Genomic DNA, 45,409 nt, shown 5'->3' on the forward strand with positions numbered 1-45,409 from the left:
GTGCGGGAGAAGATGCACCCGTTTTTGTCGTCCTTGTTGGTGGTGGGGCGTGGTGACCACCTCGGCACCGTCCGGGGTCCTCGCCGCCCACCGGGGCGCCCGCCGAGCCGGGGCTCGGCCCGTGGGTGATGCTCGGCAAGACCTTCAAGGGACTGACCGACCGGACGCTCGTTTGGCAGACCGGCGAGTTGCTCGCCCGGGAGACCGGGCGGGACGCCCGGACGGTGCCGGTCCGGCCGGAACTGGCCGTCGAGGTCGCCTTCGACGGCCTCCGGCGCAGCCCCCGCCACCCCACCGGGCTGGCCCTGCGGTTCGCCCGGGTGGTGCGCTAGCGGCCGGACAAGAGCGCCGCCGAGGCCGACACGGTGGCCTCCGTACGGGAGTTGGCCACCGCCGAAGGGCCTGTGAGGCCGTCCGCGCGGCCGGGTCCGCCGACCCGTCCGGCGAAGTACCGCGGGCTGAAACGCATAGCGCCGCAATGGGGGTTCACACACAGGGGCCGAATCAGCCATTCTCGATCCGGCCACCGTACCCCTCCGTGAACGGACCAGCGATGGCTAGGTTGACCGTGACAACGAGAGGCGGCCGCCTGGCAGTCGGCGCCGCCCTGGAGAAAGGTGCCCGACATGCAGGTGAGCGTCGACCGGGACCGTTGCTGCAGCTCCGGCATGTGCGTGATGAACGCCCCCGCGGTCTTCGACCAGGACGACCGGGACAGTCTCGTGATGCTCCGTCAGACCGTCGTGCTGCCCGAGCAGTTCGACGACGTCAGACTCGCCTCCGAGCTCTGCCCGGGCCGGGCGATCACCGTCACCGGGGACGAGCCCGCGCGGACCGGGGCCTGACGGACCCCCGCCGCCGGCCCCGCAGGCCGCCGGGAACCTTCCCGGGCCCCGAACCCCACGAGAACACCCGCGACGTGAGGAGACCCCCGCCTTGACCACCGCACCCACCACCCCCGTCCTCCCACTGCCGGCCCGGCACTCCGGCGGCTGCCCCTTCGGCCCGCCGCCCGCGTACCCCGAGGCCGCCGCCACCGGGCCGGTGACCAGGGCCGAGCTGCCCGACGGCGACCTCTGCTGGCTGGTCACCGGCTTCGCCGAGGTCCGCACCGTGCTGTCCGACCGCCGGTTCAGTGCCGACATACGCCACCCGTCCTTCCCGCTGCTGGTCGCCGGCGCTCGCGAGCTGATCACCGACAATCCGGACTTCCTGCGGCTCGACGACCCCGAGCACGCCCGCCAGCGCCGCATGCTCACCGGGGAATTCCTGGTCAAGCGGGTGGAGGCGCTGCGCCCGGAGATCCAGCTGATCGTGGACGAGGCACTGGACCGGATGACCGCGGGCCGGACCACGGCCGACCTGGTCACCGACTTCGCGCTGCCGGTGCCCTCGCTGGTGATCTGCCTGCTGCTCGGCGTGCCGTACGAGGACCACGACCGCTTCCAGAACCTGAGCCGCACGATGCTCAGCCAGGAGAGCACCGTGGAGCAGCTCCGGGAGGCCCAGGAGGAAATCCTGCACTACCTGCGCGACCTGACGGCCCGCAAGCGCGCACAGCCGCAGGACGACGTCCTCAGCCGACTCGCGGCGCGGGACGACCTGACCCCGGACGACGCGGCCGCCATGAGCGTGCTGCTGCTGGTCGCCGGGCACGAGACGACCGCGAACATGATCGCGCTGTCGACCGCGCTGCTGCTGGAGCACCCCGAGCAGATCCCCGGCCTGGCCGACCCGGCCACCCTGCCGGGCGCGGTGGAGGAGCTGTTGCGGCTGCTGACCATCGTGCACACCGGCCTGCCCCGGGTGGCGCTGGAGGACGTGGAGCTGGGCGGCGTCACCGTCCGGGCCGGGGAGGGCGTGATGGCGATGCTCTCCACCGCCAACCGGGACGAGGCGGTGTTCGGCGGCGCCGGCCATCGGGCGACGGACGAGCTGGACCTGTACCGGGACGCCCGGCGGCAGCTGGCGTTCGGCTTCGGCGTGCACCAGTGCCTGGGCCAGCCGCTGGCCCGCGCCGAACTCCAGATCGCCCTGGAGACGCTGTTCCGCCGGCTGCCGGGGCTGCGGCTGGCCGGCGAGCGCGAGTTCCGTACCGAGTCGTTCATCTACGGGATGCGGTCACTGCCCGTGACCTGGTGAGCGGGGCCCCATGGAGAAATCTCACCGGGCACCCTCCGCGTGAGCCTTTGCGCAGGCGGGCGGCCTGACCGTCCGCCTTCTCCGGGATCGTGTGCCGGATGCCGCGCCTGCGCAGGTAGGCGCGGCACGGGCCGTTGCTGTAGGCCTTGTCGGCGGCCACGCTGTCGGGCGTCTTCCGGGGCCTGCCCGGCCCTGTCCGCGGGACACGGATCTTCTCCAGTACCGGCTCGAACTGCGTGCAGTCCGCCCGCTGCCCCGGCATGACGACCAGGGACAGCGGGCGGCACCGGCCGTCCGCGCTCAGGTGGACCCTGCTGGTGAACCCGCCCCGCGAGCGGCCGAGGCCCTCGCCTCCACCACCACCTTCACCAGGCGGGCGACGAGGCTCTGCCACGGCGCCTCGCCCTGGTGTTCCCCGGGCCCAGCCCCCTTTGAGGCCACCGCTGGGACCACAGCGCGGTCAGCGCGTCCAGTGCTTCGCGATCCACTCCGAGCCCTCTCCCCAGTCGTCCACCCTCATGCCCGACGACGGCTCCCCGCCCGACGAGGGCCGCCCCGACCGATGGTCGGGAAACGGGTCGTGCCGAGCGGCCCGACGCCGTACCGTGGTCCGGTCGACGATCTTGGGGCAGCGACCCCACGAGGACCAGAGGACGGGGCTGGACACCATGCAGCAGTACCAGGGCTGGGCCGACGAACGGTTCGGCGCCGTGGCGGACGTGTTCGCCCGCAACTTCGCCGAGTTCCCCGAACTCGGCGCCGCCGTCACGGTGTTCGCCGGCGGGCGCAAGGTCGTCGAATTGTGGGGTGGGACGGCCGACGACCGCACCGGCCGGGCCTGGACGCAGGACACCGTCGTCCCGGTCTTCTCCTGCGCCAAGGGCGCGGTGAGCATCAGCACCCACCTGCTCGCCCAGCAGGGCCGCCTCGACCTCGACGCGCCGATCGCCCGCTACTGGCCCGAGTTCGCCCGCCACGGCAAGCAGGACATCACCACCCGCATGATCCTCGGCCACCGCGCGGGCATCCCGGCCCTGGACGCGGCGCTCTCCTTCGAGGAGATCGCCGCCTGGGCTCCCGTCGTCCGCGCGATCGAGGAGCAGGAGCCGCTCTGGGAGCCCGGCACCGCCTACGAGTACCACGGCCACGTCCTGGGCTTCGCGGTCGGCGAGGTGATCCGCCGGATCACCGGGCTAACCCCTGGCGCGTTCCTCCGCAAGGAGATCGCCGAGCCGCTCGGCCTGCCGGTCTGGATCGGCCTGCCGGAGAGCGAACTCCCGCGCCTGGCCCAGCTGGTGGAGGCGGAGGGCCGCCGCCCGATGCCCGGCCCGGAGCACTTGCTGACCCGGATCGTGACGATGAACGGCGCCCTGGTCTTCCCCGGCCTGGACGTGCCGCACGGCTGGAACGACCCGGCCCTGCACGCGATCGAGCTGCCCGGCGCGGGCGCGGTCGCCTCCGCCACCGGGCTGGCGGGGCTGTACGCGGCGGCCGCCACCGGCCTGGACGGCGGCCCGCGCCTGCTCTCGCACGAGACCGTCACCGACGCGGTGGGCGAAGTCTCCTCCGGCGCGGGCTTCCTGGGCTTCGACATGGGCGCCCGCTGGGGTTCCGGCCTGCTGCTCGACTCCCCCGCCTTCCGCCCGCTGCTGGGCGAGCGCAGCTTCGGCAACGACGGCGCGGGCGGCCAGTTCGCCTTCGGGGACGACGAGTTCGGCGTCGGCTTCGGCTACGTCGCCAACCGGATGATCGGCCACGGCGACGCCCGCGCCAACCGGCTGATCGAGGCGGTGCGCGGGTGCCTGGGGTGACGGACTTCCTCGCGCGACTCACCGCGCTGGCGGCCACCGGCGGCCTGGACGGCCCGGACGGGCTGCGCTACAACGCCTCGCTGCCCGAACTCGCCGCCCACTACGGCGATCCCTGGGACGGCGGGCGGATCCACCGCGAGTCCCGCTGGCCGCACGGCTTCAGCTGGGGCGACGTGCAGACGGTGTTCTGCCACTGCCGCCGGCTCCAGTCGCTGTCCCTGCCCGTGTGGCACGGCGAACTCGAACTCCCGCTGGCCGGCGGCGGGTTGCTGACGCTCGACACGCACGTCACCGAGTCGGCCCTGATCGCCGCGCTGACCGCCGCCGGCTGCCGCTGGGAGACCGTGACGTACGAGAACGTCCCCGACCAGCGCACCCTGGAGGTGGCGGTGGCCGAGGAGGTCCGGGTGGCGTTCGTCCTCACCGACCGCGACGGTCACCAGGCCCGCGACGGCCACGCGGACCGCGAGGGCGGTGACGCGCCGCCGCCCGAGGACTGGCTGCTGAACAAGGCCCTGCTGTGGGGCTACGACCACACCGACTGCCCCGAGCCGGACCGCACCCTCCCGGACGACGGCTGGGGCGCCTCGCCCAACTGACGCGTACGGCCGGCCCGTTGCGCTCGACCTGTTGCACTCGGCCCGCTGCGCCCCCGCGCGCAACGGGCCGGGCGCGCCCCTGAAGTGGGCGCACCCCCGGAGCGGGGGCTCACGCCAGGGCGCGCGGCAGCACCACCCGCACCCACTCCTCCGGCTGCGACAGGTGCGGTGCGTGGCCGGCACCGGGGTACAGGTGCCGTTCCACCTTCGCCAGGGTGAGGTCGATGATGTCCAGCACCTCGCCGTACATCGGCGGGCTGTTGTCACTCTGCGTGAGCAGGGCCGGTTCCGTGAAGCGGGCCAGCGCGGTCAGGTCGAGGTCCAGGGCGTCCGGGTCCCGCAGCTCGTCCAGGTAGGTCGGCGCGTTGCGCACGTACGTGTGGCGCACCGGCGCGGGCAGCTGCGCCCAGGCCCCCGGCCCGAAGGTGACCGTCTCCACGAACAGCTCCGCCGCCGCGGCCGACTCTGCCTGCTCCAGCAGCTCCCGGACGGCGGTGATCCGGTCGGCGAGCGCGGTGGCGACCGGCCGCAGCTCGGGGTCGGCGAGCAGGATGCCGGCGCCGGGCGGCTCGTGCACGGCGATCCCCCGCAGCAGGTCGGGCCGGGCGGCGGCGAGCCGCAGCGTGATCAGCGAACCGTACGAGTTCCCGCAGACGAACGCCGGCGCGAGTCCGAGCCCCTCGATCAGCCCGGCCAGGTCGGCCGCGTCCTCGTAGACCGAACCCTGGGTGAGCGGGTCCTCACTGCGGCTGTGGCCCCGCCGGTCGTAGGCGACGACGGTGGTCGACTCGGCCAGGCCCGGCATCACGCGCGCCCAGCTGTCGGCGTCGCTCCACGAGCCGTGCACCAGGACGACGCCGGGCCCCTCGCCACGGGCCTCGTAGTGCAGCGACACCCCGTTCACCCTGATCTCGGCCATCACGAGCCTCCCGATCTCGGCGGTGCTCCCCCACCAGCCTGACACAGCCGCTCGGGGCGGCACCCCCGGGCCGAGTCCGTCACCGAGCGTGACGAACAGCGGGCGGCCAAGGGCTCCGGAAGGGCTCGGCTCAGACCCCGGACCGGCTCAGCCCATGCCCCGGGCCGGCGGCTCGTCCCGCGTGCCGTCCTCCGCCACCACCGTGAACCGGCCGGGCCCGGAGACCGACAGGTCCACCGGGTGGACGGACTTCGAGTCGTTGACGTCCAGTTCACTGCTCTTCCGCCCGGTCGCGGCGTCGACCCGGGTCAGCTTGTCCCGGGTCAGCGCCCACACCGACGCGCCGTCCACCAGCAGCCCCGTCACCTGGTCGTCCAGCCCGGCCGTCCAGCGCTTCCCGCCGTCGGCGAGCGAGTAGGCGACCAGGCGCCCGGTGGCGATGCGGCTGGGGTTCTTCCCCCCGCTGATCCGGACGTCGTCCGGCTTCTCGCCGGGGACGATCAGCTGGTCGCCGACGACCACCCCGCCGAACAGCGGACGGGCGGCGAACGCGTCGTAGGCGTGGGCACCGCCCAGCATGACGTCGAGGTCGTACTCGTCCCCCGCGACCGGGATCGACGCCCGCTGCCGCCCCGCCCCGTCGAAGCTGAGGACGGCGTGCGTCCCGCGCTCGCCCTGCGCGTCGACCCAGACCGCGAGGGGCTCGGTGGAGACCACCGCGACGTCCTTCAGCCCGCCCGTGACCGGCAGGGCGACCCGGGTCCGCTCCTGCCCGTCCGCCGGGGCCAGCGACCGCAGCACCGGCGCGGCGTCGCCGCACTGCGCGACCGTCACCACCTCCGCCGCCCCGCCCGCCACCTGCAACGGCGCGCAGCCGGCGTCCGCGTCGCCGCGCCAGGAAGCGCGCCCGTCGGCCAGGTGCACCGCGCGCCAGCCGGTCCGCTCCTGGAGGACGGCCTCGTCCCCGGCGACGGCGAGCAGATCGGGCGCCGCCGTGTCCCCGACGCGGCCGGGCGCGTCCGCCGCGGCGGTCCAGGCGGCCGTGCCGTTGGCGAGGTTGAGCGCCGTCACCGCCGCGCACGGCCGGTCGTGCGGGGAGTGGCCGAGCAGTCCGAGGCCGTGGCCCGTCCCGCGGCTCATGGCGCAGACGGAGTCCTCGCCCGGCGGGGTCCACCGCCACGCGACCTGCCCGGTGGCGCCGCGGTAGGCCACCACCTGGTCGGGCCGGACCCGCACCACCACGTCCCCGCTGGTCCAGCTGCCGACGGCGCGGATCGACGACGGCCGGTCCAGCGGCGCCTCCCAGGCGTCGTTGAGGCCGGTCCCGGCGAAGGAGACGAACACGGCGAGCCCGAACAGGATCCCGACGGCGACCGCGGGGAAGCCGCGCCGGGGGTGGAGCAGCGCCCACAGCAGGCCGGCCCCGCAGGGCATCAGGCCGAGGATGCTGACGATGCCCATGAAGTCGAGGCTCTCGCCGCCGTACCCCTGGGACGGCCCGATCAGCACGGCCAGGCCCATGCTCGCGAACATAGCCCCCAGCACCCCGCCGGAGACCACCATCCAGGCCTCCCTGTCCATCGCGAACCCGCCCCTGGCGAGGCGGACGGACCTGCGGGCCCACCCGGCCCCGGCGGCACTGTCCACGGGCCCCTCGGCCATGTCGGTCACTCCCCCGTCAAGCGCCGCCCACCGCATGAGCGACGATCATCGGATGATCGCAGAGCCTCGCTGGATCCTGAACAAAGACAACGGAAAACTCCCGGCCCCACCGACGGACGGTAGGTTGGCCCGGGGGCCGGGGCGCGGCACCGGGGCACGAAAGGGGCGGGGATGCAGCCGGGCGACGTACTCGACGGGCGGTACGAGCTGGTCGAGCAGATCGGCGAGGGCGCCTTCGGCGCGGTCTGGAAGGCCCGCGACGCGCGGATCCAACGGCTCGTCGCCGTCAAGGTGATGCTCCCGGGCAGCAACAACACCCCCAAGGACGCGGCCCGGTTCGTCCGCGAGGTGGCCACCGCCGGCGCGCTCAACCACCCGTCCATCGTCACCGTGCACGACTTCGGCCAACACGACGAGGCCGGCCGGCCGTTCTACTTCCTGGTCATGGAACTGCTCGACGGCGCCCCCCTCAGCCGCCACCTCGGCGACGGGCCGCTGCCCCTGCGCCAGGCCCTCACCTGGGCCGTCCAGATCTCCCAGGCCCTCGCCACCGCCCACCGGGCCGGCGTCGTCCACCGGGACGTCAAACCGGCCAACGTGATGATCCAGTCCTCCGGCGAAGTCAAGGTCGTCGACTTCGGCATCGCCCGGGTCGGCACCGCCGACGACGGCATCACCAGCACCAACGTCATCGTCGGCACCCCCGCCTACATGGCCCCCGAACGCTTCGACAGCCGCGGCCTCGACGCCCGCTCCGACCTCTACGCCTTCGGCTGCCTCCTGTACGAACTCCTCACCGGCCGCACGCCGTTCCGCGGCACCCTCTACGAACTCATCCGCCAGCACGGCGAGGTCCACCCCGCCGCCCCCGGCACCCTGCGACCCGGCCTGCCCGCCGACGTCGACACCCTCGTCCTCGAACTGCTCGCCAAGGACCCCGACCGGCGGCCGCCACACGCCGACCAGGTCGCCCAACGCCTGCTCCACCTCGCCGAGCAGGCCGAACAGCCCCCGGCCGGCTACCACGCCACCGTCCGGGACGTCCCCGCCGCCGAGGAGGACCCGTACGTCCTCGCCCGCCGGCGGGAGGCGGACGCGCTGTTCCAGCACACCCGCGACCAGGCCGCCCAGGTCGCGCTGCAGTTCGAGACCAGCATCGCCCAGCGGCGCCGCCAGCTCGACCAGGACCTCGCCGACCAGCGGGCCCACGCCGAGGCCCGGGCGCAACAGATCGTCACCGACGCCCAGCAACGCGGCGAGGAGCTCGAACGGGAGGCCGCCGCCCGGGCGGCCGCCAGCCTCAAGCAGCTCACCGAGGCCGAACAGCGCACCGACCTGCTGCGCCGGCAGACCGACAAACTGCGCAACGACGCCGAGAGCCTGCGCCGCACGGTCGACAACGCCCGCCGCCAGGCCTCCGACTTCCTCGCCGACGCGGCCGCCAAGGCCGGCCTCGGCCCGGCCACCGAACCCCGCCGCTCGATCGCCCCGCCGGCCGGCACGCAAACCGGCTCCCAGAGCGGCGCGCAGACCGGCTCGCAGCGCCGGAAGCTCCCGAGCATGCAGGACCTGCTCTCCGGCCGGAGCCGCTCCACCGGCGGCGGAGACCAGCCGGGCCGCCCCTCCTGACCTCGCCCCGACGCCCCGCCCCAACGCCTCGTACCCGGAGGCGAGTCGGCCCGCCAGGCCCAGTCCACGCGGGCCCCACCCCCGCGCCACCGGCTGGACCCTGCGGCCCCTGCTCACGCACCGCGACCCGACCGCGGAACCGTAGAATCCGCAGGTAGACACCAGGGAAGGATTTCGCGTGTTCCAGGCGCAGCGGCCGCGCACCGCACAACTGACCCCACGACTCGGCGACGACGGGACGGGGCGGGTCGAAGCCGTCGCCCTGCTGCTGCCCGGCGGGTTCCTGCGCAGCCGGCGCGGACCGCTGAAGGTCGCCGAACTGGGCCTGCGCCGCCTCACCGCCGAACTCGCCGACCGCGGCCGCCCGCACGGCCTCGCCGTCCACCTGCTGCGCTACCGCTACAGCGGCTGGAACGGCACCGACGCCGACACCGCCGTCGACACCCGCTGGGCCCTCGACGAACTCGCCCGCCGCTACGGCGACGTACCCGTCGTCCTCATCGGCAACTCCCTCGGCGGGCGCGCCGCCTTCTGGTGCGCCGGGCACCCGAGCGTCGTCGGCGTCGCCGGCATCGCGCCCTGGCTGCCCAGCGGCGACCCCGTCGACCACCTCGCCGGCCGGCGCGTCCTGATCGTCCACGGCACCGGCGACCACAGCGCCGCCAACGCCAACCAGTCCCTCGAATACGCCCTGCGGGCCCGCCCGGTCGTCCCCGACCTCGCCCGCTACGAAGCCCCCGGCGCCAACCACTACCTCATCCGGCAGACCGCCGACATCAGCGCCCTCACCACGGACTTCACCCTCGACACCCTCAAGGCCGAACCGGCCCCCCTCGCCTCCGGCACCGTCTGCACCCGCCTGCCCACCCGGCGCGCCTAGGTCCAGCCCCGGAACCCGCGGTCGACCAGCGGGACCCGGCCACCGGGATCCGACCAGCGGCACGAAATCGGGTTGGCGGTCGACCGCCCGCCTTGCCTATGGTCGGGGGATGACCACTCGAACCTTCCGCATCATGGTGCGCGGCGTCTTCGACGGCCTGAGCGCCGAGCAGCACGCCGAACTCCTCGCCCGCGCGCCCGAACACGACGTGCTGCGCGCGGCCTTCACCCGCGAGGGACACCTCAGCTACGACCTCGGCGCGCGGGCCGCCTTCACCTTCCGCTTCCTCGACTCGGGCGAGGCGGAGGAGGACATCCTGGCGGCCGCCGAGCGGGCCGAGCAGGCGGCGCGAACCTGGCTGGCCGAGCGCGGCTACGGCTACAAGAACCTGCGCTCCCAGGCCGAGGACCTCTCGCAGGCACCGCTCGGCAAGCGGCAGCGCCGCGCCGCCAACGCCGGCTAGCCCCCTCCCCCCTCCCGCTACCTCCTTGACGGCTCGCCGCACCGGTATGCTTGAGTAGTCAAGGAGGTAGCAATGACAGACCCGCACGCCAACCCGCACACGAACCCACCGGCCGACCCGCAGGCCAACCCTCAGGCCGACCCGCACCCGGGCACCCGGCCCGACCCGCTGGACACCGCCCTGCGGCTGGTCCGCGCCCAGGCCGCCGTGGCCAAGCGCTTCGACGCGGGCCTCAGCCGCCTGCACGGCGTGAGCCTGTCCGACTTCACCCTGCTGCTCCACCTCGGCCACGCCCCCGGCGGCCGGATGCGCCGGGTCGACCTCGCCGAGGCCCTCGGCGTCACCGCCTCGGGCGTCACCCGCGGACTGGCGCCGCTGGAGCGGATCGGCCTGGTGAGCCGGGAGGCGGCGGCCCGCGACGCCCGGGTCGCCTACGCGGCCCTGACGCCGACCGGCCGCGAACGACTCGCCGAGATGCTGTACACGGCCCGGAAGGTCGCGGCCGAGCTCTTCGCCGCCGACCAGTGGAGCCCCGACGACCTCGACCGCCTCGCCGTCCTGCTCACCCGCCTCGGCGGTACCGCCCCCGACCAGCGGCCGGGGGCGGCCACAGCCCGCGACTAACGGACCAACGGACTGCTGGACTGCCGAACTACGAAACTGCTAGATCCCGAACGGCGCCGCGTACCGCACCGTCCCGGACGGCAACGGGTGCCGCTCCGGGTCCAGGGCGAGGGCCATCAGCGCCTCGCCCCGGCCCGGCGCCTAGGCTGAGCCCTGCACCCCGGCACCGCCGCACCACCGCGAAGGGCAGCAACCCCATGACCCACACCCCCGGGCAGCAGCCCGGCCAGGAGCCCGCCCCCGACCTGGCCGTCGACGGCACCGGCCTGCTCTGCGTCCAACTGCTGCTGCGCCTGCGCGCCCGGATCGCCGACCTGCCGGCCGGCGCGGTGGTGCACATCCACACCACCGACCCCGCCGCCCCCCTCGACCTGCCCGCCTGGTGCCACCTGACCGGCCACGACTACCTCGGCCCCGTCCCGCACCCGGCCACCGACCGCGAGGTGTACGCCCTGCGCCTCACCGCCGCAGCCCGCCCGACCCGCGCCGACCGCCCCTGGCACCCCGCGCCGGACCCGGCCACCGACTGACCACCCCCGGCCCGAAATCCCCACGCGCCCACCCCCACCGCCGGTGAACACTGCCCCCATGACCGCAGAAACCCTGGCGAACGCCCTGATCGGCCACCCTCCCGACGCCCGCCTCCTACTGCTCAACTGCGATGACTTCGGCCTGGACGAGGACGTCAACCTCGCCGTGGTCGACTCCGTCCTGCGCGGGATCGCCGCCTCCTGCAGCCTGATGCCCCCGTGCCACGCCGCCCCGCACGCGCTCCGACTCCTGCGGCGGCACCCGGAGATCCCCTTCGGCGTCCACCTCACCCTGGTGTGCGAGTCGCCGGCCCGCCGCTGGGGCCCGCTGGCCGCCCGCGACCACGTCCCCTCCCTGCTGGACGAGACCGGCGAGCTGTACGCGCCCACGCCCGCCGGGCGCACCGCCCTGCTCGCCCGAGCCCGACTCGACCACGTCGAGCGGGAGTTCCGCGCCCAGATCGACGCGGTCGCGGCGGCCGGGCTCGCCCCCACCCACCTCGACTTCCACTGCCTGGCCGACGGCGGCCGCACGGACATCCTCGAACTCACCCTCGCCCTGGGCGCCGAGTACGGCCTCGCGGTGCGGATCTGGCTGCCACCCGCGCTCGCCCGGATGCGCGAGCGCGGCCTGCCGGTCGTCGACCACGGCTTCCTGGACAGCTTTGCCGTCCCCCTGGACGACAAGCCCGCCCGCTACGCGCGGCTGCTGGCCGCGCTGCGGCCGGGCCTGACCGAGTGGGCCGTCCATCCGAGCCTGGCCGGGCCGGCGTCCCGTCGTACGGACGACGGCTGGCGCGTCCGCCGCTCCGACTACGAGTTCCTCACCTCCCCCGAGGCCCGCGGGCTGCTCGCCGAGCACGACGTCACCGTGCTCGACTACCGGCCGCTCCAACGAGTGTGGCGGCCGCCCCGCCCGGCTCCCTTCGGCGGTCCGGTGTGCCACGATGGGGAGAGCCGAACGGCCAAGCCTCACAAGGAGGTTGACCACCATGGATCCGATCCTCAGCTGCCACTGGCACGACCAGGACGGCGAGTGGGCACTGTCCGTCAGCCGCAACGGCGGCGGGTGGGAGCTGCTCGCCGCCGCGCCCCGCTGGTCCGAGTCGCTCCCGTTCGCCGGGCCGGAGGACGTCCGCCGGCTCGCCCAGGCGCTGCTGGACCTGCCGTCCGATCCGGAGCCGTACGAGTTCGAATGGCGGCTCTCCCGGACGGAGTTCGAGCGCACCGAGAACGAGCGCACCCACTTCGCGACGCTCGCCGTCGGGCTGGACCCTACCGACGGCCACCGCCCCTACCTCGCCTACCAGTCGTACTACCACCGGGGGCAGGCGAGCGGGCTCGGCCTGGAGGTGATCTGCGAGGACCCCCCGGTCGACCGCCTCCGCGCCCAGGCCCACGCCCTCCTCACCGACCTCCCCGGCCCCCCGCCCGCCCGGCCGCAGCCCCCCTCACCCGGCTGAGCGCAACCGCCCTCCCCAGTCCCCCCCCACCGGGTCACGGGATCACCGGATCAGCGGATCACGCCGTCCGCCGCAGCAGCGCCAGGTACATCGCGTCCGTCCCGTGCAGGTGCGGCCAGAGCTGCACGTCCGGCCCGTCCCCGAGCGCGGGGACGCCGGGCAGCAGCGGGCGCGCGTCGATCCACTCGACCCGGCCGCCCTCGGCCCGCACCACGTCGTCCACCACGGCCCGGGTCTCCGCGAGGTGCGGCGAGCAGGTCGCGTACCCGACCACCCCGCCGACCCGGGTGGCGTCGATCGCCGAGCGCAGCAGGTCCCGCTGGAGCGGGCCGAAGGCCGCGACGTCGGCGGGGCGGCGGCGCCAGCGCGCCTCGGGGCGGCGGCGCAGGGCGCCCAGGCCGGAGCACGGCACGTCGACCAGCACCCGGTCGAAGCCGCCGGAGCGCCAGGCCGGGCGGGTGCCGTCCGCGGTGATCACCGTGTACGGGCCGGGGTTGCCCTCCAGCGCCCGGGCGACCAGCCGCGCGCGGTGCGGCTGCTTCTCGCTCGCGACCAGCCCGGCGCCGCGTTCGGCGGCCAGCGCCGCGAGCAGCGCGGCCTTGCCGCCGGGGCCGGCGCAGCCGTCCAGCCAGAGCCGGTCCGGGCCGTCCAGCGGGGCGTTGGCCAGGGCGAGGGCGACCAGCTGGCTGCCTTCGTCCTGGACGCCCGCCCGGTTGTCCCGGACGGCCTCCAGCGAGCCCGGGTCGCCGCCTTCGGCGAGCCGCAGCGCGAACGGGGACCAGCGGCCGGGCTCGGCCTCGGGCAGCGCGTCGGCGAGTTCGCCGACGTCGACCCGGCCGGGGCGGGCGACGAGGGTCACCTCGGGCCGCTCGTTGTCGGCGCGCAGCAGGTCCTCCAGGGCGCTGCGCCCGGAGGCGTCGGGCTGCCAGCGGCCGAGCGAGTCCCAGAGCGCGGAGACGACCCAGCGCGGGTGCGAGTGGACGACGGCGAGGTGGTCCTCGGCGTCCTTCTCGTACGGCGGGGCGACCTTCTCGATCCAGGCGTCCAGGTCGTGGGCGCTGATCCGGCGCAGGACGGCGTTGACGAACTTGGCCTTGCCGTCGCCGAGCACCACCCGGGCCAGCTCGACGGTGGCCGAGACCGCCGCGTGGCTGGGGATGCGGGTGGTGAGCAGCTGGTGGGCGCCGAGCGAGAGCACGTCCAGGACCGGCGGGTCGACCTTGCTGAGCGGCCGGTCGATGCAGGCGGCAATGATCGCGTCGTAGGTGCCCTGCAGGCGCAGGGTGCCGTAGACGAGCTCGGTGGCGAGGGCGGCGTCGCGCCGGTCCATGCCCTTCTGCTCGGCTTCGCGGAGCAGCGACGGCAGGATCAGGTTGGCGTACGCGTCGCGCTCGTCGACGGCGCGCAGCGCGCGGAACGCGACGATCCGGGCCGGGTCCTTCTTCGGGCGGCGGTGCGGGCGGGGGGCGCGCTGGGCGCTGGGGGTGGTCACAGGGTGCCTCAAGGTGCTGCGGTGGCTATCGGTGGCTATCAGACGATTATCAGTGGTTATCAGACGAACAGTAACGCTAAACCTGAGCCTCAGCCCTCGGAGCCGAAGCGCTCCCCGGACTCCAGCCGCGCCCCGCGCGCCCAGTCCGCCGCCCGCATCTCCTTCTTCCCCTGCGGGCGGACCTCCCCGAGTTCGACCTCGTGGCTGCCCGTCCCGACCCGCACGCTGTTCTTGCCGACCACGGCCAGCTCCCCGGGCGCCAGGGCGGACGAGTCGGTCAGCAGCTTCACCGGCCCGGTGATCTTCAGCCGCTCGCCGCGGAACTCCGTCCAGGCGCCGGGCGCCGGGGCGCAGCCGCGCACCACGCGGTCGATCCGCAGGGCGGGGTGGCTCCACTCGATGCGCGCGTCCTCGACGGTGATCTTCGGGGCGAGCGTGACGCCCTCGGCCGGCTGCGGGAGGGCGTGCAGGGAGCCGTCCTCGATGCCGTCCATGGTGGCGGTGAGCAGTCGCGCGCCGGACACCGAGAGGCGGGTGAGCAGTTCGCCGCTGGTGTCGGTCGGGCGGATCTCCTCGGTGATCACGCCGTAGACCGGGCCGGAGTCCAGGCCCTGCTCGATCAGGAAGGTGGCCGCGCCGGTGACCTCGTCGCCGGCCAGCACCGCGTGCTGGACGGGGGCCGCGCCGCGCCAGGCGGGCAGCAGCGAGAAGTGCAGGTTGACCCAGCCGTGCTTGGGGATCTCCAGCGTGCCGGGGCGCAGCAGCGCGCCGTAGGCGACCACCGGGCAGCAGTCGGGGGCGAGTTCGGTGAGCCGGGCGACGAACTCCGGGTCGCTGGGCTTCGCCGGCTTGAGGACCTCGATCCCGGCCTCCTCGGCGCGCTGGGCGACGGGGCTGGCGACCAGCTTGCGCCCTCGCCCGGCGGGGGCGTCGGGGCGGGTGACCACCGCGACGACCTCGTGCCGGTCGGAGGCGAGCAGGGCGTCCAGGGCGGGAACGGCGACCTCGGGGGTGCCGGCGAAGACGAGACGCATCAAGTGCCTTTCTGCAAGAAGACGTTGGAGATCAGAGGGTTCAGCGTCAGAGGGTTCGGCGCCAGAGGGTTCAGCGCGCGGCGCCGAACGTGCTGTGCGGGGAGACCTTGACGACCGGCGCGGGCGCGCCGCCCCAGTCGGTGTCGCGGATCGCCTTCAGCGCGGCCTTGCGCTGCTCGCGGTCGAGCCGGTCGATGAAGATGATGCCGTCGAGGTGGTCGGTCTCGTGCTGGATGCAACGGGCGAGCAGCTGGGTGCCCTCCAGGGTGACCGGATCGCCGTACATGGTGAAGCCCTTGGCGACCACGCCGTAGGCGCGCTTGGTGTCGTAGCGCAGGCCGGGCAGCGAGAGGCAGCCCTCGGGGCCGTCCTGCTCCTCCTCGGTCAGCGACAGGTCCGGGTTGATCAGGTGCCCGGTGACACCGTCCACGTGGTAGGTGAACACCCGTAGGGAGACGCCGAGTTGGGGCGCGGCGAGGCCGGCGCCGGGGGCGTTGAGCATGGTTTCGGTGAGGTCGCCGACCAGGGTGCGCAGTTCCTTGTCGAACGTGGTCACCGGCTGGGCGGTGGCCCGCAGGACGGGGTCTCCGAAGAGCCGGATCGGCTGGATCGCCACGGGGTACGGGCTCCTGTCCGTCGAGGGTGCTGGGCTGCGGGCAACTACGGGTTCCCGGCAAGTCTATGCAACGCACCCAGCCCGCCGCCCATGCCCTCACACCGCCCCTCGCGCGGCCCCTCGCCGCCCCTCGCACCACCCTTCGCGCGGCCCCGAACGCCCCTCCCCCACCCCGGCACCGGCTTCTGGCATATCCCGAGTCTGCCCGGCGGCGTTACCCCGGCCCCCGCTTCGGCGTTGGTCAAGTGAGATTGACCGGGGCCGGGCGCACGGGACACCGCGCCCCGGCCGAGCTGAACCGTACGGAAGGTGGCACGTAGGCCATGGCCGAGCAGATCAACCACGACGCCCGGGCGCGGGCAAGCCTGCACCTGCTGGTGCGGGACATCGAGCGGGTGAGGCGGCAGGTCGACGCGCTGCGGACGCTCACCGCCCAGTTGGGCAACGTCTACCGTCCGCGCCGGCCCAGCACGTCGGCCGGCTTCGTGGTGTACGGACGGGCGCCCGCGCCGACCGTGCGCCTGGCGCAGGAGCTGAGGGAGAGCGTGGAGACCCTGGTCGCGGCGGCGGTCGAGTTCGACCGGGCGCTGGGCTTCTCCTGGGACTCGGTGGGCTCGGCCCTCGGGGTCACCAAGCAGGCCGTGCACCGCCGGTACGGGATGCGCCGCCCGACCAGCGAACTCCTCGCCGCCAGCGGTGCCGTCCCGGGCCAGGGCCGCCCGGACCGCTCGGAGGAGCTGCCCGCCGTGCCGTCCGGCGGGCTGGCGGCGACCGTCCCGGCGGCCCGCCAGGGCGGCCTGGACCGCAGCAGCCTCGACCGCAACGCCCTCGACCGCACCGCGCTGGAACGCGGCCCCCTCGACCGCCCCCCGGTCGACCGCACCACCCCCGAGCGCACCCCGATCGACCGCACTCCGATCGACCGCACCCCGATCGACCGCACCGGCATCCCGCTGCGCGGCTGACGCCGCCGTCCGACCAGCGCCATCCGGGGCGGGGTGGCCACTCACCCCGCCCCCGCCGGCCTCACCCGATGTCGGTCGGATCCACCCGCACCCGGACCGCCTCCGGCGTCCGCAGCGCGATCCGCGCGATCTGCGCCGCCTTGAGGGCGGCCGCCAGCGCCGCCCCCTGCCCGGGCGGCACCCGCAGCAGCGCGCGTTCTTGTTCCTCCCCGCGCAGGGCCGGGGCCGGTACCGGCCCGAGCACGTCCGCCTCCGAGGGCAGCCGGATCAGCCCCAGCAGGTCGGCCACGGCCGCCGGGCTGCCGCTGACCGACGCCATCCGCGACACCGGCGGGAAGTGCAGCTGCGCCCGCTCGTCGCGTTCCAGCCCGGCGTGGCCCAGCGGGTCCCAGCGGACCAGGGCCTGCACCGGCCGCGCCGACGGCTCGGCGACCACGACCACCGAGCCGCCCTCCTCGGCGGACCGGACCAGCGCGGCGGCCGCCAGCCAGAGCCGCAGCGTCTCCTCCCCGGCCCGCAGGTCGGGCCGGCCGAGCAGCGCCCAGCCGTCCAGCAGCAGCGCGGCCCCGTACCCGGTGCCACCGTCCACCACCGGCTCCGCGCCGGGCGTGGAGATCACCAGCGACGGCTCGTCCGGGACGGTGGCCAGCACCGCGTCCCGTCCGGAGGTGCGCACCGGGATCCGCGGGAACGCCTTGCCCAGTTCCTCCGCCGTGCGCCGGGCGCCGACCACTTGGGCGCGCAGCCGGAACGAGCCGCACTCGGGGCAGTGCCAGTCCGTCTCCGCCTCCCCGCACCAGCCGCAGTTCAGCGCGGCGTCGGCCGCGGGCGCCTCCAGCGGGCCCTCGCACCGCCGGCACCGGGCGGGGGTGCGGCAGCGCGCGCAGGACAGCCGGGGCACGTAGCCGCGCCGGGGCACCTGGATGAGCACCGGGTGCCCGGCGGCCAGTGACTCCCGGGCGGCCTCCCAGGCCACCGAGGGCAGCCGGGCGGACTGGGCGGCGCCGTCGCGGTGCTGGTCCTGGTCGGTGACGGTCCGCACCCGCGGCGCGATCCGGCGCACGGTCTCCCGGTCGGCGGTCAGCGGGCGGGCCCACCCGGTGCTGACCAGCTGCGCGCCCTCCACCGTGACGGCGTGGCCGCCGAGCAGCACGGCCGCGCCCTCTTCGGCGGCGCGCAGCAGCGCGACCTCGCGCACGTGCGGGTGCGGGGCGCGCGGGTCGCTGTGGCTGTTGTCGCCGTCGGACCAGACGACGACCAGCCCGAGGTCGCGCACCGGCGCGAACATGGTGGCGCGGGTGCCGATCACGGCGTGCACCGAGCCGCGGCTCACCGCCAGCCAGCGCCGGTAGCGCTCGCGCGGGCCGAGGTCGGCCTCCAGGGCCACGTGCCGGCCCGCGCCGAGCAGTTCGGTGAGCGCCTGGTCGACCCGGGCCACCGACCGCCCCTCGGGCAGCACGACGAGCGCGCCGCGCCCGCCCGCCAGCGTGGCGGCGACGGCGCGCGCGATCTCGTACGGCCAGCCGGGGCCGGGCAGCGCCGCCCAGACGGCGCGCGGCGCGCCGCCGTCGGCCAGCGCGGCGAGGAAGTCGGGCCCGGCCGGGTAGCGCTGCCAGCCCCCGGGGGCGGGGGCCGGGGGGCGCGGGAGCGCCGGCGGCGAGGGCTCGGCCTCGGCCTTGGCGTGCCGGGGCGGGACGGCCAGTTGGAGGACGTCGGCGAGGGTGCCGGCGTAGCGGTCGGCGACGGTCCGGCAGAGCCGGAGCAGCTGGGGGGTGAGCACGGGCTCGGGCGAGAGCACCTGGGCGAGCGGGGCGAGCGGGCCGGGGAAGTCGCTCTTCTCCAGCCGGGCGACGATGAACCCGTCGTGCAGTTCCCCGCCCTCGCGCTGGCCCTTCACCACGCGCGCGCCGAAGCGCACCCGCACCCGGGCGCCCGGGCGGGCCTCCTCGGCCATCGCGGCCGGCACCTCGTAGTCGAAGAACTTGTCGATGGTGAGCACGCCCTTGTCCACCACGACCCGGGCCACCGGCAGGTGCTCGGCCCGCTTGGCGCCGCGCCACGTCCGGGGCTTGGCCCGCTTGACCGTCTCCCGGATGAACGCCAGCTGCTCCGGCTCGGCCCCGTTCTCCGTGTTCTCCGTCTCCCCTGTGCTGCTCATCGCTCCCAGTACTACCAGGTCACACCGACAGAACGCACAGAAGCGGCGCCCACCCCGCCCGGGGGTAGGCGCCGCTTCCGGACGATCAGGCCGTTCAGTCCTTCACGGCCGCCTTCAGCTGCTCCACCCGGTCGGTGCGCTCCCAGGTGAAGTCGGGCAGCTCACGGCCGAAGTGGCCGTACGCCGCGGTCTGGGAGTAGATCGGGCGCAGCAGGTCCAGGTCGCGGATGATCGCGGCCGGGCGCAGGTCGAAGACGTCGGTGACGGCCTTCTGGATGGACAGCACCGGCACGGTCTCGGTGCCGAAGGTCTCGACGAACAGGCCCACGGGCTCGGCCTTGCCGATCGCGTACGCGACCTGCACCTCGGCGCGGCGGGCGAGGCCGGCGGCGACGATGTTCTTCGCCACCCAGCGCATCGCGTACGCGGCCGAGCGGTCGACCTTGGACGGGTCCTTGCCGGAGAAGGCGCCGCCACCGTGGCGGGCCATGCCGCCGTAGGTGTCGATGATGATCTTGCGGCCGGTGAGGCCGGCGTCGCCCATCGGGCCGCCGATCTCGAAGCGGCCGGTCGGGTTCACCAGCAGGCGGTAGCCCTCGGTGACCAGCTTGATGCCCTGGTCGGCGAGCGCCTTCAGCTCGGGCTCGACCACGAACTCGCGGATGTCCGGGGTGAGCAGCGACTCCAGGTCGATGTCACTGGCGTGCTGGGTGGAGACCACCACGGTGTCGAGACGGACGGCCTTGTCGCCGTCGTACTCGATGGTGACCTGGGTCTTGCCGTCGGGGCGCAGGTACGGGATGGTCCCGTTCTTGCGGACCTCGGTCAGGCGGCGCGAGAGGCGGTGCGCGATGGTGATCGGCAGCGGCATCAGCTCGGGCGTCTCGTCGGACGCGTAGCCGAACATCAGGCCCTGGTCGCCGGCGCCCTGCTTGTCCAGGTCGTCCTCGTCGCCCTCGACCCGAGCCTCGTACGCGGTGTCGACGCCCTGAGCGATGTCGGGCGACTGCGCGCCGATGGACACCGACACGCCGCAGGAGGCGCCGTCGAAGCCCTTCTTGGAGCTGTCGTAGCCGATCTCCAGGATCTTGTCCCGGACGAGCTGGGCGATCGGCGCGTACGCCTTGGTGGTCACCTCGCCGGCCACGTGCACCTGGCCGGTGGTGATGAGCGTCTCCACGGCGACCCGGGAGGTCGGGTCCTCTCGCAGGAGAGCGTCAAGGATGGTGTCGCTGATCTGGTCAGCGATCTTGTCGGGGTGTCCCTCGGTGACGGACTCCGAGGTGAACAGGCGGCGAGACACAGCGCTCCCTGGGGTTGCAGCGGCTGCTGACTGAAGGCCCCCGGCGAACCGGGGACATCCGGAAAGACTTGATTCCTGGAGTCTAACGGGATGCCTCCGCCGAACGTCACCCGCTTCCGGAAATCTCGACCGATCTCCAGCAGGGCTTGATCAGTCGCCGACCGTTTCCAGCCGCTTGACGACCAGGTCCCAGACCACGTCCGCCAACGCCTCCTTCGGACCCACCGGAACGGCCGTCTCACTGCCGTCCGAGCCCAGCACCACGGCCTCGTTGACGTCCGTCCCGAAGGCCTTGCCGTTGCCCACCTCGTTGACGACCAGCAGGTCGCAGCCCTTGCGGGCGAGCTTGGCGCGGCCGTTGGCGAGCACGTCGTCGGTCTCCGCCGCGAAACCCACCACGAGTTGGCCCGAACGGGCGCGGTGCGCCGCCAGCTCGGCCAGGACGTCGGGGTTGCGGACGAGGGCGACCGGCGCCGGCTCGACGCCCTCGACCTTCTTGATCTTGCCGCTGGCGTACTCGGCGGGCCGGAAGTCCGCCACGGCCGCGGCCATGACCACGGCGTCGGCCGACGCCGCCGCCTTCAGGGCCTCCTCGCGCAGCTCCAGCGCGGTCGAGACGTGCACCACGTCGACCCCGGCCGGGTCGGCGAGCTCCGCGTTGGCCGAGACCAACGTCACGCGCGCCCCACGGGCCGCGGCCGTCACGGCCAGCGCGTAGCCCTGCTTGCCGGAGGAGCGGTTGCCCAGGAACCGCACCGGGTCCAGCGGCTCGCGGGTGCCGCCGGCCGAGACCACCACGTGCCGGCCCGCCAGGTCGGTCGGGGCGGCCCCGCCCCGGCGCAGCACGGCCCGGCAGGCGTCGAAGATCGCGGACGGCTCGGGCAGCCGCCCCTTGCCGGTGTCCTTGCCGGTGAGCCGCCCGACGGCCGGCTCCAGCACGATCACGCCGCGGCGGCGCAGCGTGGCGACGTTGTCCCGGGTGGCGGGGTGCTCCCACATCTCGGTGTGCATGGCGGGCGCCAGGACGACCGGACAGCGGGCGGTGAGCAGGGTGTTGGTGAGCAGGTCGTCGGCGAGGCCGTGGGCGGCCTTGGCGATCAGGTCGGCGGTGGCGGGGGCGACCACGACCAGGTCGGCCTGCTGGCCGATCCGCACGTGCGGCACCTCGTGCACGCGCTCCCAGGTCTCGGTGGCGGCCGGGCGGCCGGAGAGCGCGGCCCAGGTGGCCTCGCCGACGAAGTGCAGCGCGGCCTCGGTGGGCACCACGGTGACCTGGTGGCCGGACTCGGTGAACCGGCGGAGCAGCTCGCACGCCTTGTAGGCGGCGATGCCGCCGCTGACGCCGAGGGCGACGCGCGGCGCGTCCGCCGGCCCGCTCCGGTCCGAAGTCGCGCTCATACTCCCGCTCTCCTCCACTCCTGGGACGTGCACACCCTACGGCCCCTCAGCCGCCGCGCGCACCGTGGTCGATCCCACAGCCCCCGGGAATGCCGAAGGGCCCGGCGGAAACGATTCCGCCGGGCCCTTCCACAAGAAACTTCGGAGCACCGCCTCAGGCGGCTTCGATCGCCTCGGCGGTCAGCATGCCCGCGTTGATCTCGCGCAGCGCGATCGACAGCGGCTTCTCGTGCACGTGGGTGTCGACCAGCGGGCCGACGTACTCGAGCAGGCCCTCACCGAGCTGGGAGTAGTACGCGTTGATCTGACGCGCGCGCTTGGCGGCGTAGATCACGAGGCTGTACTTGGAGTCGGTGGCCTCAAGCAGCTCGTCGATCGGCGGGTTGATGATGCCCTCGGGCGCGGTCATGGAAGAGGACACGCGAAAACCTTCCGAAAGGGTGGAAAAGACAGACAGGTCAGGCTACACCGAGCAAGGCTAGCAGTTCGGCCGCTACCTGCTCGACGGAGGTGTTGACAAGGGTCGTGTCGAACTCGGTCTCGGCCGCGAGCTCGACCTTGGCCGCCTCCAGCCGCTTCGCGATCACGTCCTGCGACTCCGTGCCCCGACCGGTCAGCCGTCGGACCAGCTCGTCCCAGCTCGGCGGGGCCAGGAAGACCAGCTGCGCCTCGGGCATCGACTCGCGCACCTGGCGGGCGCCCTGGAGGTCGATCTCCAGCAGGACGGGCTCGCCGCGCTCCAGCTTCTCCAGCACCGCCGAGCGCGGGGTGCCGTAGCGGTTGCCGGCGAAGACGGCCCACTCCAGCAGCTCGCCGTTGGCGATCAGCTTGTCGAACTCGTCGTTGTCGACGAAGTGGTACTGGACCCCGTTCTGCTCGCCCGGCCTCGGGTGCCGGGTCGTCGCCGACACCGAGAGCCAGACCTCGGGGTGCTGCTTCCTCATATGAGCGACGACCGTGCTCTTGCCGACCCCCGAAGGGCCGGAGAGCACGGTCAGCCGCGGACGCTCACTCATGCACCGATTATCCCGGATCGCGGACGCTCCCGGGACCACGGGGCACGGTCAGGCGGCACCGCCGCCGAACTCCCGCTCCAGGGAGGCGATCTGGTTCGTACCGAGGCCGCGGACGCGCCGGCTCTCGCTGATGCCGAGGCGTTCCATGATCTGCTTGGCACGGACCTTGCCGACGCCGGGAAGGGACTCCAGCAGTGCGGAGACCTTCATCTTGCCGATGACGTCGTTCTCGGCCTTTCCGGCCTTGATCACCTCGTGCAGGGAGGCGCCGGAGTGCTTGAGCCGGTTCTTGACCTCGGCGCGCTCCCGGCGAGCCTCGGCGGCCTTGGCGAGCGCGGCGGTGCGCTGTTCAGGGGTAAGGGGCGGAAGAGCCACGCCGTTCACCTCAGGGTGTGGAAGGAAGGGATTGAGCTATGACTGGTTTGGATCCCAGGACACCGTCCGCAAGGGGAACCACAGGGCCCTTGACCTGCGGGAGCTACGGGTTTCGCGGCTCGCCGATGACCTATCGCCGGACACTACCCGGATTGCGGCGCCACGTCAGGAAAAGAACACGAAAAGTCCTGGTCAGCCAAGGCCGACCAGGACTTTCCAGGGCAAAATGACCGCGATTGCGAAACTTTGACGCCGCCAATGTGACGGCGCTCACGTCAACTTCGGTGGGGTCCGGGGACCCTCGCCGGGCTGCGCACACTGCGCAGGGTCATCGCCCCGCTACGCGCTCGCGCCCGCGATCGCCGCTACTTCACCACGTCCGCTACTTCACCGTGTCTGCTACTTCACCGCGTCCGCGTACTCGCCGACGAACCGCTCGGCCGCCGAGCGCAGGGCCGCCACCGACGGACCGTGCTTGAGCACGTCCCGGCTGACGCTCGGCACCACGTTGATCACCGCGGCGCCGAACACCCGCGGCAGGTCGGCCATCGTCGCGCCCTGGGCGCCGATCCCGGGGGCCAGCAGCGGGCCGTTGATGGCCAGTTCCACGCCCGCGTCGGCGAGCGTCGCGCCGACGACCGCGCCGAAGGAGCCCAGCGGGGCGGCGTCGCCGTTCTCCGCCGCCAGCTGCCGCAGCACCGAGGCCGCGACCGACTCGCCGTTCGCGCCGACCGCCCGCTGCACCTCGTGGCCCTCCGGGTTGGAGGTGAGCGCCAGCGCGAACACCCCGCAGCCCTGCGCGCGGGCCAGGTCGAGGGCCGGGCGCAGCGAGCCGAAGCCCAGGTACGGGCTGACCGTGACGGCGTCCGAGAACAGCGGGCTGCCGGGCGACAGGAAGGCCTCCGCGTAGGCGGCCATGGTGGAGCCGATGTCGCCGCGCTTGGCGTCCATCAGGACCAGCGCGCCGGCCGCCCTGGCCTCCTCGACGGACTTCTCCAGCACCGCGACGCCCTTGCTGCCGAAGCGCTCGAAGAAGGCGGCCTGCGGCTTGAGCACGGCCACCCGGTCGGCCAGCGCCTCGACGACGGTGCGGCTGAAGGTCTCCAGGCCGGCGAGGTCGTCGCCGAGCCCCCAGGCGGCGAGCAGGGAGGCGTGCGGGTCGATGCCGACGCAGAGCTGGCCACGGGTGTCGAGGGCCTGGCGCAGCCGGGCGCCGAACGGGGCGAGGGTCATGTCGTCCTTCCGGAAGGTCGTGGGGAGGCCGCACGGAGGCCGTGCGCGGGTCCTACACGGCTCGCACGGGGCGTCGTACGGAGCCGTGGCGTACGGAGGTTCAGGAGGAGGCCTTGGCGCCGTCGACGGCACTGCCGACGGCGGCGGCCAGGTCGCGGTAGCCCGCGGCCCGGATCCGGGCGGAGAGGCCCCGGTGGATCCGGCGGCACCAGAACGGACCCTCGTAGATGAAGGCGCTGTAGCCCTGGACGAGGTCCGCGCCGTGGACGATCCGCTGCCAGACGTCCTCGGCGGTCTCGACGCCGCCGACCGAGACCAGCGTCAGCCGGCCCCCGGTCCGGGCGCGCAGGCGCTGGAGCACCTCCAGGGCGCGGGCCTTGAGCGGGGCGCCGGACAGGCCGCCCATGCCGATCTCCTCGACCCGGGCGGCGTCGGTGCGCAGGCCTTCGCGGCCGATCGTGGTGTTGGTGGCGATGATGCCGTCCAGGCCCAGTTCCAGGGCGAGGTCGGCGACCGCGTCGACGTCCTCGTCGGCCAGGTCGGGGGCGATCTTGACCAGCAGCGGGACGTGGTGCGCGGTGGTGCGGTCGGCGGCCTCGCGGACGGCGGCGAGCAGCGGGCGCAGGTGGTCCACGGCCTGGAGGTTGCGCAGCCCGGGGGTGTTCGGCGAACTGACGTTGACGACCAGGTAGTCGGCGTACTTGGCCAGCCGCTCGGTGGACTTGACGTAGTCGGCGACGGCGTCGGCCTCCTCGACCACCTTGGTCTTGCCGATGTTGACGCCGATCACCGGGGTGGAGCTGGTGTGCGGGCGGGCGGCGAGGCGCGCGGCGACCCGGGCCGAGCCCTGGTTGTTGAAGCCCATCCGGTTGATCAGCGCGCGGTCCTCGACCAGGCGGAACAGCCGGGGCGTCGGGTTGCCCGGCTGGGGCTCGCCGGTGATGGTGCCGATCTCGACGTAGTCGAAGCCGAGCATCGCCAGGCCGTCGATGCCGACGCCGTTCTTGTCGAAGCCGGCCGCCAGGCCGAACGGGCCCGGCAGGTCGAGGCCGAGGGCGGTGGTGTGCAGCGCCCGGTCGCGCGGGGCGAGCACCAGCCGCGCCAGCGTGCGCAGGCCGGGCACCGAGGAGGCGAGCCGGATCCAGAAGAAGGCGAGGTGGTGGGCCTTCTCGGGGTCCATCTTCTTGAAGACGAGGTCGAACAGCAGCTTGTACAAAAACCCAACTCCCGGATCAGGGCCCGGATCTGAGCGTGAGCACCCGGATCAGGGCATGGAAGTGGGGGGCACCCGGCTGGCCTCGGTGCCCCCCACTGCTGTGGTGCTACTTGCGGCCGGCGTTGATCAGCGCGGCGTGCTCCTGGAGCGACATCACCCCGACCTCGTCGCGCAGCAGCGCGTCCATGCCCTGGACGGCCGCGCCCATCGCCTGGACCGTGGTCAGGCAGGGCACGCCGCGGGACACGGCGGCGGTGCGGATCTCGTAGCCGTCGAGGCGCCCGCCGGTGCCGTACGGCGTGTTGATGATGAGGTCGACCTCACCGTCGTGGATCAGCTGGACGATGGTCCGCTCGCCGTTGGGGCCCTCGCCCTCGCTGTGCTTGCGCACCAGCGTGGACGGGATGCCGCCGCGGTGCAGCACCTCGGCGGTGCCGGCGGTGGCGAGCACCTCGAAGCCGAGGCCGACCAGCGCGCGGGCCGGGAAGACCAGGTTGCGCTTGTCGCGGTTGGCGACCGAGACGAAGACCTTGCCCTTGGTCGGCAGCGCGCCGTAGGCGCCGGCCTGGGCCTTGGCGTAGGCCGTGCCGAAGACCTTGTCGATGCCCATGACCTCGCCGGTCGAGCGCATCTCCGGGCCGAGCACGGTGTCCACGCCGCGGCCGTGGATGTCGCGGAAGCGGCTCCACGGCATCACGGCCTCCTTGACCGCGATCGGCGCGTCGGCCGGCAGCGTGCCGCCGTCGCCCTCGGCCGGGAGCAGGCCCTCGGCGCGCAGTTCGGCGATGGTGGCGCCGAGCGAGATCCGGGCGGCGGCCTTGGCCAGCGGCACGGCGGTCGCCTTGGAGGTGAACGGCACGGTGCGGGAGGCGCGCGGGTTGGCCTCCAGCACGTACAGGATGTCCCCGGCCAGCGCGAACTGGATGTTGATCAGGCCGCGGACGCCGACGCCGCGCGCGATGGCCTCGGTGGAGGTGCGCAGGCGCTTGATGTCGTAGCCGCCGAGGGTGATCGGGGGCAGCGCGCAGGCGGAGTCGCCGGAGTGGATGCCGGCCTCCTCGATGTGCTCCATGACGCCGCCGAGGTAGAGCTCGGTGCCGTCGTACAGCGCGTCGACGTCGATCTCCACCGCGTCGTCGAGGAAGCGGTCGATGAGCACCGGGTGCTCGGAGATCAGGCCGGCGTGGCGCTCCAGGTAGGAGGCGAGCGAGGCCTCGTCGTAGACGATCTCCATGCCGCGGCCGCCGAGCACGTACGACGGGCGGGCGAGCACCGGGTAGCCGATCTCGTCGGCGATGGCCTTGGCCTCGGCGAAGGAGAAGGCGGTGCCGTGCTTGGGGGCGGGCAGGCCGGCGTCGCGCAGCACGCGGCCGAAGGCGCCGCGCTCCTCGGCGAGGTCGATCGCCTCGGGCTGGGTGCCGACGATCGGCACGCCGTTGTCCTTGAGCGCCTGGGCCAGGCCGAGCGGGGTCTGGCCGCCGAGCTGGACGATCACGCCGGCCAGCGGGCCGGCCTGCTGCTCGGCGTGGACGATCTCCAGCACGTCCTCCAGGGTGAGCGGCTCGAAGTAGAGCCGGTCGGAGGTGTCGTAGTCGGTGGAGACGGTCTCCGGGTTGCAGTTGACCATCACGGTCTCGTACCCGGCGTCGGCCAGCGCGAAGGAGGCGTGCACGCAGGAGTAGTCGAACTCGATGCCCTGGCCGATGCGGTTCGGGCCGGAGCCGAGGATGATCACGGCCGGCTTGGTGCGCGGGGCGACCTCGTTCTCCTCGTCGTAGGACGAGTAGAAGTACGGGGTCTTGGCGGCGAACTCGGCGGCGCAGGTGTCGACGGTCTTGAACACCGGGCGGATGCCGAGCGCGTGCCGGACCTCGCGGACGACGTCCGGCTTCAGGCCGCGGATCTCGCCGATCTGCTGGTCGGAGAAGCCGTGCCGCTTGGCGTGGCGCAGCAGCTCGGGGGTGAGCTTCGCGGCCTCGGTCAGCTCGGCGGCGATCTCGTCGAGCAGGAAGAGCTGGTCGACGAACCACGGGTCGATCTTGGTGGCCTCGAACACCTCCTCCGGGGTGGCACCGGCCCGGATGGCCTGCATCACGGTGTTGATCCGGCCGTCGGTCGGCACGACCGCCTTGACCAGCAGCTCGGCCTTGTCGCCGACCGGGCCGGTCCAGGAGAACTGGGAGCCCTTCTTCTCCAGCGAGCGCAGCGCCTTCTGCAGCGCCTCGGGGAAGTTGCGGCCCATGGCCATGGCCTCGCCGACCGACTTCATGGTGGTGGTCAGCGTGGCGTCGGCGCTCGGGAACTTCTCGAACGCGAACCGGGGGACCTTCACCACGACGTAGTCGAGGGCCGGCTCGAAGGAGGCCGGGGTCTGCTCGGTGATGTCGTTGGGGATCTCGTCGAGCGTGTAGCCGACGGCCAGCTTGGCGGCGATCTTGGCGATCGGGAAGCCGGTCGCCTTCGAGGCCAGCGCGGAGGAGCGCGACACCCGCGGGTTCATCTCGATGACGATGACCCGGCCGCTGTCGGGGTTGACGGCGAACTGGATGTTGCAGCCGCCGGTGTCGACGCCGACCTCGCGGATCACGGCGATGCCGATGTCGCGCAGGATCTGGTACTCACGGTCGGTGAGGGTCATCGCCGGGGCGACGGTGATCGAGTCACCGGTGTGCACGCCCATCGGGTCGAAGTTCTCGATGGAGCAGACGACCACGACGTTGTCGTTCTTGTCGCGCATCAGCTCCAGCTCGTACTCCTTCCAGCCGAGGATGGACTCCTCCAGGAGCACCTCGGTGGTCGGCGAGAGGGCCAGGCCCTGGCCGGCGATGCGGCGCAGGTCCTCCTCGTCGTGGGCGAAGCCGGAGCCGGCGCCGCCCATGGTGAAGGAGGGGCGCACGACGACGGGGTAGCCGCCGAGCGTGTCGACGCCGGCCAGCACGTCGTCCATCGAGTGGCAGATGACCGAGCGGGCGGACTCGCCGTGGCCGATCTTGGCGTTGACCGCCTCGACGACGCCCTTGAACAGCTGGCGGTCCTCGCCCTTGTTGATCGCCACCACGTCGGCGCCGATCAGCTCGACGCCGTACTTCTCCAGCGTGCCGGCCGAGTGCAGGGAGATCGCGGTGTTGAGCGCGGTCTGCCCGCCGAGGGTCGGCAGCAGCGCGTCGGGGCGCTCCTTGGCGATGATCCGCTCGACGAACTCCGGGGTGATCGGCTCGACGTAGGTGGCGTCGGCGATCTCCGGGTCGGTCATGATCGTGGCCGGGTTGGAGTTGACCAGCACGACCCGCAGGCCCTCGGCCTTGAGGACGCGGCAGGCCTGCGTGCCCGAGTAGTCGAACTCGGCGGCCTGGCCGATCACGATCGGGCCGGACCCGATCACCAGGACGGACTTGATGTCAGTGCGCTTAGGCACGCTGGCCCTCCATGAGCTTCGCGCTGTGCTTGTCGTCGCCGCGCATGAGCTCGACGAACCGGTCGAAGAGGTAGGCCGCGTCGTGCGGGCCGGCCGCCGCTTCGGGGTGGTACTGCACGCTGAAGGCGGGGACGTCGAGCGCCTGGAGGCCCTCGACCACGTCGTCGTTGAGGCAGACGTGGGAGACCTCGACCCGCCCGAAGGGGGTGTCGCTCACCCGGTCCAGCGGTGCGTTCACGGCGAAGCCGTGGTTGTGCGCGGTCACCTCGACCTTGCCGGTGGTGCGGTCCTGCACCGGCTGGTTGATGCCGCGGTGGCCGTACTTGAGCTTGTAGGTGCCGAAGCCCAGTGCGCGGCCGAGGATCTGGTTGCCGAAGCAGATCCCGAAGAACGGGGTCCCGCGCTCCAGCACGCCCTGCGCGACGGCGACCTGGTGGTCGGCGGTGGCCGGGTCGCCCGGGCCGTTGGAGAAGAAGACGCCGTCCGGCTGGACCGCGTAGAGGTCCTCCAGGGTGGAGTTGGCCGGCAGCACGTGCACCTCGATGCCGCGCTCGGCCATCCGCTGCGGGGTCATCCCCTTGATGCCGAGGTCCAGCGCGGCGACGGTGAACTTCTTCTCACCGATCGCGGGCACGACGTACGCCTCGGTGGTCGCCACCTCGGCGCACAGGTCGGCGCCCTTCATCTCGGGCGACTGCTGCACCCGGGCGAGCAGTTCGGCCTGGTCGGTCAGCGCCTCGCCGGAGAAGATGCCGCAGCGCATCGCGCCGCGCTCGCGAAGGTGGCGGGTGAGCGCCCGGGTGTCGATGCCGCTGATGCCGACGACGCCCTGGCGGACGAGCTCCTCGTCCAGCGAGCGGGTGGAGCGCCAGTTGGACGCCACCCGGGCGGGGTCGCGCACGACGTACCCGGCGACCCAGATCCGCTTGGACTCGTCGTCCTCGTCGTTCCAGCCGGTGTTGCCGATCTGCGGGGCGGTCATCACGACCACCTGGCGGTGGTACGACGGGTCGGTGAGGGTCTCCTGGTAGCCGGACATGCCGGTGTTGAAGACGGCCTCGCCGAAGGTCTCGCCGGTCGCGCCGTAGGCCTCGCCGCGGAAGGTCCGGCCGTCCTCCAGGACGAGCACGGCGGGGGTGCGCTCCCGCCGTCGGCGCTGCGTGGTGGGGGCAGGTGCGGTCATTGAGCGGCCTCTTCCGTCTTCGTCTTCGTACGTGTTGCGAGTTGGGCGATCGCCTCGACCCAGGCGGCGTGCTCGTCGGGGTGGTCGGCCCGGAAGCCCGAGTCCAGCTCGGTGCCCTCGTGCGTCCAGCTGACGACGAGCAGCCCGGCCGGGACGACCTTGCCGGCGATCCCGGAGTCCGTGCGGGCACCGGTCAGGTGCCCGGCCGGGATCCAGAGGTCGACGTCACCGGGGCGCCGCACCAGCAGGCCGTCCTGGCCGAGGGTGAGGTCGGCGCGGCTGCGGGTGCCCAGGCCGTGCGCGACGACCCGGTCGAGCCAGTTCCCGGCGGTGGTGGAGCCGTGGTACCGCCCGCTGGTCTCCAGGATGGTCCGCCCGGCGCCGGCCGGCACGGCGGGCAGCGGCGGGATGCCGGCCTGGAGGGTGCGCCGCCAGTTCCAGCCCTGCCGCATCAGCCAGTAGACGAGCCCGATGACGATCAGCAGGCCGACGGCCCAGCCGATGTACCCGGGCCAGTTGGTGACCTTGGCCTGCTCCTGGGCGAGCGCGGCCGGGCCGGTCACGCCGCCCCGCCCTGCTCGGCCAGCTCGCCGGCCAGCACGGTGGCGCGCCCGCGCAGGAAGGTGGCGTGCACCCGTCCGGGCAGGTCAAGGCCCTTGTAGGGGGTGTTGCGGCTGCGGGTGGCGAAGCTGTCCGGGTTCACGGCACCACGGTACGCGGGATCGAACAGCACCAGGTTGGCCGGCTCACCGACCGAGACGGGACGGCCCTGTCCGGCGAGACGGCCGATCCGGGCCGGGCGGTGCGACATGCGGTCGGCGACGCCCTCCCAGTTCAGCAGGCCGGTGTCCACCATGGTCTGCTGCACGACCGACAGCGCGGTCTCCAGGCCGACCATGCCCATCGCGGCGACGGCCCACTCGCAGTCCTTGTCCTCGTCCGGGTGCGGCGCGTGGTCGGTGGCGACGGCGTCGATGGTGCCGTCCGCGAGCGCCTTGCGCAGCGCCTGGACGTCCTCGGCGGTGCGCAGCGGCGGGTTGACCTTGTAGACCGGGTCGTAGGAGCGGACCAGCTCGTCGGTGAGCAGCAGGTGGTGCGGGGTGACCTCGGCGGTGACGTCCCAGCCCTTGGCCTTGGCCCAGCGGATGATCTCGACCGAGCCGGCGGTGGAGACGTGGCAGACGTGCAGCCGGGAGCCGACGTGCGCGGCGAGCAGCACGTCCCGCGCGATGATCGACTCCTCGGCGACGGCCGGCCAGCCGCCGAGCCCGAGCTCGCCGGAGACCTGGCCCTCGTTCATCTGGGCGCCCTCGGTGAGCCGCGGCTCCTGGGCGTGCTGGGCGACGACGCCGTCGAAGGCCTTGACGTACTCCAGGGCGCGGCGCATCAGCACCGCGTCGTCCACGCACTTGCCGTCGTCGGAGAAGACCCGCACGTTCGCGGCGGACTCGTGCATCGCGCCCAGCTCGGCGAGCTTGTTGCCCTCCAGGCCGACGGTGACGGCGCCGACCGGCTGCACGTCGCAGTAGCCGGCCTCCTGGCCGAGCCGCCAGACCTGCTCGACCACGCCGGCGGTGTCGGCCACCGGGGTGGTGTTGGCCATCGCGTGCACGGCGGTGAAGCCGCCCATCGCGGCGGCCCGGGTGCCGGTGAGCACGGTCTCGGCGTCCTCGCGGCCGGGCTCGCGCAGGTGGGTGTGCAGGTCGACGAGGCCGGGCAGCACGATCAGGCCGCCGGCGTCGATCTCGATGTCCGCCTCGACCGCCAGGTCGGTGCCGATCGCCTTGATCACACCGTCGGCGAGGTGGAGGTCCTGCGGGGCACCGCCGAGGATCTGGGCGTTGCGGATCAGGTAGGTGGTCACTGAGCGGTCTCCACGGAGTCGGTGCGGGCGTCGTTGAGGGTGGCTCCCCCGAGCAGCAGGTACAGGACGGCCATCCGGACCGACACGCCGTTGGCGACCTGCTCGACCACGGTGCAGCGCGGCGAGTCGGCGACCTCGGCGGTGATCTCCATGCCGCGCACCATCGGGCCGGGGTGCATCACGATGGCGTGCTCGGGCAGCTGGGACATCCGGGTGCCGTTCAGGCCGTAGCGGCGGCTGTACTCGCGCTCGGTCGGGAAGAACGCGGCGTTCATCCGCTCGCGCTGCACCCGCAGCATCATCACCGCGTCCGTCTTGGGGAGCACGCGGTCCAGGTCGTAGCTGACCTCGCAGGGCCAGTTCTGAATGCCGATCGGCAGCAGCGTCGGCGGGGCGACGAAGGTGACCTGGGCACCGAGGGTGGTCAGCAGGTGCACGTTGGACCGGGCGACCCGGCTGTGCAGGATGTCGCCGACGATGGTCACCCGGCGCCCGGCGAGGTCGTTGCCCAGCCCGGCGTTGAGGTGGCGGCGCATGGTGAAGGCGTCGAGCAGCGCCTGGGTGGGGTGCTCGTGGGTGCCGTCACCGGCGTTGATCACGCTGCCGTGCAGCCAGTCGGACTGGGCGAGGCGGGCCGGCGCGCCCGAGGCGTGGTGCCGGACGACGACCGCGTCGGCGCCCATCGCCTGGAGGGTGAGCGCGGTGTCCTTGAGGCTCTCGCCCTTGGAGACCGAGGAGCCCTTGGCGGAGAAGTTGATGACGTCGGCGGAGAGCCGCTTCTCGGCGACCTCGAAGGAGGTCTTGGTGCGGGTCGAGTCCTCGAAGAAGAGGTTGACGACGGTGCGGCCGCGCAGCGTGGGCAGCTTCTTGACGGCCCGTCCGGAGAGCTGGGCCAGCTCCTCGGCGGTGTCCAGGATCAGCAGCGCGTCGTCGCGGGTGAGGTCGGCGGCGGAGACGAGGTGGCGCTTCACGCGGGCTACTCCGGGAGGTGCGGTTCGGACGGCTGGGAGGCCAGGGCCTGCGAACCCTGTTCATCGCGCGCGGAGCGCGACGCATCGGTGTAGGCGCGGTCGCCGACCAGCACGGCGTCCACGCCGTCGCTGTCGGACAGGCGCACCTGCACGGCCTCGCGCAGCGAGGTGGGGAGGTTCTTGCCCACGTAGTCGGCCCGGATCGGCAGCTCGCGGTGGCCGCGGTCGACCAGGACGGCGAGCTGGACGGCGCGCGGGCGGCCGATGTCGTTCAGCGCGTCGAGCGCGGCCCGGATGGTGCGGCCGGAGAAGAGCACGTCGTCGACGAGGATGACGAGCTTGCCGTCGATGCCGCCGGACGGGATCTCGGTGTGCTCCAGGGCGCGGGCGGGCTTGAGCCGCAGGTCGTCCCGGTACATGGTGATGTCCAGGGCACCCAGCGGGATCTCGCGCCCGGTGATCTGGGCCAGCCGGCCGTGCAGGCGGCGGGCGAGGTGGACGCCCCTGGTGTGGATGCCGAGCAGCACGACGTCCTCGGCGCCCTTGGCGCGCTCGACGATCTCGTGCGCTATCCGGGTGACGACCCGGGCGATGTCCGTGCCGTCCAGCACCTGGTGCGGCGGTCGCGGCGTCGAATCTTGGTGTGTGGTCATGCCGAAGCGGACCTCCTTCCCCGCCTCACTGGACGGGCCTTAAAGGATGTCTGGGACTGCCCCCGCCGACCGGGCGCGGGCTTCGAGCCATCCTAGCAGCGGGCCGGGAGGCAACCGGACACGCACCATTCCGCTTCGCCCGGTTCACGCCCCGGACGCGCCGCGGATGCGGGCCATTCGCACGACTGCCCCATTCGGCTTGACGCAGCTACCTTACTCTACGTAACCTCACAGTGAGTTACGAGACGGACGTCGAACCCACCGGTAACGGCGTCGACCATCGTCCGTGACCCACCACTGAACGCGAAGCAATCTCGTCCGGGGAGATCAATGTCCAGCGACTACGCGAAGCAACTCGGGGGCAAGCTCCGAGCGATCCGCACTCAGCAGGGTCTCTCCCTGCACGGTGTCGAGGAGAAGTCCCAGGGGCGCTGGAAGGCAGTCGTCGTCGGCTCGTACGAGCGCGGCGACCGTGCGGTCACCGTGCAGCGGCTGGCCGAGCTGGCGGAGTTCTACGGCGTCCCGGTGCAGGAGCTGCTGCCCGGCGGCACCCCCGGCGGCGCGGCCGAGCCGCCGCCGCGCCTGGTGCTCGACCTGGAGAGACTGACCCAGGTCCCGTCCGAGAAGGCCGGCCCGCTGCAGCGCTACGCGGCGACGATCCAGAGCCAGCGCGGCGACTACAACGGCAAGGTGCTGTCGATCCGCCAGGACGACCTGCGCACCCTGGCGGTCATCTACGACCAGTCGCCGTCGATCCTCACCGAGCAGCTGATCTCCTGGGGCGTGCTGAACCCCGACGCGCGCCGTGCGGTGCGCGAGGAGGAGGCGAGCTGACGCTCGCCGCACCGGCTCCCGTCGGCTCGGTCCGCGGTCCGGGCCACGCCCCGGGCCTTGCAGAAACGTCACGGCGCGGCACCCCACATCCCGGGGGCCGCGCCGTCGCGCGTCCACGGCCGGCTCAGCAGACCGTCCCCAGGCTGTAGCCGGGCTGCGCCGCCACGCCGTCCAACCGCACCGGCCCGGCAGCCGGCGCCCAGTCCTGCCCGCCGCTCGACCAGGCCCAGGAGGCCGGCAGGAAGTGCTCGTCAGCGGCTGCGCCGCGGGCGCCGCCCGCCGCCACCGAGCCCTGCGAGCCGTGCAGCACCGCCACCCCCGGCAGCTCCAGCGCCAATCCGGCGCACAGCACCGCGCAGACCAGCTCCAGGTCCTCGTCGTTGATCCGGACCACTCCGTCCTCCCACTGCAGCACCCGGGCCGCCGCGGTCAGCCGCCCGCCCGGCGCGTCCACCCGCAGCCGCAGCTCGTACACCCCGGCGCCCGCGCCGACCAGCATCCGGCGGAACACCTCGGCGCCGCGCTGACGGGCGGCGCGCACCCAGCGGGCGTGCTCCTCGTCGACCTCGCCCGCGGCCCCGGACAGGCCGCCGTCCAGCAGCAGGTCGGCGTGGCAGAGCGTCAGCCCGCTCTCCCGGGCCCGGACCAGGCGCGGCACGAAGTCCCCGGCCAGTTCCTCGCCCTGATAGGCCAACAGCTGGGTCTGCAACGGCGGATTGACCAGGTAGCGGTCGCGGGCGAGCGGCTCGGCCGGGTCCAGCCCGTGCAGCACGCAGAACTCCGCGAAGTCCTGCGGGTGGAACATCCGGGCCCGCACGGTGTCGAAGCGCTCCAGGGCGTCGGCCAGCAGCTCGGCGGTCTCGGCCAGGTACTGCTCGTGGTCGGCGGCGTTCGACAGCCCCCAGGCGCGGGCCCGGGCGAAGTCGGCCGCGCTGGTCAGGATCCCGATGACGAACGCCTGCTCGGCCCCCTCGACCCGCCGCCGCTGGTGCGGCGCCCGCACCGTGGGTCGCGGGCCGCCGGCGGTGCAGTCGGAGTTGCGGCGGGCGCGGCCACTATGGCTCATCGAATGGCTCCTGGCGTCGGCAGGTGACGGTCAGCGGCCGGCTCGCCGCTGACCGTCTATCTCCCCATCCGCGCGCGCCGCACACGTACGGCGTGTCACAGGAATGTAACCGACGGTAAGACGATGTGATTCACGCCTTCCGTGGCACCCGGGCCAGCTGGCGGGACTGCGCGACCAGGCGGCCGGACTCGTCCCAGACCTCGGCGTCCTCCTCGAAGTACCCGCCGGCCACGTTGCGGGTGGCGTGGGTGACCCGCAGCCAGCCCGGGACCGGCCTGGCCCGCAGGTGGACGGTCAGTTCGACGGTCGGGGCCCAGCCGGGCATGCCCAGGTCGAAGGTCACCGGCGGCAGCGCGTCGGCGACCAGCAGGAGCAGCAGCGGGTCGGGATCGCGGCCGTCGGCGAGCCGGAACCAGCCCTGGATCCGCCCGTTGCCGGACGGCTGCCCGAGCGCCCAGCCGATGGTGGCCGGGTCCAGCCGCAGGTCGAAGCGCTCCAGCAGTTCGGCCTGGGCGATCAGCTCCCGGGGCGCGTGCTCGACGCCGATGCACTGATCCGGCGGCGGCAGCTGCGGCGGCAGGGCGCTGGTGCGCACCTCGCCGTCGGCGGTGGAGAGGTCACCGTGGCTGGCGACCACCCGCAGCCGCTCCACGCCGTCCTGGCTGAGCGAGGCGGTACCGGTGGAGAGCCCGCGGCCGGTGCGCAGCACCTCCGTGCGGACGGTCGCCGGGCCGGGCGTGGAGGCGGACAGGTAGTAACCACTGATCGACACCGGGTCGGGGTGGTCGCCGTGCTCCAGCGACAGCGCGTGTCCGGCGACGGCGAGCAGCAGCCCGCCGTTGACCCCGCCGCCGATCTGCCAGCCGGCACCGAGTTCGGCCTCGTAGCGGCCGGGCTCGTCAGGGTGCCGGGTCAGGGCGATGCCCTGGTCGAACTCGCTGCGGGTCGCGGTGGTCATGGGGGGTGGCCTGCCCTTCACTGCGGTTTCCGAACGCCAAGTTACTGACGAGTAGGGCACCACCTTACGCCGCCCGGGTGAAACGCGCGACGGCCGCCGGACCCGGAATCCGGGTCCGGCGGCCGTTCTGCGGGTTTCACCGCCACCGGTGGTCGGGGCCTAGGGCACACGACCTACCGGCGGATGCTCGGCTTCAGCTCCAGGAAGCGGGCGAGCAGACCGTTGACGAAGGCCGGGGAGTCGTCCGTGGAGAACTCCTTGGCGATCTCCACGGCCTCGTCCAGGACGACCGCGTCCGGGACGCCGTCCTCCCAGATCAGCTCGTAGGCGCCGAGCCGCAGGACGTTGCGGTCCACGATCGGCATCCGGTCGAGGGTCCAGCCCACCGCGTACTGCGAGATCAGGTCGTCGATCCGGCGAGCGTGCTGGACGTACCCCTCGATCAACTCCATGGTGTACTCGCCGACCTGCGGGGTGCCCTCGTCGGGCTTCGGCTCGCGGGCGCGGGCCACCCAGTCCGCGAGGACCCGCTGCGGGTCGACCCCGCGGTGGTCGGCCTCGAAGAGGATCTGGAAGGCCCGGGTACGGGCCTTGCTACGTGCGGCCGACACGGACTTACTTCACCCGGCCGAGGTAGCCGCCGTCGCGGGTGTCGACCTTGATCTTCTCGCCGGTGACGATGAAGAGCGGCACGGCGATCTCGGCGCCGGTCTCCAGCGTGGCCGGCTTGGAGCCGCCGGTGGAGCGGTCGCCCTGGACGCCCGGCTCGGTGTGGGAGATCAGCAGCTCGACGGAGGCCGGGAGCTCGATGTACAGGGGGGCACCCTCGTACATGGCGACCAGGGCCTCGAAGCCCTCCAGCAGGTACTTGGAGGCGTCGCCGACGACGGCCGGCTCGACCACGATCTGGTCGTAGGTGTCCGTGTCCATGAACACGAAGTTCTCGCCGTCCTTGTACGAGAACTGCATGCCGCGCTTGTCGACGTTGGCGGTCTCGACCTTGGTGCCGGCGTTGAAGGTCTTGTCGACGACCTTGCCGGTCAGGACCTCCTTGAGCTTCGTGCGCACGAAGGCCGGGCCCTTCCCGGGCTTGACGTGCTGGAACTCGACGACGGACCAGAGCTTGCCGCCCTCCAGCTTGAGGACCATGCCGTTCTTGAGATCGTTCGTGGAAGCCACGGGCGCACTTACTCCTGGATATAGCTGTCAAGGAACCAAGGCTTGCGTCCTGCCGCCGACGGCCGACGGGCGGCCGCGGTCACAGGGCGAGGAGCTCCTTGGTGGTGATGGTGAGCAGCTCGGGCCCGCCCTCCTCTGGGGGGCGCACCACGAGCGTGTCCTCGATCCGGACACCGCCCTTGCCCGGGAGGTGGACCCCTGGGCCGACGGTGACCGGCACGCGGCTGTCCAGTTTACCCATGTCCGACGGACCGAGGCGCGGCGCCTCCCGGATCTCCAGCCCGATGCCGTGCCCCACCGGGTGCGGGGAGGTCTCGGTGTGGCCGGCCGCCTCCAGGATCTGCCGCGCGGCCCGGTCGGGCACGTACTGCTCCACGCCCGGTCCGAGCGCCTCCCGGCCGGCCCGCTGGGCCCGGAACACCAGCCGGTGCAGCTCCACCTGCCAGGGCGCGGGGGCGGCGCCGATCACGAAGGTCCGGGCGGTGGAGACGCCGTAGCCCCGGTACTGGGCGCCCATCACCACGGTGAGGAAGTCGCCCTCCTCCACCCGGCGGTCGGTCGGCTGGTGGGCGGGCCGGCCGGAGTGGCTGCCGGTGCCGACGGACACCGGGTAGGCCGCCCGGTCCGCGCCGTGGTCGATCATCCTGCGTTCCAGCTCCATCGCCAGGTGCCGTTCGGTGCGGCCGACCAGGATCGACTCCAGCAGTTCGCCGAGCGCCTGGTCGGCGATCTCGGCGGCGATCCGCAGGTCGGCGATCTCGTGCTCGTCCTTGACCACCCGCAGCCGCTCGACCACCTGCGCCAGGTCGGCCAGCCGGGCCCCCTCCGCCAGGCTCGCCACCGCGCGGTGGCGGCTGACGGTCAGGTCGTGCTCCTCCACCGCGAGGTCCGCCACGCCCAGTCGCGCGGCGGCGGCGGCCGCCGCCAGGGCGGTGTCCGCCGCGGCCGCCACCGGCACCTGGGTGACGTCCGGCGCGATCAGGTGCTCCCCGGTGTCGTCCGGCGGCAGATCGTCCGGCACTGCCAGCAGCACCCGCTCCCGGGTCAGCAGCAGCGTCGCCCCGCAGGGCGCGCAGCCCGTCAGATACCGCACGTTCGCCGCCCGGGTGATCAGCGCCGCATCGGCCCCGGCCGCACTGCAGTGCTCCCTCACCCGCTCCCGCCGACCCGCGTACGCATCAGACATGCGTCGAGCCTACGAACCCCCACCCCGATCCGCCCGCCGAGCACCCCCGACAGGGCGCGCTCCCGCCCCCGCACGCCCTCTTTGTGGTCGCTACGCCCCCTCCGGATCGATCAGGCCTCGGCGATAGGCGGGGACCAGGTTCTGGGGGACGAGCAGTTCGCGGCCGTTGAGGGTGATCGGGACGAGCTTCGGGGCCTTGCCCTTCCACTGGGCCCGGCGGTGCCGGGTGTTGCTGCGGGACGTCTTGCGCTTGGGGACGGCCATCGGGGGCTCCTTGTCGGGTGGTGACGGTGGTGACGGTGGTGACGGTGGTGACGGTGGTGGCGGTGGTGACGGTGGTGGCGGTGGTGCCGGCGGCGATGGCTACCGGGTGGTGCCGGCGTCGTACGGGAGGAGGGCCATCTCGCGGGCGTTCTTGACGGCCCTGGCCACGGCGCGCTGCTGCTGGACGGTGAGCCGGGTGACGCGGCGGCTCCGGATCTTGCCGCGGTCGGAGACGAAGCGCCGCAGCAGGTCGGTGTCCTTGTAGTCGATGTACTCGACGCCGGCCGCGAACAGCGGGTTCGGCCGGTCCTTGGGCGGGTTCGGTCGCTTACGCACAGTGACGGCTCCTCAGTGAACGGGGTCGAGCAGGTCCCGGAAGGCGTCCGGCAGGGCCTTCCAGCCGGGTTCGCCGGCGGCGAGTTCGGCGTCGGTGAGCAGACAGGAGTCGAGCAGCCCGGTGACACCGTCGACGTCCAGGCCCTCGGCGGTGAAGCTGAGCTGCTGCACCCGGTCGCCGTGCAGAGGGTGCCAGTCGAGGGCGGCGGCGGCCCGGCGGGCGGGCGGGTAGAGCTCCCAGGCGGCGTCGGGCAGGGAGGTGAGCCAGGGCCCGCACTCCTCGACCGCGAGGTTGGCCCCGGCGGCGTCCCAGGCGAGCATCAGGTCGGGCCGGTTGGCCAGCCAGAAGCGGCCGCGGCTGCGCTGGGCGGCGGGGACGAGCAGTTCCAGCGCCCGGTGCAGCCGCTCGGGGTGCAGCGGGCGGCGGCGCTCCCAGACCAGCGTGGTGACGCCGGCCTCGTCGCTCTCCTGCGGGAGCAGCGCGATCGCCGGGTTGACCCGGTCGCGGGCGGCGGCGACGTCGAAGCCGCCGAGGGCGGCCCGGGTGAGCGCGCCGGTGCCGAGCCGGACGACCCGGGCGGTGGGGTGGAGCTGGCGGAGCAGCGCGAGCCCGGGCGTGTGCGCCGTCGCGCGCGGGACGGCGAGGGTGGTGGCGTACTCGACCTGGTGGGCGAGCGCCTCCGCGCGGGTCCGCTGGTCCTGGCGGGCGGTGTGCTCGCCGTGGTCCACCAGGTCGTCGGAGACGGAGAGTTCGCCGATCAGCCGGTCCGGGTCGACGGCCGTGACCACGCCCGCGAGTTCGACGGCGTCCTCCAGGTGGCGGCCGTCCGCCTCTCCCCCGGCGATCACCTCGACGGCCGGGTGCGGGTCGCTGCCGCCCCACAGTTCGACGATCGCGAGTCCGTACCGGCCTTCGTCGGCGATCCGCAGCAGTCGCGGCAGCAGGTCCTCGCGCAGGGCGCAGCAGGGGCAGTCGTTCACCAGCGGGACGTCGGCGGCGTCGAACCCGCCTCCCGCGTCGCGCAGTTCGCGGTGGACGACGCCCTGCGAGGCCTCCCGCAGGTCGTGGTGGAGGACCACCGCGTCCACCGCGGCCGCGGCCAACTCCCGGACGGTGGCGCGGCGTTCGGCGGCGTGCAGGCCGGCGACGACCACCACGGGCAGCTTGATCCCGTCCACGCCGCTCACCAGCTGGCCTTGCGGACGCCGGGCAGGTGGCCGGCGTGGGCGTGGACGCGGAGGTTGACCCGGGAGAGGCCGAAGGCGCGCAGGTAGCCGCGGGGGCGGCCGTCGACGGCGTCGCGGTTGCGGATCCGGGTGGCGCTGGCGTCGCGGGGCTGGCGGGCGAGTTCGGCCTGGGCGGCGGCGCGTTCGGCGGGGGCGGTGCCGGGGTGGGCGATGATCCGCTTGAGCTCGGCGCGGCGCTCGGCGTACCGGGCCACGACGGCGCGGCGCTGCTCGTTCTTGGCGATCTTGCTCTGCTTGGCCATCAGACCTTCCCCCCTCGGGCGCGGATGCGGGCGACGGCGGCCTCGATGCCGATCGTGTCGATGGTGCGGATGCCCTTGGCGCTGAGGGTGAGCCGGACGTACCGGCCCTCGCCGGGCAGCCAGTAGCGCTTGTGCTGGATGTTGGGGTCGAAGCGGCGGCGGGTGCGGCGGTGCGAGTGCGAGATCGCGTTGCCGAATCCGGGCTTGCGGCCGGTGAGTTGGCAGTGGGCGGACATGGGTGCTCCCTGACGTCCGGGAATGGGCAGGACGGAGCTCACGTTACACCAGATGAAAATGACTTCCATTTCGGTGTACGGTTTCGCCCCAGCCCCGAACACCCCGCCAACCCGCCAACCCGCCAACCCGCCAACCCGCCAACCCGGGAGGACACCCATGGCCCGTAGTGAACTGCGCCCCGTCATCAAGCTCCGCTCCACCGCCGGCACCGGCTACACGTACGTGACCCGCAAGAACCGCCGCAACGACCCGGACCGGATGGTCCTGCGCAAGTACGACCCGGTCGCGCGCCGGCACGTCGACTTCCGCGAAGAGCGCTGAACCCCGCCCGCCCGAACTGAACCCCGCACCGACGGAACGCCGACCGGCAGCGACCCGTACCGCCCCGCAGCGACGAAACGGCGCCTCCCCCGGGATCCCAGGGGAGGCGCCGTCGCTGCTCGCAGCCGTCGCCGCTCGCAGCCGTCACTACTCGGCGGCCACCCAGCGCTTCTCCACCCGGGCCAGCTTCCAGTAGGCGATCGCCGCGGCCCAGACCACCACGAACAGCCCGGCGATCGCGTAGCCGACGTTGTCCAGCGAGATGCCCGCGATCCAGCCGGTGACCGGGTCGGTCAGATCGAGCTTCTCGTGCAGCACGCCGACCAGCTCGATGGTGCCGATGACGAAGGCCACCGCGATCGACAGCCCGGTGATCGTCAGGTTGTAGTAGACCTTCCGGACCGGGTTGGCGAAGGCCCACTGGTACGCGAAGTTCATGAACGTCCCGTCCAGGGTGTCGAACAGGCTCATCCCGGCCGCGAACAGCAGCGGCAGGCAGACGATCGCGTACCAGGGCAACCCGGCCGCCGCGCCCGACCCGGCCATCACCATCAGGGTGACCTCGGTCGCGGTGTCGAAGCCCAGCCCCAGCACCATGCCCACCGGGAACATCTGCCCGGGCCGGGTGATCGAGCGGGTCGCCCGGTTCAGCACCCGGGCCATGAAGCCCCGCGAGTTGAGGTGCTCCTCCAGCTGCGCCTCGTCGTACGACCCGGCCCGCATCGCCCGGAACACCTTGAGGATGCCGAGCAGCGCGGCCAGGTTGAGCGCGCCGATCAGGTAGAGGAACGCGCCGGAGGCCGTCGTGCCGACCATCCCGAGCCACTTGTGGGTGGTCGAGTCGTCGTCCATCAGCGTGCTGGCCAGCTGCGCGCCGCCCGCCACCAGGGCGGCCATCAGCACCACCATCGAGGAGTGCCCGAGGGCGAACCAGAAGCCGACCGAGACCGGCCGCTTGCCGTCCGCCATCAGCTTGCGGGTGGTGTTGTCGATCACCGCGATGTGGTCGGCGTCGAAGGCGTGCCGCATGCCGAGGGTGTACGCGGTGATCCCCAGGCCCACGCCGAAGACCTGGGTGCCGACCGCGTAGTTGTGGGGCGCGACCAGGAAGATGAGCGTCCCGAACGCCACCACGTGCATGGCCAGGATCACCCCCATCAGCCCGGCCGTGCGAACGGTGTCCTCGCGCTTCCAGCGGAACGTGGGCAGCACGGACGGTGTCGCCGGCGCCTCGGCGGCGGCGGTTTCGGGCAGGGTCATTCGGGTCACGCTCCAGCACCTCGTGGAAACACTTCGTGAGATGCCGTGGCCGGTCTCCTGGCTTACGGGGGTCCCGTACCCGCCTTCCCAGGTGCGCGAGGCTCCCAGTGGCGTCGTGGGTACGGACGTCTCTCCATCGTCGACGATCACGATGGCCCGATCACAGTGGCGAGGGCCGCTCCGGACTGGGACCCCTGAGGATCCGTCACCGGTCTTCCCGAGCACCACGGCGGGGAACACCGTAGGGGTCAGGACCCACCCTTGCAAGGCTGCGCACCTGCGCAGGTGTCCAGGATCACAGGCCCCCTCCTGCAACAATGTGCGCATGCATCTCGTACCGGCCGACCGCGCGGGCCACCGCACCATCGACGGACACCGGGTCTGCGAGGCCATCGCCGCGATCGGCGACCCCGCGCACGTCCGCACCTGGGCCGAGCGGTTCTCCCTGCTCGCCGACCCCGGGCGGCTCGCCCTCCTGCTCGCCCTCCACCGGGCCGGCCCGCTCGCCGTCTCCGACCTCGCCGTCGCCACCGGCATGCGCGACCCCGCCGTGTCCCAGGCCCTGCGGCTGCTCCGCACCGCGGGCGTGGTCACCGGGGACAAGGACGGGCGGGTCGTGCGCTACCGGCTCGTGGACGAGGCCATGCGCCCCCTCCTCGACGCGTGCGCCGCCGCCGAACACCACGAGCCCACCGCGGCCGTCGGCTGACCGACTGGACAGTGCCTGGTCAGGCCGCCTGGCAGGCGGGGCACCAGAAGAGGTTGCGCGCGGCGTGCTGCTCCGTCCGGACGTCGGTGCCGCAGACCAGGCAGGGCATCGCGGCCCGCCGGTAGACGTACACCTCGCCGCCGTGGTCGTCGACGCGCGGCGGGCGGCCCATCGCCTCGGGGGTGTGCTCGGGGCGGACGGTGTCGATCCGGCCCGCGCCGACGCCCTCGTGCATCAGGGCGACCAGGTCGGCCCAGATCGCGTCCCACTCGCCCCGGGTGAGGTCGCGGCCGGCGCGGTGCGGGTTGATCCCGTGGCGGAACAGCACCTCGGCCCGGTAGACGTTGCCCACCCCGGCCAGCACCTTCTGGTCCATCAGCAGCGCGGCGACGGTCGTCCGGCTGGCCGATATCCGGCGCCAGGCGGCCTGCGGGTCGGCGTCGGCGCGCAGCGGGTCGGGGCCCAGCCGGGCGGCGACGGCGGCCTTCTCCGCGCCGGTGACCAGCGCGCAGGTGTTGGGGCCGCGCAGGTCGGCGTAGCCGTCGTCGTTGGCCAGCCGCAGCCGGACCAGGCCGACCGGCTCGGGCGCGGGCCCGGTGCCGAAGGCGAAGCCGCCGTAGAGGCCGAGGTGGACGTGCACCCAGCCGCCCTCCTCGAAGCCGAGGAACAGGTGCTTGCCGACGGCTTCGGCCGCGGTGAGCAGCTGCCCGTCGATGGCCTTGGCCTCGTCGGCGAACCGGCCCTGCGGGCTGGACACCTCGACCGGGCGGCCGCCGAAGGCCTTCCGGTTCTCGGCGGCGAGGCGGTGGATGATGTGGCCTTCCGGCACGGGCGTCAGCTCCCCCGGGGTGGTTCGACAGGACCTGCACATCATCGCAGTCGGCGCCGACAGCACCGGATCGTCGCAGGTCAGCGGACCGGCATGCCCATCAGCCGGGCCAGGATGACGCGGTCCAGCTCGGCGGCGGTGCCGGCCACGTCCAGGTACGAGTTGTCGATGATCGGCAGCCCGGAGTTGTACCAGCCGGCCATCCGGCCGTGGATCCGCGCCACCTCCTCGTCACCGAGCCGCCGGGTGCCGCCGCGCCGGGCGTTGCGGTGCAGCACGGAGTCCAGGCTGGGCAGCAGCACGACCGGGATCATGCCGGGGCCGATGTGCCGCTTCCAGCCGCCGAGGCCGATGGCCGGGCGGTCCGGGAAGACGGCGTCGTCGATGATGCAGGAGATGCCGTTGGCGAGGTAGTTGCGGCAGGCGAAGCCGCAGGTGCGGCGGGCCAGCCGGTACTGCGCCTCGGAGGCGTTGTTCCAGCCGGACTGCGGGTTGGCGAAGCCGGACTGCACCCACTCGCGGACGTCGTCCAGGCTGATGTGCGCAGTCGGGCTGGGCCGGCGCTCGGCCCAGTACCGGGCGACGGTGGTCTTGCCCGCCCCGGCCGGGCCGATCAGCAGGACGGCGATCGGACTGGCGGGCGCGTGCCGCTGCGGCGGGTGGGCGGGGAGTTGCACGGGCGCGCCGGAGGGCAGCACGAAGTGCCCGGTGGCCCCGACGGGGACCGGCGCACTGGGCGCGGGCGCGGGTGCGGCCGGAGCGGGCGCGGAGACAGGAGCCGGAGCGGGCGGCACGGGAGCAGGCGGCACCGGAACGAGCGGCACCGGAGCGGCCGGAGCCGGCGGCGCAGCGGCGGGAACGGGAGCCGGAACGGGCGGCACCGGCGGCGGCGCGGCGGCCCCCGACGGCTGCGGCCCCGGCGGAGCGGCGGGACGCGGCGGGACGTGCCCACCCCCGGCGTACTGCGTCACGGTCACCTCCCGACACCTCTCAGCGGGGAGACTACACGGCGGCCCGGCGGCGGGCACAGTCCGCCGCCGGGCCCCTTCCCCGGCGTCCGCGATTTGTTGGTTTCTCCGCCAAGGAGCGCAGGGTCCACTCTTCCCAGCCCAGCCCCAATCCCCCC

Annotated in this window: 47 protein-coding genes, 3 pseudogenes and 1 riboswitch; of the genes and pseudogenes, 16 read left to right on the plus strand and 34 right to left on the minus strand. The window is 73.4% G+C overall.

Translation table 11 applies throughout. The features are described 5' to 3' along the window. Window positions 1-128: 128 nt before the first annotated feature. From ACFVX9_RS16040 to ACFVX9_RS16050, 3 genes are all read left to right on the plus strand, one after another. Window positions 129-332, plus strand: coding sequence for a hypothetical protein (locus ACFVX9_RS16040; protein ID WP_387982104.1), 204 nt, complete (start codon window positions 129-131; stop codon window positions 330-332). Window positions 333-626: 294 nt separating this feature from the next. Beyond that, a complete protein-coding gene (locus ACFVX9_RS16045; RefSeq protein WP_363372684.1) occupies window positions 627-845 on the plus strand; it encodes a ferredoxin in 219 nt (72 codons plus the stop codon). A 91-nt stretch (window positions 846-936) separates the two neighbouring features. Further along, entirely contained in the window at window positions 937-2,142 is a 1,206-nt protein-coding gene (locus ACFVX9_RS16050; protein ID WP_380487095.1) for a cytochrome P450, read from the plus strand. Here ACFVX9_RS16050 and ACFVX9_RS16055 read toward each other — a convergent pair. Continuing rightward, window positions 2,105-2,536, minus strand: a complete 432-nt coding sequence (locus tag ACFVX9_RS16055) for a transposase (protein WP_387982106.1) — start codon at window positions 2,534-2,536, stop codon at window positions 2,105-2,107. The two genes, ACFVX9_RS16050 and ACFVX9_RS16055, sit on opposite strands and share 38 nt — an antisense overlap. Window positions 2,537-2,810: 274 nt before the next feature. Between ACFVX9_RS16055 and ACFVX9_RS16060 the strand changes: the two genes are divergently transcribed. Together ACFVX9_RS16060 and ACFVX9_RS16065 are read left to right on the plus strand one after the other, a co-directional pair. Beyond that, window positions 2,811-3,953, plus strand: a complete 1,143-nt coding sequence (locus ACFVX9_RS16060) for a serine hydrolase domain-containing protein (protein WP_387982138.1) — start codon at window positions 2,811-2,813, stop codon at window positions 3,951-3,953. Then, a complete protein-coding gene (locus ACFVX9_RS16065) occupies window positions 3,950-4,552 on the plus strand; it encodes a hypothetical protein (protein WP_387982108.1) in 603 nt (200 codons plus the stop codon). Before ACFVX9_RS16060 ends, ACFVX9_RS16065 begins: the two co-directional genes overlap by 4 nt. Window positions 4,553-4,661: 109 nt before the next feature. Here the strand turns inward: ACFVX9_RS16065 and ACFVX9_RS16070 are convergent, their stop codons facing one another. Continuing rightward, window positions 4,662-5,471 carry an alpha/beta hydrolase gene (locus tag ACFVX9_RS16070; protein ID WP_363372692.1) on the minus strand — a complete coding sequence of 270 codons (810 nt, stop codon included), beginning with the start codon at window positions 5,469-5,471 and terminating at the stop codon, window positions 4,662-4,664. Between the two features lie 147 nt (window positions 5,472-5,618). Then, entirely contained in the window at window positions 5,619-7,133 is a 1,515-nt protein-coding gene (locus ACFVX9_RS16075; RefSeq protein ID WP_387982110.1) for a PQQ-binding-like beta-propeller repeat protein, read from the minus strand. 171 nt (window positions 7,134-7,304) lie between these two features. Between ACFVX9_RS16075 and ACFVX9_RS16080 the strand changes: the two genes are divergently transcribed. From ACFVX9_RS16080 to ACFVX9_RS16095, 4 genes are all read left to right on the plus strand, one after another. Further along, the gene (locus ACFVX9_RS16080; protein ID WP_063346742.1) at window positions 7,305-8,762 is read left to right on the plus strand and encodes a serine/threonine-protein kinase; all 1,458 of its coding nucleotides are present in this window, start codon (window positions 7,305-7,307) and stop codon (window positions 8,760-8,762) included. Window positions 8,763-8,940: 178 nt separating this feature from the next. Next, complete coding sequence (locus ACFVX9_RS16085) at window positions 8,941-9,642, plus strand: alpha/beta hydrolase (protein ID WP_380487103.1); 702 nt, start codon at window positions 8,941-8,943, stop codon at window positions 9,640-9,642. 109 nt (window positions 9,643-9,751) lie between these two features. Beyond that, window positions 9,752-10,105 carry a DUF6204 family protein gene (locus tag ACFVX9_RS16090; RefSeq protein WP_387982113.1) on the plus strand — a complete coding sequence of 118 codons (354 nt, stop codon included), beginning with the start codon at window positions 9,752-9,754 and terminating at the stop codon, window positions 10,103-10,105. Between the two features lie 72 nt (window positions 10,106-10,177). After that, a complete protein-coding gene (locus tag ACFVX9_RS16095; protein ID WP_380559651.1) occupies window positions 10,178-10,729 on the plus strand; it encodes a MarR family transcriptional regulator in 552 nt (183 codons plus the stop codon). Between the two features lie 39 nt (window positions 10,730-10,768). On the opposite strand, the pseudogene ACFVX9_RS16100 reads toward ACFVX9_RS16095, so the two are convergent. Further along, window positions 10,769-10,855, minus strand: a pseudogene (locus ACFVX9_RS16100) (GNAT family N-acetyltransferase); the annotation flags it as partial. A gap of 71 nt (window positions 10,856-10,926) precedes the next feature. Between ACFVX9_RS16100 and ACFVX9_RS16105 the strand changes: the two are divergent. The 3 genes and pseudogenes from ACFVX9_RS16105 to ACFVX9_RS16115 all read left to right on the plus strand — a co-directional run bounded on the left by ACFVX9_RS16105 (window position 10,927) and on the right by ACFVX9_RS16115 (window position 12,722). Beyond that, window positions 10,927-11,259: a sulfurtransferase TusA family protein gene (locus ACFVX9_RS16105; protein WP_387982115.1), complete on the plus strand. Its 333-nt coding sequence runs from the start codon at window positions 10,927-10,929 to the stop codon at window positions 11,257-11,259. Between the two features lie 58 nt (window positions 11,260-11,317). Further along, window positions 11,318-12,058 (plus strand): annotated as a pseudogene (locus ACFVX9_RS16110) (ChbG/HpnK family deacetylase); the annotation flags it as partial. 193 nt (window positions 12,059-12,251) lie between these two features. After that, window positions 12,252-12,722 carry a hypothetical protein gene (locus ACFVX9_RS16115; protein ID WP_363372707.1) on the plus strand — a complete coding sequence of 157 codons (471 nt, stop codon included), beginning with the start codon at window positions 12,252-12,254 and terminating at the stop codon, window positions 12,720-12,722. A 58-nt stretch (window positions 12,723-12,780) separates the two neighbouring features. On the opposite strand, the gene ACFVX9_RS16120 is transcribed toward ACFVX9_RS16115, so the two are convergent. The 3 genes from ACFVX9_RS16120 to def form a co-directional block, all read right to left on the minus strand. After that, window positions 12,781-14,214, minus strand: coding sequence for an RsmB/NOP family class I SAM-dependent RNA methyltransferase (locus ACFVX9_RS16120; protein WP_387982116.1), 1,434 nt, complete (start codon window positions 14,212-14,214; stop codon window positions 12,781-12,783). Between the two features lie 89 nt (window positions 14,215-14,303). Further along, the gene (fmt, locus tag ACFVX9_RS16125) at window positions 14,304-15,248 is read right to left on the minus strand and encodes a methionyl-tRNA formyltransferase (protein WP_063346749.1); all 945 of its coding nucleotides are present in this window, start codon (window positions 15,246-15,248) and stop codon (window positions 14,304-14,306) included. A 70-nt stretch (window positions 15,249-15,318) separates the two neighbouring features. Next, window positions 15,319-15,864 (minus strand): peptide deformylase, encoded by a 546-nt coding sequence (gene def, locus ACFVX9_RS16130; protein WP_063346750.1) that lies wholly within the window; start codon window positions 15,862-15,864, stop codon window positions 15,319-15,321. Window positions 15,865-16,187: 323 nt separating this feature from the next. On the opposite strand from def, the pseudogene ACFVX9_RS16135 reads away from it, so the two are divergent. Then, a pseudogene (locus tag ACFVX9_RS16135) lies at window positions 16,188-16,741 on the plus strand (hypothetical protein); the annotation flags it as partial. A gap of 149 nt (window positions 16,742-16,890) precedes the next feature. Here ACFVX9_RS16135 and ACFVX9_RS16140 read toward each other — a convergent pair. The 14 genes from ACFVX9_RS16140 to pyrR form a co-directional block, all read right to left on the minus strand. Next, window positions 16,891-18,987 carry a primosomal protein N' gene (locus ACFVX9_RS16140; protein WP_380370769.1) on the minus strand — a complete coding sequence of 699 codons (2,097 nt, stop codon included), beginning with the start codon at window positions 18,985-18,987 and terminating at the stop codon, window positions 16,891-16,893. A gap of 94 nt (window positions 18,988-19,081) precedes the next feature. After that, entirely contained in the window at window positions 19,082-20,290 is a 1,209-nt protein-coding gene (gene metK / locus ACFVX9_RS16145) for a methionine adenosyltransferase (RefSeq protein WP_063346752.1), read from the minus strand. Window positions 20,291-20,440: 150 nt separating this feature from the next. Continuing rightward, a complete protein-coding gene (gene coaBC / locus ACFVX9_RS16150) occupies window positions 20,441-21,688 on the minus strand; it encodes a bifunctional phosphopantothenoylcysteine decarboxylase/phosphopantothenate--cysteine ligase CoaBC (RefSeq protein WP_380370773.1) in 1,248 nt (415 codons plus the stop codon). Between the two features lie 154 nt (window positions 21,689-21,842). Then, complete coding sequence (rpoZ, locus tag ACFVX9_RS16155) at window positions 21,843-22,109, minus strand: DNA-directed RNA polymerase subunit omega (protein WP_030240625.1); 267 nt, start codon at window positions 22,107-22,109, stop codon at window positions 21,843-21,845. A gap of 37 nt (window positions 22,110-22,146) precedes the next feature. Continuing rightward, window positions 22,147-22,704: a guanylate kinase gene (gmk, locus tag ACFVX9_RS16160; RefSeq protein ID WP_380370776.1), complete on the minus strand. Its 558-nt coding sequence runs from the start codon at window positions 22,702-22,704 to the stop codon at window positions 22,147-22,149. 48 nt (window positions 22,705-22,752) lie between these two features. Further along, window positions 22,753-23,079, minus strand: coding sequence for an integration host factor, actinobacterial type (gene mihF, locus ACFVX9_RS16165; protein WP_063346755.1), 327 nt, complete (start codon window positions 23,077-23,079; stop codon window positions 22,753-22,755). Between the two features lie 399 nt (window positions 23,080-23,478). Then, window positions 23,479-24,312: an orotidine-5'-phosphate decarboxylase gene (gene pyrF / locus ACFVX9_RS16170; RefSeq protein ID WP_380370779.1), complete on the minus strand. Its 834-nt coding sequence runs from the start codon at window positions 24,310-24,312 to the stop codon at window positions 23,479-23,481. Window positions 24,313-24,412: 100 nt separating this feature from the next. Then, a complete protein-coding gene (locus ACFVX9_RS16175; RefSeq protein ID WP_380370782.1) occupies window positions 24,413-25,528 on the minus strand; it encodes a quinone-dependent dihydroorotate dehydrogenase in 1,116 nt (371 codons plus the stop codon). Window positions 25,529-25,634: 106 nt separating this feature from the next. Continuing rightward, window positions 25,635-28,943, minus strand: coding sequence for a carbamoyl-phosphate synthase large subunit (gene carB / locus ACFVX9_RS16180; protein ID WP_380370784.1), 3,309 nt, complete (start codon window positions 28,941-28,943; stop codon window positions 25,635-25,637). Beyond that, entirely contained in the window at window positions 28,936-30,126 is a 1,191-nt protein-coding gene (carA, locus tag ACFVX9_RS16185) for a glutamine-hydrolyzing carbamoyl-phosphate synthase small subunit (protein ID WP_063346759.1), read from the minus strand. The genes carB and carA overlap by 8 nt, the downstream gene beginning before the upstream one ends. Further along, entirely contained in the window at window positions 30,123-30,689 is a 567-nt protein-coding gene (locus ACFVX9_RS16190) for a hypothetical protein (RefSeq protein WP_380370787.1), read from the minus strand. The genes carA and ACFVX9_RS16190 overlap by 4 nt, the downstream gene beginning before the upstream one ends. After that, window positions 30,686-31,990 carry a dihydroorotase gene (locus ACFVX9_RS16195; RefSeq protein ID WP_363372726.1) on the minus strand — a complete coding sequence of 435 codons (1,305 nt, stop codon included), beginning with the start codon at window positions 31,988-31,990 and terminating at the stop codon, window positions 30,686-30,688. The genes ACFVX9_RS16190 and ACFVX9_RS16195 overlap by 4 nt, the downstream gene beginning before the upstream one ends. After that, the gene (locus ACFVX9_RS16200; protein ID WP_063346762.1) at window positions 31,987-32,961 is read right to left on the minus strand and encodes an aspartate carbamoyltransferase catalytic subunit; all 975 of its coding nucleotides are present in this window, start codon (window positions 32,959-32,961) and stop codon (window positions 31,987-31,989) included. Before ACFVX9_RS16200 ends, ACFVX9_RS16195 begins: the two co-directional genes overlap by 4 nt. Before the next feature lie 5 nt (window positions 32,962-32,966). After that, complete coding sequence (gene pyrR / locus ACFVX9_RS16205) at window positions 32,967-33,614, minus strand: bifunctional pyr operon transcriptional regulator/uracil phosphoribosyltransferase PyrR (protein ID WP_063346763.1); 648 nt, start codon at window positions 33,612-33,614, stop codon at window positions 32,967-32,969. A 330-nt stretch (window positions 33,615-33,944) separates the two neighbouring features. On the opposite strand from pyrR, the gene ACFVX9_RS16210 reads away from it, so the two are divergent. After that, entirely contained in the window at window positions 33,945-34,448 is a 504-nt protein-coding gene (locus tag ACFVX9_RS16210) for a transcriptional regulator (RefSeq protein ID WP_031072501.1), read from the plus strand. A 124-nt stretch (window positions 34,449-34,572) separates the two neighbouring features. Here ACFVX9_RS16210 and ACFVX9_RS16215 read toward each other — a convergent pair whose 3' ends face one another. The 10 genes from ACFVX9_RS16215 to rpmB all read right to left on the minus strand — a co-directional run bounded on the left by ACFVX9_RS16215 (window position 34,573) and on the right by rpmB (window position 41,163). Next, window positions 34,573-35,514, minus strand: coding sequence for a hypothetical protein (locus ACFVX9_RS16215; RefSeq protein WP_380370790.1), 942 nt, complete (start codon window positions 35,512-35,514; stop codon window positions 34,573-34,575). A gap of 130 nt (window positions 35,515-35,644) precedes the next feature. Beyond that, on the minus strand, window positions 35,645-36,472 hold the full coding sequence (locus ACFVX9_RS16220; RefSeq protein ID WP_380487013.1) for a thioesterase family protein: 828 nt from the start codon (window positions 36,470-36,472) through the stop codon (window positions 35,645-35,647). A 173-nt stretch (window positions 36,473-36,645) separates the two neighbouring features. Beyond that, window positions 36,646-37,083, minus strand: coding sequence for a transcription antitermination factor NusB (gene nusB, locus ACFVX9_RS16225; protein ID WP_063346766.1), 438 nt, complete (start codon window positions 37,081-37,083; stop codon window positions 36,646-36,648). Between the two features lie 4 nt (window positions 37,084-37,087). After that, window positions 37,088-37,651: an elongation factor P gene (gene efp, locus ACFVX9_RS16230; RefSeq protein ID WP_063346767.1), complete on the minus strand. Its 564-nt coding sequence runs from the start codon at window positions 37,649-37,651 to the stop codon at window positions 37,088-37,090. A 79-nt stretch (window positions 37,652-37,730) separates the two neighbouring features. Beyond that, on the minus strand, window positions 37,731-38,837 hold the full coding sequence (locus ACFVX9_RS16235) for a Xaa-Pro peptidase family protein (RefSeq protein ID WP_063346768.1): 1,107 nt from the start codon (window positions 38,835-38,837) through the stop codon (window positions 37,731-37,733). Between the two features lie 90 nt (window positions 38,838-38,927). After that, window positions 38,928-39,101 carry a 50S ribosomal protein L32 gene (rpmF, locus tag ACFVX9_RS16240; RefSeq protein WP_063346769.1) on the minus strand — a complete coding sequence of 58 codons (174 nt, stop codon included), beginning with the start codon at window positions 39,099-39,101 and terminating at the stop codon, window positions 38,928-38,930. 99 nt (window positions 39,102-39,200) lie between these two features. Then, complete coding sequence (gene rpsR / locus ACFVX9_RS16245; protein ID WP_387982123.1) at window positions 39,201-39,437, minus strand: 30S ribosomal protein S18; 237 nt, start codon at window positions 39,435-39,437, stop codon at window positions 39,201-39,203. Between the two features lie 12 nt (window positions 39,438-39,449). Continuing rightward, window positions 39,450-40,616, minus strand: a complete 1,167-nt coding sequence (locus ACFVX9_RS16250; protein ID WP_387982124.1) for a CobW family GTP-binding protein — start codon at window positions 40,614-40,616, stop codon at window positions 39,450-39,452. 5 nt (window positions 40,617-40,621) lie between these two features. Then, window positions 40,622-40,927 (minus strand): 30S ribosomal protein S14, encoded by a 306-nt coding sequence (gene rpsN / locus ACFVX9_RS16255; RefSeq protein ID WP_063346772.1) that lies wholly within the window; start codon window positions 40,925-40,927, stop codon window positions 40,622-40,624. Further along, window positions 40,927-41,163, minus strand: coding sequence for a 50S ribosomal protein L28 (rpmB, locus tag ACFVX9_RS16260; protein WP_063346773.1), 237 nt, complete (start codon window positions 41,161-41,163; stop codon window positions 40,927-40,929). Before rpmB ends, rpsN begins: the two co-directional genes overlap by 1 nt. A 157-nt stretch (window positions 41,164-41,320) precedes the next feature. On the opposite strand from rpmB, the gene rpmG reads away from it, so the two are divergent. Beyond that, complete coding sequence (gene rpmG / locus ACFVX9_RS16265; RefSeq protein ID WP_363618280.1) at window positions 41,321-41,485, plus strand: 50S ribosomal protein L33; 165 nt, start codon at window positions 41,321-41,323, stop codon at window positions 41,483-41,485. 147 nt (window positions 41,486-41,632) lie between these two features. Here rpmG and ACFVX9_RS16270 read toward each other — a convergent pair whose 3' ends face one another. Continuing rightward, complete coding sequence (locus ACFVX9_RS16270) at window positions 41,633-42,745, minus strand: HoxN/HupN/NixA family nickel/cobalt transporter (protein ID WP_063346775.1); 1,113 nt, start codon at window positions 42,743-42,745, stop codon at window positions 41,633-41,635. 29 nt (window positions 42,746-42,774) lie between these two features. Then, window positions 42,775-42,989, minus strand: a riboswitch (cobalamin riboswitch). A gap of 81 nt (window positions 42,990-43,070) precedes the next feature. Between ACFVX9_RS16270 and ACFVX9_RS16275 the strand changes: the two genes are divergently transcribed. After that, entirely contained in the window at window positions 43,071-43,454 is a 384-nt protein-coding gene (locus ACFVX9_RS16275; RefSeq protein WP_063346776.1) for a metalloregulator ArsR/SmtB family transcription factor, read from the plus strand. 19 nt (window positions 43,455-43,473) lie between these two features. Here the strand turns inward: ACFVX9_RS16275 and ACFVX9_RS16280 are convergent, their stop codons facing one another. Together ACFVX9_RS16280 and ACFVX9_RS16285 are read right to left on the minus strand one after the other, a co-directional pair. Then, window positions 43,474-44,283 carry a DNA-formamidopyrimidine glycosylase family protein gene (locus ACFVX9_RS16280; RefSeq protein ID WP_350877854.1) on the minus strand — a complete coding sequence of 270 codons (810 nt, stop codon included), beginning with the start codon at window positions 44,281-44,283 and terminating at the stop codon, window positions 43,474-43,476. Between the two features lie 80 nt (window positions 44,284-44,363). Next, window positions 44,364-45,260, minus strand: a complete 897-nt coding sequence (locus tag ACFVX9_RS16285; protein ID WP_380342366.1) for an AAA family ATPase — start codon at window positions 45,258-45,260, stop codon at window positions 44,364-44,366. Window positions 45,261-45,409 lie beyond the last annotated feature (149 nt).

The organism is Kitasatospora sp. NPDC058243, from assembly GCF_042882025.1.
Classification (GTDB): domain Bacteria; phylum Actinomycetota; class Actinomycetes; order Streptomycetales; family Streptomycetaceae; genus Kitasatospora.

Excerpts from the sequence above, each read along its gene's own strand:
- ACFVX9_RS16275 (WP_063346776.1), top strand. The coding sequence starts at position 43,071 with ATGCATCTCGTACCGGCCGACCGCGCGGGCCACCGCACCATCGACGGA.
- ACFVX9_RS16095 (WP_380559651.1), top strand. The coding sequence starts at position 10,178 with ATGACAGACCCGCACGCCAACCCGCACACGAACCCACCGGCCGACCCG.
- ACFVX9_RS16270 (WP_063346775.1), bottom strand. The coding sequence starts at position 42,745 with ATGACCCTGCCCGAAACCGCCGCCGCCGAGGCGCCGGCGACACCGTCC.
- ACFVX9_RS16075 (WP_387982110.1), bottom strand. The coding sequence starts at position 7,133 with ATGGCCGAGGGGCCCGTGGACAGTGCCGCCGGGGCCGGGTGGGCCCGC.
- rpsN (WP_063346772.1), bottom strand. The coding sequence starts at position 40,927 with ATGGCCAAGCAGAGCAAGATCGCCAAGAACGAGCAGCGCCGCGCCGTC.
- ACFVX9_RS16220 (WP_380487013.1), bottom strand. The coding sequence starts at position 36,472 with ATGACCACCGCGACCCGCAGCGAGTTCGACCAGGGCATCGCCCTGACC.
- rpmB (WP_063346773.1), bottom strand. The coding sequence starts at position 41,163 with ATGTCCGCCCACTGCCAACTCACCGGCCGCAAGCCCGGATTCGGCAAC.
- fmt (WP_063346749.1), bottom strand. The coding sequence starts at position 15,248 with ATGCGTCTCGTCTTCGCCGGCACCCCCGAGGTCGCCGTTCCCGCCCTG.
- ACFVX9_RS16060 (WP_387982138.1), top strand. The coding sequence starts at position 2,811 with ATGCAGCAGTACCAGGGCTGGGCCGACGAACGGTTCGGCGCCGTGGCG.
- ACFVX9_RS16210 (WP_031072501.1), top strand. The coding sequence starts at position 33,945 with ATGTCCAGCGACTACGCGAAGCAACTCGGGGGCAAGCTCCGAGCGATC.
- ACFVX9_RS16235 (WP_063346768.1), bottom strand. The coding sequence starts at position 38,837 with ATGTCTGATGCGTACGCGGGTCGGCGGGAGCGGGTGAGGGAGCACTGC.
- pyrF (WP_380370779.1), bottom strand. The coding sequence starts at position 24,312 with ATGACCCTCGCCCCGTTCGGCGCCCGGCTGCGCCAGGCCCTCGACACC.
- pyrR (WP_063346763.1), bottom strand. The coding sequence starts at position 33,614 with ATGACCACACACCAAGATTCGACGCCGCGACCGCCGCACCAGGTGCTG.
- ACFVX9_RS16070 (WP_363372692.1), bottom strand. The coding sequence starts at position 5,471 with ATGGCCGAGATCAGGGTGAACGGGGTGTCGCTGCACTACGAGGCCCGT.
- ACFVX9_RS16115 (WP_363372707.1), top strand. The coding sequence starts at position 12,252 with ATGGATCCGATCCTCAGCTGCCACTGGCACGACCAGGACGGCGAGTGG.
- ACFVX9_RS16105 (WP_387982115.1), top strand. The coding sequence starts at position 10,927 with ATGACCCACACCCCCGGGCAGCAGCCCGGCCAGGAGCCCGCCCCCGAC.
- rpmF (WP_063346769.1), bottom strand. The coding sequence starts at position 39,101 with ATGGCCGTCCCCAAGCGCAAGACGTCCCGCAGCAACACCCGGCACCGC.
- rpmG (WP_363618280.1), top strand. The coding sequence starts at position 41,321 with ATGGCCCGTAGTGAACTGCGCCCCGTCATCAAGCTCCGCTCCACCGCC.
- ACFVX9_RS16140 (WP_380370769.1), bottom strand. The coding sequence starts at position 18,987 with ATGAGCAGCACAGGGGAGACGGAGAACACGGAGAACGGGGCCGAGCCG.
- ACFVX9_RS16090 (WP_387982113.1), top strand. The coding sequence starts at position 9,752 with ATGACCACTCGAACCTTCCGCATCATGGTGCGCGGCGTCTTCGACGGC.
- carA (WP_063346759.1), bottom strand. The coding sequence starts at position 30,126 with ATGACCGCACCTGCCCCCACCACGCAGCGCCGACGGCGGGAGCGCACC.
- gmk (WP_380370776.1), bottom strand. The coding sequence starts at position 22,704 with ATGAGTGAGCGTCCGCGGCTGACCGTGCTCTCCGGCCCTTCGGGGGTC.
- ACFVX9_RS16045 (WP_363372684.1), top strand. The coding sequence starts at position 627 with ATGCAGGTGAGCGTCGACCGGGACCGTTGCTGCAGCTCCGGCATGTGC.
- coaBC (WP_380370773.1), bottom strand. The coding sequence starts at position 21,688 with ATGAGCGCGACTTCGGACCGGAGCGGGCCGGCGGACGCGCCGCGCGTC.
- ACFVX9_RS16040 (WP_387982104.1), top strand. The coding sequence starts at position 129 with ATGCTCGGCAAGACCTTCAAGGGACTGACCGACCGGACGCTCGTTTGG.
- ACFVX9_RS16080 (WP_063346742.1), top strand. The coding sequence starts at position 7,305 with ATGCAGCCGGGCGACGTACTCGACGGGCGGTACGAGCTGGTCGAGCAG.
- ACFVX9_RS16215 (WP_380370790.1), bottom strand. The coding sequence starts at position 35,514 with ATGAGCCATAGTGGCCGCGCCCGCCGCAACTCCGACTGCACCGCCGGC.